The following is a 57,671-nucleotide window of genomic DNA, read 5'->3' as shown; positions in this document are numbered from 1 at the left end:
ATTCACTTGTGCTTCTTGGGAAGAGCTGAAAGTAGTTAAACGGTCTTCATCAGCATGAAGTAAGTTTAAGCGGTTAAGGGTTTCATCTTGCCACTTAACAATAACTTCAGCAGCACCTTGTTCATAGGCTTTTTCTGCAAGTAAGTGGGCGAATTCACGTTGATCTGTTGCAATTTGTAAAACGATAGTATCGCCAGGTTTAACCGCAACACCAGTTTGAATGGTGAGGTCAGCATATTTACCTAATAATGTTTCGAAATTTTTAAGTGTCATAAAAAAGCTCCTTATTAAAATATAGTACCTTAATTTTATCATGTTTTTTGGGTGTTATTATGATTGTTTTTTGCTTATAATGAATTTAAAACATATAATGGAAAAAGTTGAGAAATGACGGAGGTATTTCATTGGGAAATAAAGTAAAAGTAATGACTGTTTTTGGGACAAGACCAGAAGCAATTAAAATGGCACCACTTGTTTTAGAATTAAAAAATAGACCAGAAGAATTTGAAGAAATTACGGTAGTTACCGCACAACATCGTGAAATGTTAGATCAAGTGCTTGAAATTTTTGAAATCAAACCAGATTATGACTTCAATATTATGAAAGCTGGTCAAACACTTAGCCAAATTACGAGTCGTGTGATGTTAGATCTTGAAAAGGTAATTATCGATGAACAGCCTGACATCGTGTTAGTTCATGGTGATACGACAACCTCATTTGCTGCTAGTTTATCAACTTTTTATCAACAAAAAGTACTAGGACACGTTGAAGCTGGTCTTAGAACTTGGAATAAATACTCACCATTTCCAGAAGAAATGAATCGCCAACTAACTGATGTGATGACAGATATTTATTTTGCACCAACATTCAAAAGTAAAGCTAACTTATTACAAGAAAATCATCCAGAAAATGATATTTTTGTGACTGGAAATACAGCAATCGATGCGTTGAAACAAACCGTTCAACGTGACTACCATCATAGTGTTTTAGATGAAATTGCTTCAGACAAGCGTATGATTTTAGTGACAATGCATCGTCGTGAAAACCAAGGTGAACCAATGCGTCGTGTGTTTAAAGTGATGAAAGATGTTGTCGATCAACATGATGACGTTGAAATTGTTTACCCTGTTCACTTAAGTCCAGCTGTTCAAAAAGTGGCACAAGAAGTTCTAGGAAATGATCCTCGAATTCACTTAATTCAGCCTTTAGATGTTGTCGATTTCCATAATTTAGCTAAAAGAAGTTACTTTATTATGACTGATTCTGGTGGTGTTCAAGAAGAAGCACCTTCACTTCAAAAGCCTGTTTTAGTTTTACGTGATACAACTGAACGTCCAGAAGGTGTTGAAGCAGGGACACTAAAATTAGTTGGCACTAATGAAGCAGAAGTTAAGTCAGCCATGATGACATTATTAAATGATCAAGATATCTATCAAGCAATGGCCGATGCTCAAAATCCATATGGTGACGGTACGGCTTCAAAACGAATTGCTGATGCAATTGCTTACCACTTTAACCAAGAGATAATTGAACGACCTGAAGATTTTAAAGCCTAACAAAAAAGCAATCAACCTAAGTTGATTGCTTTTTTAGTTGTGATTAGCTTCATAGAAGTTAACGACTTTTTCGGTAAATTGTTCAATGTTTTCGATATCTTCTAAATCAGGTGCTAAGTTGATTTTCAAACTTTCAGCTGCTTGTACACCGCCGATTTTCAAAAAGGCTTTTGTGAAATCGTCAACCGTAATACAGTAAGCATCTTCATAAAAGACATCTCCTGAACCAGCTACAGCAAATACTTGTCCTGTTAAATCGATTTCAAGTAAATCTTCGTAAAAATCTAAAGCTTCATCAGGTAATTCACCTTCACCATAAGAATAGGGCACCATTAAAGCAATATCATACTCAGCAAATTCATTCACGTCACTAAATGTGATATCAGACATATCGGTTTCAACACCCATATCTTGTAATTTTTCATCAATAATTGAAGCGACTTCTTCATTGTTACCAGTCATACTGGCATAGACTATTTTAGCAGTTGTCAAAGTAAACTCCTCCTTTTGGTAGTTAAGATAACAGGGGATAGACGCCATCTATTATAACAGACTCAAGCGCTAGTTGGCTGATAATTATATGAGGTTTTTAGTCCAGGTATTTTGTTAATCAACAAAAAACGTTATAATAAATGTGATATGATTCAATATAGTAAAGATTAAAATATAAAGGAGTTTTACTTTGATTACATTAAAATCACGTCGAGAATTAGAAGGAATGGCTAAATCTGGACAATTACTAGCACAAACACACTTAGGAATCAAAAAATTAATTAAACCTGGTATCTCATTGTACGAAATTGAAGAATTTGCGGACAATTTTATTACTGAAAATGGTGGAATTCCATCTGAAAAAGGGTTTGAAGGTTACAAATACGCAACTTGTGTCAGCGTAAATGACGAAATTGCTCATGCAACACCTCGTAAAGATGTTTTCTTAAAAGAAGGCGACGTTGTCTCTGTTGATATGACAATTAACCTTGATGGTTATGAAAGTGATTCATGCTGGACTTATGCTGTTGGCGAAATTTCAAAAGAAGACCAAGACTTAATGGATATTGCACACAAAGCACTTTACCTTGGTATTGATCAAGCTCAAGTTGGCAATCGTATTGGTGATATTGGTTATGCTATCCAACAATTTACTGAAGTTGAAAACAACTACGGTGATGTGCGTGAATTAATTGGTCACGGTATTCAACCAACAATGCACGAAGAACCAGAAGTGCCACACTTTGGTAAAAAAGGTCGTGGATTGCGTCTAAAAGAAGGTATGACAATTACAATTGAACCAATGATTACACAAGGTTCATGGGAAATGGTTAGCCGCGTTGTTGATGATCCAGATGATGACTGGGTATACTACGTAACTGAAGACGGTTCAAAATGTGCACAATATGAACATACTATTGCCATTACAGCAGATGGCCCTAAAATTTTAACCTCACAGGATCCAGAATTCGATAAAAATTATTTATTTAAATAATGAAAAAAGAATTTTACGGGTATCGAAAAGAGCAGAAAAAATCACCTCGAAAAAAACCACAGCACCCGGTAAAGCGAACAGTTAATAAACCAAAGTACTCTAGGATAAAGTATCTGTTTGAAACATTATCTGAAGTGCTTTCAAGTGGTGAAATCAATCAAAATGCGATTGTTATTGCTTACTTTGCACTATTTGCTTTGTTTCCTTTATTGTTGATAGCAGCTTATGTTTTAGGATTATTCAATATGAGCACAACGATAGAGCCGGTTGTTGAATATATCAGTCTTATCTTACCCCGTGAAGTTAGTCCTTATATTAACCCTATTATCACGCAAGTTTTGCAACCGCCAAGTGGTGGCTTCTTGTCTTTCGGGGTTATTGTGGCCCTTTGGGCATTTAGTGGACTGATTAATTCGATTAAAGTTGCACTAAATAAAGTTTATCGTGTACAAGATGCGATGAAGGAACAATCTTTTATGGCTTCGATTGTTAACCGAATTGTTTCGTTTTTATTGACGGCAACTTTAATAATCGGTTTAATTTCGATTTTATTTGTTTTGATTTTTGGACAGCAGATTCTAGAATTATTGGCACCTGTATTCAACTTTTCGATGGACCCTATTTATCAAATTAGCAATTATCGTTGGCCTGTTATTATTGTTGTATTGGGTGCTATTGTGGGGTACTTGTATTACTTTTTACCCAATATTTCAATCAGAAAACGCAGTATTTGGCCCGGTGTCTTTTTGACGATTATTGGATGGGGCATTTTGTCTCAAGGATTTAGTTTTTACTTGGAGCATTTTAGTCGAAGCTTAACCAACTATGGCATTATTGGAACTTTTATCATTTTCATGTTGTGGTTAAACTTCAGTGCACTAGTATTTTTGGTGGGGGCAGTACTCAACTCAACCATTGATCATACCTTACATGGCAATGTTGATTACAAATCAAGCCGTGTAATTGAGTTATTTAAGAATAAAAAAACAAAATAAGGCGGTATCTTATGAAAAAAGTAAGAAAAGCGGTTATTCCTGCTGCCGGTTTAGGAACAAGATTTCTACCAGCAACCAAAGCAATTGCCAAAGAAATGATGCCAATTGTGGATAAACCAACTATTCAGTTTATTGTTGAAGAAGCGAAAGCTTCAGGTATTGAAGATATTTTGATTGTGACGGGTAAAACAAAACGTCCAATCGAAGATCACTTTGACTCAGCTCCTGAGTTAGAGTTAACCCTTGAAAAAGATCACAAAACAGATCTTTTAAAAGTTGTGACAGATGTTACAACTTTGGGTGTTAATATCTACTTTACAAGACAACCTCATCCAAAAGGGTTAGGGGATGCAATTTATCGTGCTAAATCATTCATTGCTGATGAACCATTTGTCGTTTTACTCGGTGATGACTTGATGACTGACCATACACCATTAACTAAGCAATTAATTGACTGCTATGAAGAAACGCATGCTGCAACAATTGCTGTCATGAAAGTGCCACATGAAGAAGTTAGCAAATATGGTGTAATTGAACCTGATGCTCAATCAAGACCAGGTTTATTTAATGTTAAATCTTTTGTTGAAAAGCCAAAAGTTGAAGAAGCACCGTCAGATCTTGCTATTATTGGTCGTTACTTATTGACACCTGAGATTTTCCAAATACTAGAAAATCAAAAACCAGGTCGTGGTAACGAAATTCAATTAACAGATGCTATTGATACCATGAATAAAACGCAACGCGTTTTTGCTCATGTATTTGAAGGTCAACGATTTGATGTGGGAAATAAATTCGGTTACTTACATACATCAATTTCTTATGGATTACAACATCCTGAAACAAAAGATGAATTGCGTCAATATATTAAAGATTTAGCTAAGGAACTTGAAGCTGAAGAAAAGAAAGACTAGACTAATACAAGACGATTACGGTCGATTCTTAGACCGTAAATGATATGTTCGTTTTGGTCTAAATCACAAACTTTAATAATTGCATTTTTATCAACAAAACGAATAAGCAACTTTTCAATTTCAGATTTTTTAAGAGGTTGATGAGTTGCTTCTTTTGTATAAAAAATGCAAGTTTTTGGGTTGTAATCTATTGAAGTGATGGCAATCAATGTGTCCCCACTTTTAAAATACAAATCAAAATAAGCGGCTAAGTCTTGGATGAATTGCAAAAAGTCAATAATACGCATGAGTTTTTCTCCTTGATTATGAAAAATAATGGAGGTCAAATAAATGAAACCTTTTTATAAATTAAGTATACCAGAACGTCGGAAATGGCTAGTTAACCACCAACTAATATCACCGCAACAAAGTGATGAGTATGCTAATCAGTTTGAGCTGTCACTAACACAGCTAACGCATTTTAGTGAAAACGTGATTAGTCAATTATCATTTCCATTAGGTGTTTTAAAGGCAATAACCGTCAACAATCAATCGTACACTGTTCCAATGTCAACTGAAGAACCTTCTGTAGTTGCAGCAGCTAATCATGGTGCTAAATTACTATCCAAAAATGGCATTACTGCCGAAAGTTTTCGAACGGGTATTTTTGGTCAGGTTGTTTTGATGGCGGTATCTTCTGAACAAATTGACCAGATAACGGCCGATTTGAGCCAAGCTAAGCAAGACTTAATGGCTCAGTTTTCAAGTTTAAGTCACTATGGTGGTGGCATTGAGACAATTGAGGTACTGACTGAAACCGCGCCTTTTTTAGAAATTCGGTTCAAAATTAATCCAGCCCAAGCAATGGGAGCAAATAAAGTCAATGCAATACTAGAAGCGTATTCTCAGCGACTTAAATCACAATTTAATCTTGATAGTGAGTTTGCGATTTTAAGTAATGCACCTGCCCAATTTGTGACAGCTAAGGCTAGTATCGATTTCGAAACCCTAGCTAAAAATGAGATTTCTGGAGAAAAAATTGCTCAAAAAATCGCCCATATGAGTCAATTTGCGAGTATGAATTCTTACCGAGCAGTCACACACAATAAAGGGATTATGAATGGCGTTGATGCGGTTTTGCTAGCAACAGGGAATGATTTTAGAGCAGTTGAAGCAAGTGTGCATATGCATGCAGGAGCTTCAGGTTCCTATACGACACTCAGCCAGTGGCAAGTTAGCGGTAATCAACTAATAGGTGAAATTACACTTCCAATGCCAATTGGCGTTGTCGGGGGATCAATCACCAGTCGAAAACTCATCAAGAATAACTATGACTTAATGCACAATCCATCTGCAGAACAACTTAGCGAAATCATCGCAAGCGTTGGTTTGGCTAATAATTTAGCCGCATTATATGCTTTAGTCACTGATGGCATTCAAAAAGGTCATATGAAATTGCAACTGCAAAATATGTTACTTAATCTAGGTGCTACAGAAGCGCAACTACCTGAATTAATTACCAAAATGCAACAAGAAAAGAACTATCAACAAGATTACGCGAAACAATTATTAAATGAAATGAGGAACTAAGATGTCAACAGTTGGAATTGACCAAATTGGTGTGTACACACCTGCACAATATATTGAAACAACCGAGTTAGCAAAACGACGTCAAGTCGATCCTAATAAATATACAATTGGAATTGGGCAAAATCAAATGGCTGTTCCTAATCCGACAACAGATATTGTTTCAATGGGTGCTAATGCAGCCCGTACTTTTTTATCAAAAGTAGATGTGAGTCAAATTGGATTATTAGTCGTAGGAACTGAAAGTGGCATTGACCAATCAAAGGCTTCTGCTTTATTCATTAAGTCAATTTTAAATCTTCCTAATCAACTTCGTGCTTTTGAAGTGAAAGAAGCGTGCTTTGGCGCAACAGCTGGTGTTATGATGGCGCAAGATTATGTGAAGACTCACCCTGGAAAAACAGCGCTAGTTATTGCCTCAGATATTTCACGTTATGGTTTAAATACTGGGGGAGAAGTGACCCAAGGAGCTGGTGCTGTTGCAATGTTAATTAGTGAAAAGCCACGCATCGTTGAATTTTTACCTGAGTCAGCTTCTTACAGTGACGATGTTAATGATTTTTGGCGTCCAAATTACAGTGAAACGGCTTTTGTAGATGGGAAATATTCAACTGAAAAGTATTTAGAGTTTTTCACACATACGTTTGATGATTATCTCAAACAAACTCAGTTAAAAGTCACGGACTTTGCAGCCTTAACGTACCACTTGCCATTTACCAAAATGGGAATCAAAGCCCAACGTCTAGCACTTGAAAACCAAGACGAAGCAACAAAAACACGGTTAACTGCTCAATTTGAGGCTAGTTCAAAATATTGTCGCCAAATTGGTAACCTTTATACTGGTTCATTATATCTAAGTTTGGTAAGCTTGTTACATCAGGGTAACTTAAATTCGGGTGACTTAATTGGATTTTATAGTTATGGATCAGGTTCTGTTGCAGAATTTTTTGCGGGTCGTCTGGTAGCTGGTTATCAAAATGAAATAGCAACTAATCATATGCAAGATTTTCTAGCTTCACGTCAAAAATTATCAATTGACGAATATGAAGCGATTTATACAGAATGCGGTAAAGTTAAAACCGATGATTATGAATTAACACCCGAAGCAGTCATTTCTGATGGAGAAGTTTATTTTGCAGGAGTCAAAGATCATTTGAGACAGTATAAAGTTAAAGGAGCTTAATTATGATGTTTATGTTTTACGGAATGCGTCCAGAAGAAAAAGAATACGTCATTTCTTGGAGTCAACAAAACAATGTTCAAGTTAAAACAACAGCTGAACTATTAACAGCAGACACTGTTGAGCAAGCACAAGGTGCTGATGGCATTGTTGCTTTACAAACCCAAGCCTATCCAAAAGAAGTATTTGATAAAATGGGTCAAATGGGAATCAAAAGTTTATCATTGAGAAACGTTGGAACTGATAATGTTGATAAAGAAGCGGCTAAAGCCAATCACATCCGCATTTCTAATGTTCCTGCTTATTCACCTAATGCCATTGCCGAATTTGCTGTTTCAAGTATGATGCAATTATTGAGACAAACTCGAAAAGTTATTCAATATGTTGAAGACGGCCAATTGAAAGAAGCAGTAGCTTTAGTTGGAAAAGAACTTTCCGCTCAAACTGTTGGTGTTGTTGGGACAGGTCGCATTGGAAAACGCGTAGTAGACATCTTACAAGGTATGGGCGCTAAAGTGATTGCTTATGACCCTGCTTTCCATCAACCAGATATTGATTACGTTGATAATTTAGATGACTTATTGAAACAAGTGGATATTTTAACTCTACATATCCCAGGGATGCCAGCAACTGAACATCTTATCAACGAAAAAAATATTAGTTTAATGAAACCTGGATCATACTTAGTTAATGATGCTAGAGGAATGATTGTGGAAACACGTGCTTTAATTAATGCCCTAAAAGAAGGTCGTTTAGCCGGTGCTGCTTTAGATACTTTTGAAAATGAAGATGAATTAGGCAAAGCAATGGCACAAGGTCAAGATAATCAAGACCCTGATTATCAAACACTTAAAGCAATGGATAATGTGATTTTAACCCCACATATTGCTTACCATACTGATATTGCTGTTCATAACATGGTACATCAATCACTAGATAGTGCTTATCAATTTTCACAAGGTCAAGACCCAGAAAACGAAGTTAAATTTTAACCAAATAAAAAAGCTTTCAGATAATTCTGAAAGCTTTTTCTTATTTTTTGACTAATTTAACAACGGCTTCAACTTTAGGTGTTTGTGGGAACATGTCGATAGATTGAATGAATTCCACTTTGTATTCACGAGTTAATGTGATGAGGTCTTTAGCTAGTGTTGAAGCGTTACATGAGATGTAAACAAATTTTTGAGGTTTTACCTTTAAGATGGCCTGTAAAACATCTTGTGATAATCCACTACGAGGAGGGTCAACAATCAAGCTGTTAAAGAAGGTTCCACGTTTAACCATATGTGGTAAAATAGCTTCGGCCTTACCTGTTTGGTAACTCACGTTATCTAAGTTATTTAACTCAACATTGTAGTTGGCATCTTTAACGGCATCTTTGATGATTTCCATTCCATAGACGCGCTTAACTTTATCAGCAGCACTAATACCCAATGTTCCAACACCACTATAAGCATCAACAAGCACATCATCTTCATTTAGATCAAGAGCTTTAAGTGCGTGGTCATATAATACTTCTGTTTGTGGTGGGTTTAGCTGGAAGAAAGCTTGAGGTGATAAGATAAATTCTTTATCTTTAATTTTTTCAGTGATAGTGCGTTTTCCTTTTAACAAGGTTGTTTCTTTACCCCAAACCAGTGAAGTATCTTGATCGTTGATGTTTTGCATAACAGATACCACATTAGGCAGTTTAGCCACTTTATCAGCTAGTTTATCAAGGCCTTTAATATGAGCTTGTGATGTAATGAAAGTCACTTGGACTTCTTTAGTAGCGTATGAGTTTCTTACCGCTAGTGTCTTAATTCCGGGCTTTTTATTACGAGGATTATAAATAAAAATCGAAAGTTCTTCAATCAGTTTCACTATTTTTCGAACAGTATCTTGTGATAATTCACTTTGAGTGGGCATTGCAGGCAAGTCAACTAAATCATGTGAGTTTGCTTGATAAAGTCCAGCTAGCACTTTTCCTTTTTCAAAACCAAGTTGATATTGGGCTTTGGTACGGTAATGCCATTCTTGCTTAGAACCAATTGTGGGTCTAAGGTCATATTGGGTGTAACCCTCAGGACTGTATTTTTCAAGTGCTTGACGAAAAACATCAAGTTTAAAATCCAATTGGCTTGCGTAATTTAAGTGGGCAAGTTCAAGACCACCAACAGCTGGGTTAACACCTTTTGGAAAATCAACACGGTTTGGACTTTTTTCTTTTACTCGAATTAATTCACCACGAAGGTAATTACGTTTTTCTTCTGTGATTTTTACAATCACGATTTCGTCAGTAATTGCTTGGGGTACAAAAATGATTTTTTTCTTGTAAAACCCAATCCCTTCACCATTGATTCCCATACGTTTGATGGTAATCATTGCTTCTTTACCGACTAAAGTATTATTATTTTTAATTGTTCTCATAATTCACCTAAAACTTTCTTTTCTACAATAGACTATTTTTATATTGTCAGATTAAAGTTAATGAAAGGATACTCACTCATGCCAACCATTACTAAAATCTCAACACAAAAACGACCTGGATATTATAACATTTTTTTGGATGAAAGCTATGCTTTTTCTGTAACTGAACAAGTTTTAATTCAATTTGAATTAGCCAAAGATAAAGTATTAACCAAAGAACAGGTTGAAACGATTCAATCAGCACAAGTTTATTCAAAAGCAGAGCAAGCAGCTCTTAATTTTTTGAGCTATAAAATGCGGAGTATAACAGAAATTAAGCAGTATTTAGCTAAAAAAGAATATGCAGAAGAGGTTAGTCAACAAGTTGTGACTCGCCTACAGGAAATGGGTTATTTAGATGATGCCGCTTATGCGAAGGCTTTTATTGTTGATAGTTTACGACTTAAAAAAGATGGCCCTTATCAGATTATGCAAAAGCTCAAACAAAAGGGGGTTAATTCAGAAATTTCTGAGCAACAATTAGCTGAAGTACGTTTTGAAGATTGGGAAGAAGTCGCTTTGCGGACAATTTCAAGTTTAGTGAAACAAACAGCTAAGTATTCAAAACGACAATTAGAGACCAAAATAAGACAGAAATTAATGGCTCGCGGTTTTTCAGGCGATTTAATGACGCAGTTAATGCAGAGTGTTGAAGTTGAGAGTAGCGAAGATGATCAATTAATTGCATTAACAACCCAAGGAATTAAGGCTTATAAAAAATTTCGTCGTTATCCTGAATTTGAACGCAATCAAAAAATTAAACGATTTTTAGTTACCAAGGGGTTTTCTTTTACAGAAATTGATCAATTTTTAGCGGGAGAAGTTATTGATTTGGAAGAACTCGCTCAATATTAACTGTCGTCATTTGTGCTATTATTTGATATACTTAAACTGTTAAAATAACTTTGAAAGATGGGATGAACATGCAGCTTCCTAAGGAAGGTGACTATATTGCAATTCAAAGTTATAAACATGATGGGAGTTTTCACCGAACATGGCGAGACACAATGGTACTCAAAACCAGCGAGCATTCAATTATTGGGTGTAATGACCATACGCTAGTGACCGAATCTGATGGTCGGCGTTGGGTCACTCGTGAACCAGCCTTGGTTTATTTTCATAAGCATTACTGGTTTAACATTGTGGCAATGATTCGTGATACAGGTGTTGCTTATTATTGTAATTTGGCTAGTCCATTTGTTTTAGATAAAGAAGCCCTAAAATATATAGATTATGACCTGGATATCAAAATTTTTCCAGATGGTGAAAAGCGTTTACTAGATGTTGATGAGTATGCCGCTCACGCCGAAAAATGGCACTATCCCGAAGAGATAGACCGTATTTTACGACACAGTACGCATGAACTGATTGACTGGATTAATGAACAAAAAGGTCCTTTTTCAAAAGACTATGTGGATATTTGGTATAAGCGTTATCATGAACTAGTACCAAAGAACAATAAAAAGTCACGTAACTCAAAGAATAAGATATAGTCGCTAAGGGCACCCGGCCGGTGCCTTTTTTGCGTTAAAAATAAAATGAGATAGGATGTTAGATGCCGTTATGAAAAATCAAAATCAGCAAAAAGTGCTGGTAACCGTAATCGTTGCTGCACTGATTATTTTCTTTGCGTTTTTTGGAACAAATAAAGACAAAAACCAAAATCAAACGCAACAAAACCAGCAAAATTCAAGCTTACAATCATCAAATAAGCAAAGTAGTTCAAAACAATCATCACAGCAAAGTAGCAGTTCAGAGTCACAAAATGCAAACAGTCAATATCAAACTCAACAATCTGCTTCAACGACTCAAAAAGCACAAGAACTTGCACAGCTATCTTACAGTGGAACTCAGATTATTGCGGTCGATAATAATAATCCAGGATTCACAGCTGAAGAACTTGCTCAAAAGCCGTTTCAATATTATGCACCACTAGATAATTTAAAACGTGCAACCTATGCAACAGCTATGCTACATAAATCTTTGATGCCAACAGCACAAAGAGAACGGTTGACGGTTAATCCAACCGGTTACATTAACAAGCGAATTACAATCAACGGTAAAGAAGGTTGGTTATACAATCGTGCTCACTTGATTGGTTACCAATTTACAGGACAAAATAATAACTTAAACAATTTGATGACAGGAACCCGTTCATTAAATGATCCAGGGATGACTTTCTACGAAAACAAAATGGCACAATATTTAAGATCAACTGGTCATCACATCTTGTACTACGTTCAACCCGTTTATCGTGGTGATGAAAAAGTTGCTCGTGGTATGTGGATGCGTGCTGAATCCGTTGAAGATAAAGAAATTCAATTTAATATTTACATTTTCAATGTTCAAGAAGGTTACACCATTGATTATCAAACGGGTGCCTTAAAGAACTAATTAAAAAGGAGTTTTAAAAATGGAAAAACAACAACAAAAACAACTAAAATTTATCGGTAAAGTCGCAATGCCTTCAATGCTTGAAGCAAATGGGAGTTTTTACAGTCAATTTCAAGAGCTAGAAGATAGCCAAGTACTTAACCAATTAGATGAAACAAACCAATTACCTAAAAACCGTTCAAGTTTAATTGTGTTTGGCCCAGAGAACTATATGTACTGGCAAGGACTTGTTTATGAAGGTGAGTTAGCAGAATTGCCAAAAGGCTTAATGAGTTATGATTTGCCTGAATCAACAGTAGCAACAATGAGTCAAGAAATTTCAGACTATCAATTCCATACACCATTGAGTTTTGAATTGACACAAGCTTTTGATAGTGCAAAAAAAGCAGGTATCGAAATACCTGCTAACCTTGGATTGAGTGAACATCCTTACTTCTTACAACAATACGTTGGGGATGCCACTCAAGGACTAACTAAGCAAACTTCTGTTTACTTAGGCCAAGTCATTGATAATGTTAATGACTAGGCGAGTCAACGGATAAGTGGTCGTATTCAACATACGCACCAAGAGCTGTTGAAAAGAACATGATAATCAAAAAGAAACCTGCTAATTGATTCATGATAATACTTTTATCAATCAAGACACGTATTAAGACAGTAGCAATACCACTTAGGATAATGTCTAAGATTAAATTAGCAATTTTGAATTTAAAACGTCTTTGAATACTAAAAAAGCGGACAAATTGTTTTAAAAACGGCTGTCTAATTTGATCACCGATTAAATCTAGTGGTCGTTGGATTGTTGCTTTCATGGCATATAAAATGAATCCACCAGTTATCGCACCTACTAGTGTTCTGAAAAGATCATCAGCATGTAAAACCAAAGCATTATAGGCAGTCGCAATTAAAGCTAGACTACAGATGTAAGGTATGAGTAATAGAAACAAGAAGACAAAAAACACACGGTATTTTTTCATATGTCGCCATCCTTTAACGTAATTTACTTTATCGTACCTTTTTTTGATAAAAAGGTAAATGGAATTATTTACGGTAAACCATTGTGTGTTTTAATGATGTGATATAATATAAATTAATATTAATTTTTTTATTTTGAAAGAGAGTGAAGTTTGAATATGAGTGGTGACCCGGGGAGTTTTAGTTCGTTATTAATCCAATTAGCCCTGATCGTTGTTTTAACCATAATTAACGCTTTTTTTGCGGCAGCAGAGATGGCTATTGTTTCGGTAAATCGAAACAAAATCGAAACTGAGGCAGAAGAAGGTAGTCGATCAGCTAAAAAAATATTGGCGGTAATGAATGAATCAACCGATTATCTTGCAACGATTCAAGTTGCAATTACTTTTGCTGGATTCTTCTCATCAGCGACAGCCGCTGATAGTTTAGTTCAGTATATCGAGCCCTTATTTGGAGGCTTGAGTTGGGGAAACAACATTTCAGTTATTTTAATTACCATTATTATTTCTTACGTATCGTTAGTTTTTGGGGAGCTATTTCCTAAACAAATTGCGATTGCAAGACCTGAAGCGGTATGTAAGGCAACAATTGGGTTTGTTAAAGTATTTGGAGTTGTTTTAAAACCATTTGTGTGGTTAATTTCTGCATCAACAGGGTTACTAATGAAGGTTGTCCCTATTGACTTTACACAAAAAGATGAAAGAATGTCACGTGATGAAATGCAAACATTGATTGAAAATTCACGCAAAAATGGTGTTATTGGTTTAGATGAATACCATATGCTAGAAGGAATTATTTCTTTTAATGATAAGATGGCGCGTGAAGTGATGGTGCCAAGAACCGATTCATTTATGATTGATATTGATGATGGAACTGAAGCTAACTTAGACGCCATTATGAAACAACCTTTTTCAAGAATTCCAGTTTATCGAGACGACAAAGATAAAATTATTGGTGTTATTCATATAAAGACCATTTTGAAAATGGCTAAAGAAGTTGGATTTGACAACTTGAAGATTGAAGATGCAATGACAGAACCAATGTTTGTACCAGAAACGATTACAATTGACGAATTATTGCTTGAAATGCAAAAGACACAAATGCAAATGGCAATTTTACTTGATGAATACGGTGGAGTTGTCGGACTAGCCACAATTGAAGACTTACTAGAAGAAATTGTAGGTGACATTGATGATGAAACCGATCGCCAAGAAACATTGTTTACTAAGATGTCTGATACGCAATATGTATTAGCGGGTAAAATGCCGATTTATGATTTCAATGAACAATTTGATACTGATATTGAAGCTAATGATGTGGATACCATTGCCGGTTACGTCATCACAGAACTTGGGATGATTCCATCTAATGGTGAACATCACAAGGTAACTTTAGACAATGGAATGAAGTTGACAACTGGAAAAGTTAAAGGCTCTCGTTTAGAAAATCTAACACTAGATATTCCAAAAGAATTGTTAGAAAAAGACGAGTCAACTAATAAAGAAGATAATGATTAAAATTGACATCGACTTTGGTCGATGTCTTTGTGTGTAATAAAGAATATGATAAGGATGAAAAATTTGGATAATTTAAAGCAGCAAGTCGATAGAAGAAGAACCTTTGCCATTATTTCTCACCCCGATGCAGGGAAAACAACCATTACGGAACAACTCTTACTACAAGGTGGGGCTATTCGTAAAGCTGGTACTGTTAAAGCTAAAAAATCTGGGAACTTTGCAACGAGTGACTGGATGGAAATCGAAAAACAACGTGGGATTAGTGTAACGAGTTCGGTTTTACAATTTGATTATGATGGGAAGCACGTTAACATTTTAGATACACCAGGACATGAGGATTTCTCTGAAGATACTTACCGTACTTTAATGGCTGTTGATGCAGCTGTGATGGTAATTGACTCTGCCAAAGGTATTGAGCCTCAAACCAAAAAGCTATTCAAAGTTGTTAAACAACGTGGTATTCCAATTTTTACTTTTATTAATAAGCTTGACCGTGATGGTCGTGAACCGCTTGACTTGATTACAGAGCTTGAGGAATTACTGAATATTGAAGGGTATCCAATGAACTGGCCTATAGGGATGGGTAAAGGACTACGTGGACTTTATGATATTGGTGAACACCATATTGAACTATATCGTCCCGAAGAAGGTCAAGACCGCTTCTTAAAATTAGATAGTGATGGCGAACTAGAAGGTAACCATCCATTAAAAGAAGAATCAATTTACCAGCAAACAATGGAAGATGTTTCGCTACTACTTGAAGCTGGTAACCAATTCGATGAAGAAAAAGTACTGGCAGGACAACAAACACCTGTATTCTTTGGATCAGCTTTGACAAACTTTGGTGTGGAAAGTTTCTTGAATCAATTCTTACAATATGCACCAGCTCCTGAAAGTTCAGAAGTTAATGATGGCGAAAAAACAATTGCAGCGAGTGATGAAACATTTTCAGGATTTGTTTTCAAAATCCAAGCTAATATGAATCCAGCTCACCGTGACCGTATTGCGTTTGTTCGTATTAAGTCAGGTGAATTCCACAAAGGAATGGATATCACATTGGCAAGAACTGGCCAAAAAATCCGCTTGAATAATGCAACTGAATTCATGTCAAGTGAACGTGAACAAGTTGAAACTTCTGTTGCAGGTGATATTGTTGGGTTATATGATACAGGTAACTTCCAAATTGGTGACAGTATTTACTCGGGTAAAGCCAAAATCGAATATCCAAAACTACCAGAATTTACCCCTGAATTATTTATGCAAGTCACTTCAAAAAATGTGATGAAGCAAAAATCATTCCATAAAGGAATGAAGCAACTAGTTCAAGAAGGTGCGGTCCAACTTTACCGTAACTATCAAACTAATGAATATATTCTGGGTGCAGTGGGTCAATTGCAATTTGAAGTGTTCTCATATCGTATGAAGAATGAATACAACTCTGAAGTTGTGATGACACCAATTGGGTCAAGAACAGCTCGTTGGATTAAACCAGAACAACTTGATCCAAGTATGTCATCTTCACGTAACTTATTAGTTAAAGACCGTTTTGACCAACCATTGTTCTTATTTGAAAATGATTTTGCAATGCGTTGGTTCCATGATAAGTATCCTGATGTTGAACTTGAAGCAGGATTTAATGAAAAAGAAGTTTAGATTATATAAAAAGACACTAGCAATTATGCTAGTGTCTTTTTGTCTGTCTGTTTACTATTTTTATTAAGTTAATCATTAGTTTGCTTTTGTCACTTTAATTTCATCGTTTTCAACACGTGCTTCAAGTTGTTTATCTTGCGGATGTTCTAGGTAGTAATCAGCTACTTTATCTTCAATCATTTCTTGAATAACACGACGTAATGGACGTGCACCCATAGCAGGGTTGTAACCTAAATCAACTAATTTTTCTTTAGCAGGTTCAGTCACATGAATAGAAAGTCCCTTATCTTGAATCATGTCATTAGTATCATTAATCATTAGACTGACAATATTAATCAGACTTTCTTTTGGTAAACGTTTAAATTCAACAATATCATCAAATCTGTTTAAGAATTCAGGTTGGAAGTAATCAGTTAGACGGTTAACAACTGAATGATTTTCGCCATTCATGGTTGCACTGAAACCAACGCTAGCTTCTTGAACAGCTTGTCCAGCATTAGAAGTCATGATGATAATTGTGTCTTTAAATGAAACCGTACGTCCTTGTGAATCAGTTAGACGACCATCATCTAAGATTTGTAAGAACATGTGTAAAACATCTGGATGAGCTTTTTCAATTTCATCTAGTAAAATTAAGCTATAAGGGTTACGACGAACTTTTTCAGTTAGTTGTCCAGCTTCTTCATAGCCAACATAACCCGGAGCAGAACCGATTAATTTTGAAACTGCTTGTTTTTCCATATATTCAGACATGTCAAAACGAATCATAGAGTCTTTGGTACCGAATAATTGTTTAGCTAGTTGTTTAGCTAGTTCAGTTTTACCCACACCAGTTGGACCCACAAACATAAATGATCCAATAGGGCGACCAGACTTGTTGAAACCAACACGGTTACGGCGGATTGCACGAGCAACTTCAGAAACGGCCTTGTCTTGACCAATAACATGTTCTTTCAGGTCATCTGCTAGATGAATAAGTTGAGATTGTTCTTGTTCTTTCAAATCGCCAACAGGGATGTTTGTTTTTTCTTCAATAATTTTTTCAATGATTCTTTCAGAAATAACAGGCATCTTGTCAGGATCCTCAGAATTACTTTCATTCATCTTTTGATATTTTTCAATTTGATCACGGTAGTAAGCTGCTTTTTCGTAATCTTCTTGTTTAAGTGCATCTTGTTTTAACTTTTCAGCTTCATCAATGCGTTTTTTGAGCGTATGAGTATCTACAGCTGGAATAGTTAAGTTCATACGAGAACCAGCTTCATCAAGTAAATCAATCGCTTTGTCTGGTAAGAAGCGGTCTTGAATGTAGCGGTTAGATAGATTAGCTGCTGCTGTAATTGCTTTTTCATCGTATTTAACATGGTGGTAATCTTCATATTTCTTTTGAAGACCATGTAAAATTTTTACAGTTTCATCAACGCTAGGTTCTTTAACTTGAATAGGTTGGAAACGGCGAGCTAAAGCAGCATCTTTTTCAATAGTACGGTATTCACTAAATGTTGTAGCCCCAACTAATTGAATTTCACCACGAGCAAGAGCAGGTTTTAAGACGTTACCAGCGTCCATACCACCATCAGCATTACCGGCACCCACGATTTCATGGATTTCATCGATAAATAAGATGATATCTGGATCTTGTTTAAGTTCATTCATAAGTTGTTGCATACGTTGTTCAAATTGACCTCGCATACTAGTTCCTTGGACAAGAGAAACCACATCCAAGCGAACGACTTTACGATTTTGTAATTTAGAAGGAACGGCACCATCAGCAATTTGTTGGGCAAGTCCTTCAACAACGGCTGTTTTACCAACACCTGCTTCACCAATTAGAACAGGATTATTCTTAGTTCTACGGTTTAGGACTTCAATGACACGAGCCACTTCTTTATCACGACCGATAACGGGATCGATTTTACCTTTTCTAGCTTGATCAGTTAAGTTAACACCAAATTGACCAAGTAGGGTGTTATCACCACCGTTACCTTTATTACTACTTTGTTGTTGTTTAGCATTTGGATTACCTTGATTTAATTGTGCGAATAAATCGTCGAAGTTAGAAAATCCAAAGATATTATCATTATTATCGTCTTGTTTTGAATTAAAAAATTCAGCATTGTTTTGTTGATTCTTCATTTGTTGATAACAGTTTTGGCAAAGATTTAATTCTTTACGACTACCATTAACACTTGTATAAAGATGGATTGTAGCATCATTTTGATGACAGTTTTGACAAACCATATCATTCACACCTTTCTTTTGAAAAATTTGAAAGCGAGTGAGACTTTCAAAAGGAATATGTTCATTATACTTTTAGCACTCTCATATTTCAAGTGCTAAACTATAATTAACTTACAAAAAATAATTAAAAATGTTAAGATAAGGGTCTGCAATGGGAATATACTTATTGTTATTTAAGGTAAAAAATGATAATCTTTAATTGTAGGAGAAGACTTAATTTCTTCAGTCCATTTTTATTTAAAAGGAGATAGATAGACATGGAAAAACGCGACTATCACATTACATCCGAAACTGGGATTCATGCACGTCCAGCAACATTACTAGTTCAGACAGCTAGTAAATTTGATTCAAAATCTACCTTAGAATACCAAGGCAAAACCGTTGATTTAAAATCAATCATGGGTGTTATGTCTTTAGGTGTGGGACAAGGGTCAGATGTTGTTGTCAGTGTTGATGGCGACGATGCTTCTGCAGCTTTAGATGCAATTGACGAAACAATGAAAAAAGAAGGTCTTGTTTAAGACATAATTTTTAATAGCCAAGTGGTTATTTTAGTATCAATAGTTATATTGGTGCTTTTTTTTTGCCTAAATTTAAATTGATACTTACAAAAAGTTAGTTAAGTGGTATACTTATGCTAGAAAGTTAAATTTTGAAGGGGGTAGTTTGATGAAAAATCAAAAACACGACAATCATCAACATCATATGGACCATTCACATATGGACCACAGTAATCATTCAACTATGAATCATAGTGATCACATGAATCATGACCACAATCATATGCACATGGATCATTCACACATGAATCATGATCATGGTGGAATGGACCACAGTATGCATGGCCATGGCATGGCGCACATGGGTAATTTGAAACAAAAATTAATTATTTCGTTAATTTTGGCTATTCCGGTAGTTTTCTTATCACCAATGATGGATGTTCCTTTATTTTTTCAATTTGAATTTCCGGGTTCGCAATGGTTAGTATTAATTTTATCAACTATTTTGTATTTCTATGGTGGGGCACCATTCTTACTCGGTGCAAAAGATGAGATTAAACATCGATCACCTGCGATGATGACTTTGGTTGCAATGGGAATTAGTGTTGCTTACTTTTATAGTTTGTATTCCTTTGTTGCAAATGAATTCTTCCATCAACATACAATGAACTTTTTCTTTGAACTAGCAACGCTAATCGTCATTATGATTGCTGGTCATTGGATTGAAATGAATGCGACGATGCAGGCTAATAATGCCCTTGATAATTTATCAAAATTATTACCTGAAAAAGCACAACTGGTAGATGAACACGGCCATGCTCATGAAGTGTTATTATCTGAAGTTAAAGAAAATCAAACACTTATGATTAAAGCCGGCGAAACAATCCCAGCTGATGGTGTTATTACCAAAGGAAATACACAAGTTAATGAATTTTTAGTAACAGGTGAATCTAAAGCCGTTGCTAAAGAAGCTGGTGAAACCGTTATTGGTGGTTCAACTAATGAAGATGGAACAATTTTGGTTCAAGTTACTGGTGTTGGAAACAGTGGCTATCTTTCAAAAATTAAACAATTAGTCATGGACGCTCAACAAAACAAATCAAAAGTTGAAACCTTGGCTGATAAAGTAGCTGGTTGGCTATTTTATGCAGCAGTTTTAGTTGGTTTAGTTGCCTTTATTACTTGGTTGTTCTTTGGCACAGTAGCCAATGCATTTCTTGTGTTAGTAACTGTCTTGGTTATTGCATGTCCACATGCCTTAGGACTGGCTATTCCACTTGTGACGGCTCGATTTACGTCACTTTCAGCGGTTAATGGTCTATTAATCAAAAACCGTGACGTGATTGAATTGACTTCACAAATTGATTATATTGCATTAGATAAAACAGGAACCTTAACTGATGGTAAGTTTGAGGTGGCTCATTTTGAAAGTCTCAGTCAAAAAATTTCTAAAGAAGAAGCTTTAGCTATTGCAGCAGCCTTAGAATCACAATCCAGTCATCCTGTTGCCAAAAGTATTGTCAAATTTGCAACTGATCAACAAATTCATTTTGATGCACCTGAAGAAGTGAATGCTATTAAAGGTGTCGGCTTGTCAGGAAGTGTTTCTGGCAAAACGTATCAGATCGTTTCAAAATCTTACCTAGATCAACATAACTTATCAGTAGATGCAACTAGTTATCAAAGTTTAGCCGCTCAAGGTTTGACGGTTTCTTATTTAATTGCTGACCAAGAAGTGTTAGCGGTTGTGGCTACAGGTGACAAAATTAAACCAGAAGCTAAATCATTTATTGAAAAACTTAAAGCTCAAAATATTACACCCGTTATGCTAACAGGTGATAATGCGTTAACTGCTCAAAAAGTAGCTGATCAGTTAGGTATTACAGAAGTACAGGCACAATTGTTGCCCCAAGATAAATTAGACTATATCCACCAATTACATCACAAAGGACACCGTGTTATGATGATTGGTGATGGGATTAATGATGCTCCAACGCTAGCTGCATCAGATATTGGTGTTGCTATTGGTTCAGGGACTGACGTTGCTATTGATGCAGCAGATGTCGTGTTAACTAGTCAATCGCTGGATAAAGTTCTAGCTTTATTTGAATTAACGAAGTTAACTAAACGTAAGATGGTAGAAAACCTCTGGTGGGGAGCAGGTTATAATATCTTAGCCTTACCACTAGCTGCAGGTATTCTAGCACCAATTGGCTTTATGCTTAATCCAGCTGTCGGGGCAGTTTTAATGTCCTTATCAACAGTTATTGTTGCAATTAATGCCATGACTTTAAAATTTAAAGCTTAAAAAATAAAAGAACAAAAGCCTAAGCTTTTGTTCTTTTTTTGTAGGATAAATTATTATCTTGGTTTTCATCATTATAATAAGATAAAAAAGGAAATTGAATAGAGAAGGTGGTTCCTTTACCAGGGGTAGAACTGACCGTTAGCTCATGACCTAATTTTTGAGCCATTTTTTGAGCAAGATAAAGACCTAGACCTGTTGATTTTTTATCTTGTTTACGACCGTTTTCACCCGTGAATCCCTTGTCAAAAATTCGGGAAATATCTTGTTTTGGAATCCCAACACCCGTATCGGTAATTTGTAAGATAGTAACTTTATGGTCTTGAATAATTTTGGCTTTGATAGAACCATTATCAGGCGTGTACTTCAAAGCATTTGAAAATAATTGTGTCAAAATATAAGCTAACCATTTTTGATCCGTCAAAATAGGGGTATCTTCGCCTTCAAGTTCAAATTGAATATGTTTTTCTAAAAAAGTCGTCATATTCTCTAATGCTACTTGGTTCACAATTTTTTTCAGACGGTAACGCTGGATGAGGTAATCTTGCGTAAAATTATCTAAACGAGAGTAATAAAGCACTTGATCAACCAAATGACTAATTTGACTAATTTCCGTTTTGATTTGTCGGTTTTTATTATCCGTAATTTGCGTTTGAATGTTTTCTTGTAAAAGCTGTAAGGCAGCTAGGGGGATTTTAATTTCATGAACCCATGAATCAACGTATTCAGTTTGGTCATTTTGTCGATTGATTAATTTTAAATTTTCTTCTTTACCGTAGTCAACTAAAGTATTGTATGCTTTTTGATAAATCAATTCACTTTGACTTTTACCTGTTTTGAGGGTTTGATTATAGCTTTTATGAGGATATTGCGTTCGAAAATAAAGCTCCATTAAAAAGGGTCGCTTTTTTAAGTAAGAACCAATTGTAAATCCGACTAAAATCAATAAACAAATGCCATCTAGATAAAGCAGATTAAACCAGTGAATACTTTGGGTAGGGTCGAGCCAAAGGACAACGTTCATAATGGCAATCAATGCAATAAACAATCCTAGAAAAGGTAGTTGGTCCCTTAGAAATTTAAGAAAGATCATAACTTACTCCTAACTATTCGATCAAATAACCCTGGCCAACTTTAGTCTTGATAAAGTCTTTAGCACCAGCCACTTCAATTTTTTTACGAAGTCGATTAATATTAACCGTTAGTGTATTATCATCAACAAAGCGTTCATCTTCCCAAAGACTACGCAATAAATGGTCTCTTGAAACAATTTGACCACTTTGATTCATTAAAACTTGCAGTAGCTTATATTCATTTTTTGATAAATCAATCGCTTGGTCATTCACTTTAACGGTCGAGTTTGATAAATTTAAAGTAACATTATGCAAGGAAATAATATCTTGATGATCATCTTTATAATTATAAGTACGACGCAGTAACGCATTAATTTTAGCGACTAAAACGTCAGTTGAAAAAGGCTTAGAAACGTAATCATCAGCTCCCATATTCATCGCCATAACCATATCCATGTTGGTATTACGTGAGGAAATAAAAATAATTGGGATTTTAGAGTGTAAGCGAATCCGTTGGTTCCAGTAAAAGCCATCGTATACAGGAAGATTAATGTCCATCAAAATCAAATGAGGTTGTGTCTTTAAAAAGAGCTCTTCAACATCATTAAAATCATCAACGATAATCGGTTCCATTTGCCATTTTTCGATGGCTTCAGCAATCAGTGTGTTCACTGTGCGGTCATCTTCAACAATCATTATTTTGTACATGAGTATTCACCTTGTCATTTAAATTAGTTATTATTAAGGATAACAAATTATGACGTTTTTGGGGTCAAAAAATCAAGGGGAGTTTGATATGAGTTATATAACATTTAATCAGGTTTCAAAATTATATGGATATGGGGTTAACCAAGTTCAAGCACTTGATAATTTAAGCTTTAAGTTAGAGAAGGGTGAATTTTTAGGGATTATGGGTCCTTCAGGTTCAGGGAAGAGCACTATCTTAAACTTATTAGCTCAAATTGATTATTTATCATTTGGGAAAATTACTATGGATGGCATTGATTTAAGGGATTTTTCTGATAGTCAACGTGCTAAAAATCGCCAAAGAAAGATGGGACTTATTTTTCAAGACCCTAACTTATTAAGTTCCTTAACTGTTAAAGAAAATATCGAGTTATCTTTGCTAGCGTTACGGGTTAAACGTAAAGATGTTGAAGAAAAAATTTTTGATATTGCAAATCGGTTAAATATTGAAGCTTTACTCGACCAAAATGTATTTGATTTGTCTCCTGGACAACAGCAAAAAGTTAGTGCAGCTAGAGCTATTATCAAAGAACCAGAGTTGATCTTAGCTGATGAACCAACCGGCAGTTTAGACTCAAAATCAGCGACTTACTTGCTGCAATTTTTGACACAGTTGAATCGTGAGCATCATAGTTTAGTAATGGTTACTCATGATCCTTTTGCGGCGAGTTATTGTGATCGGATTATTTTTGTGAAAGATGGGCGACTCTTTTCTCAAATTAATCGTGTAGATAGTCGACAAGCCTTCTTTGAGTCAATTGTTGAAATGCAAGCGACAGTTGGTGGAGGTGAAGGTTATGATTTTTAAAGCCGCACTCAAAGACCTTAAAAGTAATATTGGCTATTTTACGGTTTATGCAACAGCAGTTGCCCTAGCAATCGCTGTTTATTTTTTCTTTGCTAACTTGTCTTATAATCCTAATTATCAAACTATTGATTCGAATTCAATGCTCGGAACTTATATGATGAGTATTAGTATCATTGCCATGCTAACTAAATTTTCAGAATTAGTCTTTATTATCTTGTTTTTAATTATTACCTCTATTTTGTTTTTCAAAATTTCTAAAAATAATTTAGCCAAGTTATTAATTGCTGGGTTCAATAAAAGCCAAGTTGTCCGTTTTTTTGCTATTCAACAGTTTATTATTCACTTTGGTGCATTAATAGTAGGGATTATCATTGGTATTATTAGCACGCCACTTTTGAATTTAATATTAATTCGATTGTTAGGTTGGCATAATACATGGAGTATGGTGCTAAAAGCACCCCTTCAAGAAACATTCTTAACATTTTTAGTTGTTTTTGGGATGCAATTTTTGATTTTGACTTTGACGACACGATTGTTAAAAACACCAACGTACTTTAACAATTATGCGAATCCTAAAAAGTCTGAAATTAAAAGGCGAAAATTAAGAAGAAGTCCCAATATTTTAGTTTCATTTTTACAACTACTACTTTTAATGGGAATTATTATGTCAGTATTTCAATTGACAAGATTTCCTGTTTTTTATGCTTTTTTGAGTCTTTTATTTTTAATTACATTTTTTAGATGGTGGATTTTTCGAGTATTAGAAAAGAAAAAACGAAAAAGACGGGCAAATGATTTGAAAGTCGTTGTTTACAGTCAATTAAAACGAAGTCTGTCTGATAGTAGTTGGACAGCAATCGTGATTGGGATTATCAATATGTTGGCTATAATCGGTCTATTTATTTTTGCGTATGGTGATAATGGTCTGGCTCAAAATAACGTAAGAATAAATCCTTCTGAATTTGTGACAACTAGTTTTAATCAAGCAGAAGTTGAACGGGTTATGCGGGATAATAACTTAACAATTGAACATCAACAAGTAATGCCTATTAAGTTATTATATTACACTAATGTCTCAAATCGTAAATTTGGTGTAATCTCACAATCCAGTTATAATCAAGCTATTCGAGAGGGATTTTTGAACCGAGTTTATCCGGCAACTAATCGGCCAAATGTCTCAAATGAACAACTAGGAGCTAAAGAAATAACATTGACAGATGGACAATTCAGTTTTATATTGTATGGTTTTTTCTCAGGAGATACCCTTGAACTAAATTTAGAGAATGGTCGAAAAAAAGCCTTTCATGTAGATGAGTGGATGACAAATAGACCTAAGCCCGCAGGGTATGGCCTAATACCTGATCAAAATATTATTGTTTCGGACCAAGATTTTGCACAAATTCAATCAGATGTTACTTACCAAGTGATTTCTTATAATATTAAGCCTAGCCAAGTTCAAAATTATAAACAAACATTAAGTGATTTAGCTAATGATTTGACTAATCAAAATATTAATATAAAAGCTATAGTAGAGAACGATAAAAAAAGTCAATTAACGGTTGAAGATATGGCTATTTTAAATTCAGATTCAGCTAGGATACCCTTCAGTTTTGCCACTTTGAGTGCTTACAATTCTTATTATAAAGATCAAGTTACTTCGTCTTATGTTTTATCAAATATCCAATTCATTTTAATTGTTTTTAGTGGTTTGTTAATTATTGCGACACAAGTTATCTTACTATTAAAGCTAAATACTGATTTCAGTCAGAACTTAACTGATTATCAATCATTAGTTAAACTAGGTAATTTGAAATCAGATATTAAAAAATTAGTATTTAAATATACAGCATATTATTTTTTGATGCCGACACTATTTGTTATGGTATACATGATTCTCTTATTAATTCCATTTATTCTATATTTAAACTTTACGGGTTATCCTAGCTTTATAACTTTATGTGGATTGGTTATAGGGTTTACAATAGTAGCGTATTATGCAATTTATCAAAATTATTGGTATTTAGTTAAACAAAAAATTTAGTTACAAAGGAGTAAAATTATGAAATTAACAGTACTAGGTATTTATGGTGGCTATCCTTATGCAGGTTCAGCTAGCTCATCTTATTTATTACAATCAGAAGATGGATTCAACTTATTACTTGATGCAGGTAGCGGGTCACTTTTGGCACTTGAACACTACTTAGATCCATTTGAGTTGGATGCGGTATTATTATCACACTATCATCATGATCATGCGAGTGATATTGGAGTATTACAATATTACTACCAATTACATCCGGGTGAAAAAAGACAATCAGTATTACCAATTTATGGTCATAATCAAGACTTTATTAGCTTCGCAAATCTAAGTATGGATGGTATTACAAAAGGGTATCCTTACTTTGATTATCAGCCGCTTGATTTAGGACCATTTGAAATTAGTTTTTTAAGAACGCAACACCCTGTTCCAGCCTATGCGATGAGAATTACTGAAAAAACAACAGGTAAAGTTTTCGTATTTACAGCTGATACTGCTTACTTTGAAGACTTAGTTGACTTTAGTCGTGATGCTGATTTGCTGTTAACAGATACAAATTTTGCTAAGGATAAGACTGGACGTAAATGGCACATGACTTCTGAAGAGTCAGCACAGTTAGCTCAAAAAGCAGGGGCTAAGTCTTTATTATTGAGTCATTTACCTCAAACAATTGATCATCAACAAATTTTAGCTGAGGCTAAAGAGGTATTCTCACACGCCGAAATTGCTAAAGTTGGGTTAATTCAAAAAATTTAAGAAAAATAAAAATAAACAAATAAATAAGAATGGAATTAAAATTAATAAAAACTTATGAATTTGTTAATAGTGTTTAATGACTTTGATGAGGCTCTTTTATAAGAACAAGACTAATTAGATATAATTTATTTTTTAAATTAAGTAGTATTGTGCAAAATTTAGTTGTATACTACGAATTGTTAAAGAGATTATCTAAATTAGAGTTCAAAGCAAAGGAGCGTGGTCAAATGGTCAACTTATATACATCACCAAGTTGTACATCATGTCGTAAAGCAAAGTCTTGGTTAGAAGAAAATGGCATTTCTTATGTTGAGAGAAATATTTTTGCTAACCCATTATCAAAAGAAGAGATTAAAAAGATTTTAAGCATGACTGAAGAAGGAACAAAAAAATTAATTTCAAGACGTTCAAAACTTTTTCAAAAATTAGATGTCGAACTTGAAGATTTATCACTAGATAAGCTAGTTGAATTACTAGTACAAGAACCAGGATTATTGATTCGTCCTATCATCACGGATGACAAACGTTTACAAATTGGATTTAATGAAGATGAAATCAGACGCTTTTTGCCTCGTACAGTTAGACAACAAGAGTTAAGAGAAGTCGAAGAGATGGAAGGCTTTTAAATCAATTAAAATAGATGTAGAATCAGATAGTTTTGTCTGGTTCTTTTTTTATAAATCAGTTAAAATATAGACAGTCCTTAATTAATAAATTTAATGAAATGGAATTATAAGAACTTCAGAATTACGAGAGGTGGTATTAATATGGAAATGCAACGTATTAACGACAACACAATTCGAGTGATTCTTGGTAGTGAAGATTTAGAAGAGCGTGGTATTACCATGTTAGATCTTCTAGGAAATCAAGGACATATTGAGCAATTCTTCAGAAATATCCTAGAAGAAGTAGACGAAAATCATACTTTTGCCCAAAACGATGCCGTAACATTCCAAATTATGCCTAGCAACGATGGGTTAGAGCTATTAATTAGTCGAACCAATATGAAAAAATCTGCCGTTTCTTCTGACCAATCGGTGCAAGAGTCACAGAATAATGCCCAACAATTACAAGAATTATTACAATCATTAGATGACGGATCAATTTCTCATGTAGATGCAAATGAAGATAAGAAGAATACTTCTGACTATTACCGTATTTATGAATTTAATAGTATTGAAGACGCTATTGAATTAGCCAAAGAATTACCTCATGTTAGTGGGGTTGATACAAAACTTTATGCGGACTCAACTAGTCAAACATATCTCATGTCATTTAGGTTTGATCCTCATCAGTCATATGAACTATCTATCAAAGATTTTTGGATTATGGTAAATGAATTTGGCGATTTGATTCAAGGTGAAACAAAATTACTTTTATCAAATGCTAAGTGTGTCTTAACGGACAATGCTATAGAGAATTTAAAAACTTATTTCGATTAAAAAAAGACACCCGACGTAGTTAATACTGGGTGTCTTTTTTGTATGCAGCTTTAGTTAACAAACAACTGATTTATGCAACGCATTATCAGCCACAAAAATTAGACAAATTAAAGTGTCCAAAATGTTTAAAAAAGGTACGTTTTGTTAAAGCAAATGGCAAAACACCTTATTTTAAACACTTAGCTAAAATAGTGGTTAATGATGAAACTGCTGAGCATCAAGCATTAAAAAAACAACTATTTGTTATTTTAACCGATATTTATCCGCACGTGTCATTAGAAAAAGCATTGCCAAATCAAAAAGTAAGACCAGATATCTTAATTAAGGGTAGAAACAGGCAATTAGCAATTGAGATTCAGTGCTCGCCATTGAGTGAAGCCAGTCATCAATTTAGACATAATCACTACCGACAATTTGGACTTGAAGATATTTGGTTAGTTGGGAAAAAACTTCACTTAAACCAGCGACTAGGCAAAAAACATATTCGGTTTTTAAGGTATCAAAAAAATCTGGGCTTTTATTTAATTGAGCTACACTTAGATAGCCAAGAAATCAAATTAAAGTACCAGATTATGAGACAAGACTTTGCAACGATAGCACGATATCAAGTGAAAACGGTTAGCTTAACTAAGCACGGATTTAACCAACTTCTTTCATTTATGAAAACAGAGCAAACAATGAAAAACTATCCACCAATACCACTAAAATGGGACAAATATCAAAAAGAACTTGAAACAATCAAACGTTTGGCCTATGCTAACGGTTACAATGTTAAAAAGTTATTAGATGAGTGTTATACCAGTTATCGACAACCTTACTTTTTGTCTAGTGAAACAACAGCAAAAAGTAAAATCAAACTCGGTCTTGCAGATGATTTAACCATCTATTTGCCGATTGCTTTAAGGCATCTTAATCCAGAAGTAATCAGGCAAAAAAAGAGCCGTCAGATTCGTGAATTACTTTATTAATCGATGGTCAAAAGCACGAGCCACTTTATTTTTTTGGGGCATATCAGAAGTTAAATTGAACGTTTTTTTCAAAAACCTCATGGCATCTTGTGCAGCTTCTAAATGGTCTGTTTCAATTTCTAATTCATAATCACGTGTGCCGTCTAAATAATCTGTTTGATCTAGTGTTAGTTCTAAGTCTTCAGGCCCATGTAAAAGATAACGATGGGTATGAGCTTGAGCTAACCGATAAAAGGCCCGATTTTCAAAGTGATGGCTAAGATAATCGCCTACTTTACCTGAAAAAGTGACAGCGTCTGTTGCGAGCATTTTTTCAATTTTGCTTAAAGATAAAGGATCCGTTATTTCACGTAATGAATGTGTGGTATTATTTGGGAGAGGGACTTTGAGTGTCTGTTCACCTGTGTTTTTGAATTGTCTAATTCTTAAACCACAATTTGCATTTTTTAAACAAGCATCTTTTGAATCAAAATAGTAATTGGTTTGCTGAATCGCTTTCTTCAGCGTGTAAGCTGATAATAATTTGTTAAATTGATTTTGAGTGAGCATTAACTTGAATTCTGTTTCAATTGTTTCTGACATATTGTTTACCTCGCTTTAATTTTAATTGTTACCTACATTCTAAAATAAAAAGTCCCGTTGGAGGAAGAATAAACTATGATAAAAGATTGGAAAAAATTTTTATGGCCTTATCAACAGGCTGTAAATGAACTAAAAGTTAAATTTAGAGGCTTACGTGTAAGTTACTTAGATCAAACGAACCATTCACCAATTGAGTTTGTGACAGGTCGCGTTAAGCCTGTTGAAAGTATCGAAGAAAAACTAAAAAGAAGATATGTTGCTGAAGAATTAATAGAGCAAGATTTACAAGATATTGCTGGTATTCGAATTATGTGTCCCTTTGTGGAAGATGTTTATCAAGTTATTGATGTCATTCATAGTCGAACAGATATGACGGTAGTTGAAGAACGTGATTATATTCAAAATGACAAACCAAGTGGCTATCGTTCTTATCATATGGTAATCGAATATCCTGTTTATCAATATAACGAAGAGAAGAAAGTTGTCTTAGCTGAGATTCAATTGCGAACATTGGCAATGAACTTTTGGGCAACATTAGAGCATAGTTTGAATTATAAGTACCCTAATGATTACGCACCTGAAGTCAAAGATCGCTTAAAAGATGTCGCACAAAAAGCTTATGAACTTGATGTCGAAATGTCTGAAATTCGAAAAGAAATTGAAGAGTCACATCGAAGACAGCAGTTAACACAGAATTTAAAACAGTAGAATTGGAGGCTTTTCGTTGAAAGTCGCAATTATTAGTAACGAAAAAGAAATATCACAAAATGTTGTCAGTGAGCTCAAGCATGAACTAAACCGTTGCCAAATTGAACTCAATCAAGAAAATCCTGATTTAGTCATCACTGTTGGTGGAGATGGAACTTTAATTGGGGCGTTTCATCAATATGCTCATATGGTTGATCACATTCGATTTATCGGTGTTCATACGGGGCACCTCGGATTTTATACAGATTGGCGTAACTATGAGATAAAAGAACTGGTTAAAGCAATTGTTGAACAAGAACCCACATCAGTTAGTTATCCATTGCTTGAAGTTCATATTGAAGAAGAGGGTGCTTGCACGAGGCACTATCTTTCATTGAATGAATCAACTATTAAACGTGTTTCACAAACTTTAAAAACCGATGTTTATATCAAAAACGAATTTTTTGAACGGTTTAGAGGAGATGGGGTCTGTATTTCAACACCTACTGGGTCAACGGCTTATGGCAAGTCGCTAGGGGGAGCTGTTATTCACCCAAGACTAAAGACATTGCAATTAACTGAGATTGCCTCAATTAATAATCGCTTATTTAGAACGCTTTCTTCACCTATTATTATTGCACCTGATGAGTGGATTACGCTATTACCAGAGCATGTAGATGATTATGTTGTGACGATTGACTCAAAAGAAATTAAGCATCATGCTGTACGTCGGATTACTTATAGAATATCTGATAAGCAAATCCATTTTGCTAAATATCGTCATACACATTTTTGGTCAAGAGTCGAAGATTCATTTTTAGGACAAAAGAAAAACAATGATACGTTATTATAAATTTAGGGTTGAAGACAAAAGGACAACAGTTGGTAAATACTTGAGAAAACAAGGGATTTCAAAACGTGCGTTGATTAATTGTCGTCATAATGGTGGTTTTATTTTAGTTAACAAGAAAAGAAGAATGACATCTTATGCCGTTAAGGCAGGAGATGTCATTCATTTTGTTCCCGGTATAGAACCAGAAAATAAAAAAGTTAAGGCAGTTGATAAATCACTAGATATCTTATATGAAGATGAGTTGTTTTTGATTATTAATAAACCTGCTGGTTTACTGTCAACGCCTTCTAAATCTGATTTAACAGATTCAGTAGTTAATCGGTTACTAAGCTATTTTCAAACGCAATCAATCACAACCAAGCCGCATGTTATTACAAGGTTAGATAAAGACACGAGTGGGTGTTTATTAGTGGCAAAAGATGCCATCGGTCATGCTTTCATCCAACAAAGCAAGCTTGATAAATATTATTTAGCTTTAATTCAAACTGATGACCAGTTACAGCAGATTCCTGCTGTTATCGACCGCCCAATTGCAAGAGTATCAGGGGATGCAATCAAAAGAGAAGTGTCCACGAAGGGCAAAGAATCGCAAACAGAGTATCAACTAGTTCAAAAAGGACCGAACTGTAGTTTAGTTCGTTTAAAGTTGAGAACAGGTCGTACTCATCAAATACGGGTACATTTAGCGAGTTTAGGTTATCCGTTGTTAGGAGATCAATTATATGGTGGACAAACAGTCGATTTAAAGCGTCAAGCCTTACACGCTAGTCAGATTAGCTTTAACCATCCACTAACTCAGCAAAAAGTTAAGGCTCAAGCACCACTACCACAAGATTTAGCGTTAATTTGTCAAAAAGAGCAGATAAAAACACCGTAGAATTTTCTACGGTGTTTTTTTATTGTTGTACAATGCCATGATTTAAAATGACGTAATCAACATCTTTTAGACTTGAAAGTTCATTACCACCAGCGTAAGAAACAGCTGATTGTAAATCTTGTTGCATTTCTTTAAGGGTGCGTTTGATATCGCCGCGGTAATCGATAAGCATTTGCTTACCTTCAACATTTTCATATTTACCTTTTTGCGTATCTGAAGCAGAACCCCAGTATTGTTTGTATAGTTTGCCGTCAATTTTAATTACTTGACCAGGAGATTGTTCGTGTCCAGCAAATAAAGAACCGACCATAATCATAGTTGCACCAAACTTAATTGACTTAGCTAAGTCACCGTTGTGGCGAATACCGCCATCAGCAATAATGGGTTTAGTTGCGACTTCAGCACACCACTTAATAGCTGATAGTTGCCAGTAAGCTGTTCCAAAACCAGTTTTTAGTTTAGTGATACAAGCTTTACCAGGACCAACCCCCACTTTAGTAGCGTCAGCACCAGCAGCTTCTAAATCACGGACACCTTCTGGAGTTGCAACATTACCTGCAATAACAAAACTTTCAGGAAGTTTTTCTTTAATATATTTAATCATATTGATAACAGAGTCCGAATGACCGTGTGCAATATCAATTGTGATATATTCAGGAGTTAAATTTTGTTGAGCCAATTGATCAACTAACTCATATTCAGGTTCTTTAATCCCTAAGCTAATAGAAGCGAATAATCCTTTAGCTTGCATCTCTTGAACAAAGGCTAGTCTTGTCTCAGGTTCAAAACGGTGCATCACATAAAAGTAGTCACGTTCAGCTAAGAAAATGGCTAGTTTTGTATCGATCACGCTTTGCATATTAGCGGGGACAACAGGTATTTTAAATGTTCGGTTACCTAATTTAACCGTCGTGTCGACTTCTGAACGGCTGTTTACAATACATTTTTTAGGTAAAAGTTGGATATCATCGTAATCAAAAGGGTACAAAATAATTCCTCCACATTTTTAATGTTCATTTAACGAAAATTTAAACGTTCGCTACCTCAATAATATAAGCAAATAAATATTAAAAGTCAATGATTTGAAATATTAAAAAACGAATAAATATTATATTTAACTAGTTAAATATCTGTTAATTGTTTGACTAAATGTTAACTTATTGCTAAACTTATTTACGGTTTAAAAAGTTAAATGAGGTGGCCAAATGTCAGGAATAGTTTTAATTGGAAGTCAATGGGGTGACGAAGGAAAAGGTAAAATTACCGATTTCTTAAGTAAACAAGCCGATATGGTTGTTCGTTACCAAGGTGGAAATAATGCAGGACATACAATTGTTTTTGAGGATAAAACCTACAAACTACATTTGATTCCGTCAGGTATTTTAGGAAAAGATCAATTAGCAGTTATCGGCAACGGCGTTGTCGTAAACCCTAAAGCATTGCTTAAAGAAATTCATTATTTAAATGACAATGCAATTACAACTGATAACTTGAGAATTTCTAACCGTGCTCACGTTATTTTGCCTTACCATATTCTATTAGACGAATATCAAGAAGATAAAAGACAAGACCAAAAGATTGGAACGACACGTAACGGAATTGGTCCTGCTTATATGGATAAAGCGAGTCGTGTTGGAATCAGAATGGCTGATTTGTTAGATAAGGATGTTTTCTATGAAAAACTAAAACTTAATCTAGCTGAAAAGAACGAACTATTCGAAAAACTCTACCAAAAATCAGGACTTGATTTTGATGAAATTTTTGAAGCTTACTATGACTATGGTCAACAATTAAAAGATTATGTTGTCGATACGTCTGTATTGATTACAGAAGCTTTACATGAAAATAAAAAAGTATTATTTGAAGGTGCACAAGGTGTGATGCTTGATGTCGATCACGGAACTTATCCTTATGTTACTTCTTCAAATCCAACAGCTGGAGGAGCCATTGTTGGTTCGGGTGTATCATCACAAGAAATTGACAATGTTGTAGCTGTTACAAAAGCTTACTCAACTCGTGTTGGCGAAGGTCCTTTCCCAACCGAAATTGAAGGCGAAATTGGTGATCAAATTCGTGAAATTGGTCGTGAATACGGTACTGTTACAAAACGTCCACGTCGTATTGGTTGGGCAGATACTGTTGCATTAAGACATGCTGTACGTGTATCAGGTTTGAAACAACTAAGTGTGAACTTACTAGATGTTTTATCTGGTTTTGACACCTTAAAAATTGCGACAGGCTACCGCTTAAATGGGGAAGAAATTGATTACTACCCAGCAAGTTTAGTTGAATTATCAAAAGTTGAACCTATCTATGAAACATTGCCAGGATGGCATGAAGATATTACAAAAGTTGAACGTTTTGAAGATTTACCAGAAAATGCTAAAAATTATGTTAAAAGATTATGCGAACTAACAGGACTTGATTTATTCACTGTTTCTGTTGGACCTGATCGTGATCAAACAATGGTACTAAAAGATATCTGGGAGGATTAATTGATATGTTAGAACGTTACGCGCGTCAAGAAATGATGGACATTTGGTCATTAAAAGCACGTTATCAAGCTTGGCTTGAAGTTGAAGTGGCTGCTACTAATGCTTGGGTAACTGTGGGCGAAGTACCAGCAGAAGATGCTAAAAAAATTGCAGAAAATGCTGATTTTTCAGTAGAACGTATTGCAGAAATCGAAGCGGTAACACGTCACGATATTGTTGCTTTCACTCGTAATGTTTCAGAATATTTAGGACCAGAAAAAAAATGGGTGCATTTTGGATTAACAAGTACAGACGTTGTTGATACAGCTAATGGGGTAATACTTAAAAAGGCAAATAAAATTTTGCTAGATGACTTAGATCGTTTTATTGAAATTCTAAGAAAACAAGCATTAAAATATAAAGATACTGTGATGATGGGAAGAACCCATGGTGTGCATGCTGAACCAACGACATTTGGTTTAAAGATTGCACGTTGGTATTCAGAAATGAAACGTCAACGTGAACGTTTTGTTCGTGTAGCAGAAGAGGTTGCAGTTGGTAAAATTAGTGGTGCTGTCGGAACATATGCCAATGTGCCACCACAAGTTGAAGAATCCATGATGAAAGAAATTGGGTTAAAACCAATGGATATTGCAAGCCAAGTACTACCACGTGATTTGTATGCTGACTATATGTCAACACTGGCTTTAATTGCGACAAGTCTTGAAACTTTTGCGACTGAAGTTCGTAGTTTACAACGTTCAGAAATCCATGAAGTAGAAGAATTTTTCAACGAAGGTCAAAAAGGCTCTTCAGCAATGCCACATAAACGTAATCCAATTGGTTCAGAAAATATTAGTGGCTTAGCACGTGTAATTCGTGGTTATGTTCAACCCGCATTAGAAGATATGCCACTTTGGCATGAACGTGATATTTCACATTCATCTGTTGAACGTATTATCTTACCTGATGCTACAACTCTACTAGATTACATGTTGAATCGCTTCTCAAATATTGTTGAAAACTTAACCGTTTTCCCTAAAACAATGAAAGACAATATGTCAAAAACATATGGTTTAATCTACAGTCAGCGTTTACTACTAAAACTGGTTGAAAAAGGATTATCTCGTGAAGAAGCTTACGATTTAGTACAGCCGTTAACTGCGATGTCATGGGATGAAAAGAAACAATTCAGACCGCTAGTAGAAGCAACAGAAGCCATCACGAAACACTTGACTGCTGAAGACTTGGATGATGCTTTTGATTATAATTATCATTTGCGTCATGTTGATGATATCTTCAAAAAAGTAGGATTAAGCTAGCACTAACTTTTAGTGTTCAACTATTGCACTTTGAGGTCATCACCGCTAAAATTAGTAGTGTAGTGAAACAACTGTTAAATGAATATAAATAAAGAATAGGCCTAATCTGGGCCTATTCTTTTTTGGAAGGAACTGTTATGAATTCAAAAATATTAAAGACGCTGGAATTTGATAAAATTACAAGTCAGTTAAGTGAATTAACGGTAACAGATAATGCAAAAAATAAAGCCCAAAATTTATTACCTCATAAAACCTATCAAGGTGTAAAAGAAGAGCTAGCTAAAACATTAGATGCTGTTAATCTGCTGAGAATCAAAGGACGCTTACCAATTGTGGCCTATCAAGATATTGCGCCAATCATTAAACGTCTCAAATTAGAAAATGCGACATTAAATGCTAAAGAACTCTCAACGATTAGTTTATTACTCTCTATTATGCGAGATGTCTTAACCTTTTTAGATTTTGATCCAAAAGACTATGAGCTAGGTCTTACAGCTTTAATGGGCTTAATTGCTGATGTTGACTTGCCACTTGAATTAACTAAACGTTTAGAAAAAACATTTGATAGCGAAGGTAATGTGTTAGACACAGCTAGTCAAACGCTAAAATCTATTCGTCATCATTACCAAAAAACAGAAGATAATATTCGTCAGCAAATGGAGTCTTACTTAAAAGGTAGTACAGCTAACTATCTAAGTGAAGCAATCATTACTATTCGTGATAATCGTTTAGTTCTACCTGTTAAAGCCAGTCATCGTGGTAAATTTGGTGGGATTGTTCATGACCAAAGTGCCACAGGTCAAACGTTATTTATCGAACCAGGTAAAATAGTTGATTTGAACAATAATTTACAAGAGTTAACGGCTCGAGAAAAGATGGAAATTCGTCGTATTCTAGAGGAATTAACTAATTGGACTCGAGAAGAGATGTCGGCTATTGAAAACATCGATGAAAAAGTCGCAACGCTTGATTTTATTCAAGCCAAAGCCTTACTAGCTAATCAAATGAAGGCAGTTGAACCCGTTTTAAATAACAATCATGCCATTAAATTGAACAAAGCACGTCATCCATTAATCGACTCTGATAAAGTTGTAGCTAACGATATTATTTTGGGTGAAGATTATGACTTTATGTTGATTACAGGTCCTAACACTGGTGGTAAAACAATCAGTCTGAAAACAGTCGGTTTGTTACAACTAATGGCACAATCAGGACTATTTATTTCAGCAAAAGAATATAGTGAAGTTGGTGTCTTTAGTGAGATTTTTGCGGATATTGGTGATGAACAATCTATTGAACAAAACTTAAGTACGTTCTCCTCACATATGGATAATATTATTAATATCATGTCAGAGGCTAACCAAGATAGTTTAATTTTACTTGATGAGTTAGGTTCAGGGACTGATCCAGAAGAAGGGTCAGACTTAGCTATTTCAATTTTAGATCACTTTAAGAAACTACAAGTGAAGTTAATGGCAACAACTCACTATCCTGAATTGAAACTATATGCGTATAATCGTGATCGAACAACCAATGCTAGCATGGAATTTGATGTTGACTCCTTGAGTCCAACGTACCATTTATTACTAGGCGTTCCTGGTTATAGTAATGCATTTGAAATTGCCAAGAGATTAGGGATGCCAACAGAAGTCATTAATCAAGCTAAAAGTTTACGTCAAGATCAAAGCAGTGATTTAAATGATATGATTAAAAAATTAGCTGATGAAACAAAAAAAGCCACTGAACTTAAAGAAGAGTTTGAACAAAAGGTACAAGATTCAAAAGAGACTTATGAAAAATTAAGTCAAGGGTTGGACTTTTATCACCGTAATGTTAATCGCGAAATTGAAAAATCAAAAGAAAAAGCTGATGAAACAATCCGAAAAGCTCAGCAAAAAGCTGATGAAATTATTAAACAACTGCAAAATTATCAACAGCAAGCTAAATCAAAAGAAGGTGTCAAAGAAGATCAGTTAATTGCAGCTAAAGGTCAATTAAACCAACTTCGTGATAATAACTTGAAGCATAATAAAGTGCTAAGACGAGAGAAGAAAAAACAAGTTATTAAACAAAATGATCAAGTTAAAGTGCTAGCCTATGGCCAAGTCGGAACGGTTACCAAAGTTTTAGATGATAACCATTTTGAAGTTCAAATTGGCGCACTAAAAGTTAAAGTATCCGCTAAAGATATCGAGAAATTATCACAATCAAAAGCAAATAAAGCAACGCAACCTAAACAGCAAAAGATTAAGAAAACACGTTCGATTAATCTTCGCTCAACACGTGCATCCCTTGATCTTCGAGGTCAACGTTATGATGAAGCAATGATGAACTTAGATCGTTATATTGATGAAGCCTTGCTTTCTAACTTTGATAGTGTCACAATTATCCATGGAATCGGAACGGGTGCGATTCGAAACGGTGTTAACCAATACCTTAAACGTCACTCAAGCGTTAAAAACTTTGGTTATGCACCAGAAGGTAACGGTGGTTCTGGTGCAACAATTGTCGAATTTAAATAATAACTTCTACTTGCAAAAAGTAAGTGGATTGCGTTAAACTATAGTTAACAACAAATTAGCAAATTAGGAGGCAAAAAGATTATGGTTAAAGAAATAACAGATCAAAACTTTGCACAAGAAACAGATAACGGTGTGACATTGGTAGACTTTTGGGCAACTTGGTGTGGTCCATGTCGCATGCAATCTCCAATTATTGAAGATTTAGCTGAAGAAATGGACAACGTTAACTTCACTAAAATGGACGTTGATGAAAATCCTAAAACACCACAATCATTTGGTATTATGGCAATTCCAACCTTGATGATTAAAAAAGATGGTGAAGTTGTTGAAAAATTAACAGGTTACCAAGCTAAAGAACAATTACGTTCAAAATTAGAAGAATACACTGCTTAGTTTTCTAAATACAAAAAATCCCTTATAATGATGTTATAAGGGATTTTTTTATAGTCTAAAAGAGCAGGGGGATTGGCAATGATAGATAGACAAAAATTCTACACGATTTTAAATCAAGTAACTCAACAACGGCGACTTCAAGATTCACCTGATGTTAATCTTTACCAGACTCGTATTTTGGATGATTTAAAAACGGTTCAATTGATTTATGCGTTTAATAATCAATTGGGATTAGATATTTCAGCTAATGATTACGATGAAAAATTGTGGCAAACACCTAATAAGATTTTGAATCAATTAGAGATATTATCACAAACTAAATAGAGGAATGGTGATTTTTTGGATAATCGACCAATTGGATTATTAGATTCAGGCTTAGGAGGATTGAGTGTTTTAAAACAAGTAAAAAAGGCACTGCCTCATGAATCAACAATATATATCGGCGACCAAGCACACTTACCCTATGGGAATAAAAGTGCCAGTGAAATTATTCGATTAACTCAAAAATTAGTCGACTTTTTAATTCAACAAAATGTTAAATTAATTGTTTTTGCCTGTAATACGGCAACGGCAACGGCAATGACAACTATTCAACAACAAGTGGATATTCCAATCATTGGTGTTATTTCAGCAGGGAGTGAGATTGCCTCTAACCAAACTAAGTCTCATCAGATTGCCGTGATTGCAACACAAGCAACCATTAATTCTGGTGCATATGAACAAGCCTTAAAAGCTATTGATAGTCAATATGAAGTGGTTTCATTAGCAACGCCAGACTTGGTGCCAGCAATTGAAAACGATGTGAGTGATTTACAGCTTGTTATTCACGAAAGTTTACAAGCACTTTGTGGCCAGTCTTTTGATACGTTGATACTAGGTTGTACTCATTATCCTTTAATTCGAAATCAAATTAGCCAAGAATTTGCCGACAAAGCGATAATGATTGTTGATCCTGCTGAAGGCATCTGCCAACAAATTAGGTGTTTTCTTAAGCAAAAGGATGCTTTTGCATCGGGTAGTCAGACAATTAATTATGGCTACACAACTGGCTCAAAAGAAGCGTTTGAAGGTGCTGCTCAAAAGTGGGTAGGCCAAACATTTGACGATATTAAACAAGTCACAATATGAAAGGATTTAAAATGACTAAGTTATTAATTGCGACAACTAACCAAGGAAAAGTAAAAGAACTCAATCAATTATTAAAAGATACCGATTATGAAATCGTATCTTTAGCAGATTTAGAAAATCCACCTCATGTACAAGAAACCGGTCGAACATTTGAACAAAACGCCAAATTAAAAGCGCGTGCTTTGGCAGAATATAGTCAATTGCCAACAATAGCAGATGATTCAGGGTTGTGTGTTCAGGCACTACATAATGCACCTGGTGTATTTTCAGCTCGCTATGCAGGTGAACCACAAAATCCAGCAAGAAACAATGCTAAGTTACTAAGTGAATTAGGTGGCGTACCTGATGAAAAACGCCAAGCAAGTTTTCATACAACTATTGTCGTGAGTTTTCCCAATCAACCAGACCATGATTTAGTTGTGGAAGGGGAACTGACTGGTCGCATTACAGCTATTCCAAGAGGTGATGCCGGTTTTGGCTATGATCCTTTATTCTTTGTCGAAGATAAACAAAAAACATTAGCTCAAATGACGCTTGATGAAAAAAATGAAATTAGTCATAGAGGACTAGCGTTTAAACAATTGGCTGAACAATTGCCACAATGGTTAAAGGACCGTCAAAAAAATGACTAAGCTATTAATTATGAGTGATACTCATGGCGAGACATCCTTAATGAAACAAGTTATCAAACGCCATCAAGCTGAAGTTGATAAAGTCATTCATGCAGGCGATGGTCAGTTTCAATCATCTGGAGATGTTACTGATATTATTGCTGTGCATGGTAATATGACTGAAGTAATTGATTTGCCAGATGAAGCTCATTTAAAAATTGATGATGGTGGCCTTTTGCTAATGCATGGTCATCTGGATGATAATATTGCTTATAATCCGATGCGATTACAGTTTAAAGGGCTGGAAAACCAGACTAATGTTTTAGTATTTGGTCATACGCATCAACCGTTTGTTTCTTATTTTGATGATTTATTATTACTTAATCCAGGATCACTGGCAAAGTCACGAGATGTTAGATTAAAAGCAACGGGGACTTATGCTATTTTGACCATCACTTCCCAGAAATATATGATTGATTTTTATAATCAATCAGGCGAGCTGTTACCTTCGCTTTCAACTCAGTATCAAAGATAATAAAAAAGACTGTTTTTATTAAACAGTCTTTTTTATTTGATTAAGATAAAGTTACGCTATTTGATTCTGGAATAACAATCCCATTCAATGAGAACTCTTTAAGATATCCTGATAAGAAGTCACGTTGAATTTGCCATTGTGTATCAGCTTTGGCATCAATCAGTGTTCGATAAGTTACCATGTTGCCTGATTGTTTAATTGCACCAATAAAACGAGGTTCACCAATAATATCTTTGTATTGAGGTGTCATTTCAGCGTGGACATGATCTACCATTTTTTGAACATCATCGATATTAACATCAGTTGGTAAGTCAAAGTTCACAATCCCACGCATATTACCACGATTGCTGTTTGAAACAATCGTAATATTACGGTTAGGGATGTAATTCAAAGTACCATCCACTGATTGAACTTGTGTCGTTCTAATTCCAACCGAAGTTACTGTTCCAGAAACAGCACCAATTGTTACCCAATCACCAACATCAATTTGTTGTTCGGCTAAAATGAAGAAACCTGTCACAACATCATTGAAGAAGCCTTGGGCACCTAAACCAATAGCCACACTTAGGATTCCGGCACTGGCAAGTAGTGCATCAACAGGAAGTCCCATGATTTTGAGGACACCGTATATATAACAAAATAGAATAAAGTATTTGAAAACATTTCCTAAAAGAGATTCAATTGTTTTTTGACGACTCTTCTTCATTTTGGATTTTCCCTGTCTATTAAACGCTAGTTTAATTAAACGAATTCCCACTTTCCAAATAATTAAGAAAACGACTGAGGTAATAGCAATTTGGATTCCCATGTTGATTAGTGAATCTAAAATTTTATTCCAGTCAAAAATACCGGCAACGTTAGCTAAATGAAAATTCTGCATAATATATTCCTCCTAATGTTTATTTTAACATCTTTAAATTGCCGTTAACATAAATAAATGCTAAACTCTAAGAGTAAATACAAAAGTTAAAAATGGAGGTAATAGTAATGTCATATGGTGAACTAGCCGGGTTAATTGCTGCTATTGCATTTTTACTTTTAGTTGTCTTTGCAGGAATCTTTTTGATGAGACTTGTGCAAACACTAAAAAAAGTAGACGAAACAATAGCACAAACAACAAAAACATTATCTAATGTCACAGATGATGTTGATTCTATTGCAATTCAAGCAGAGAATTTGATGGCCAAATCAAATGTTTTATTAAATAACATTAATAATAAAACACGTGAATTAGATCCAGTCTTTAAAGCGGCTGCTGATTTGGGTATCAGTGTTTCAAAATTAAACGAAAGTACCACAAACGCTGCTTCACGTGTTTCAGGCTTAACTAAGAACATGGGTAAAGCGACTGTAGCTGGCGGTCTACTTAAACGTTTTAGAAGTAAAAAGAAAAGATAAACTTAATTAATAGGGGGACATTATCATGAGTACAGGTAAATTTATTTTCGGGTTTCTAGTAGGTGCTGCAACAGGGTTTGCTGCTTCAGCAATGGTTTCAGAAGAAACAAAAAATGAATTGGCTAAAAAAGGCCAAGATTTAAAAGAAAAAGCTTCAGATTATGCAACACAAGCATCTGAACAATTTTCAGATTATGCTAGCCAAGCTAAAGATAAAGCAGAAGAACTAAAAGCTACTTCTCAAGACAAGTTAGAAGATATTAAAGATAAATATGATCAATCTACAGACGCTTTAAAAGATCAAATTAAACGTCACGCTAACCAAAACGATAACTCAGAAATTACTGATTTTGACGATATCGTTATTGATGGTAAACAAGCGTTTAACAAAGCAAAAGAATCTTCAAAACAAATGATTGATGATATTGATCGTGAAATCAAAAAATAATTAATTTTTAACGGCAAGGGCCAGTAGCCTTTGCCGTTTTTTTGTTGAAAGGGCAAATTAATGAAGCATTTGAAGTTTTTATCAGCAGATGAAAAAACAGCTGTTCATATGGTTTATTGGCTTCCAAAAAATCCGCCAATAGCAACTATTCAACTGGTGCATGGAATGGCTGAGTATAGTGAGCGTTATGATGACTTTGCTAGATATTTGACTAGACAGGGTTTTGCCGTGATTGGTCATGATCACTTGGGGCACGGGCAGTCAGTCAATAATCAAACAATACCTTACGGTTATTTTACGAAGCGTCGGCCTGATGAAGTTCTTATTTCAGATATTAAGCAGGTGTCAGATTGGGTAGCTGATACTTTTAAAAGTATTCCTCACATTATTTTAGGGCATAGCATGGGGTCTTTTGCTGTGAGAAATTATTTGCAACAACTGGGAACCTCCTCAAAATTAGCAGGTGTTATCCTGATGGGGACTGGCAAAAAACCACATGGGTTAGAAGTAGCAAGAGTCGTATCGGCAATTACGAAACGAGTTGCTCCTAAAAAAGTTAATCGACTCTTAAATAAGCTAGCCTTTGGCGGTTACGCACGTCATTTTGAGGAAGCGGGACAATTTAATTGGTTGAGTCAAAATCAAGCTAATGTTAAACAGTATGAAGAAAATCAATTAACGGGTTTTACTTTCACTAATAATGGATTTTATACTTTATTCAAATTGGTTGCTTTAGCTACGAGAAACTGTTGGGCTTATCAAGTTGATACTAACTTAGCTTATTTAGTGATTAGTGGAGCTGAAGATCCCGTTGGTCAGTATAGTAAAGGTCCCAAAAAAGTGGCTAATGAGTTAAAAGCAGCAAGGGCTTCATCAGTTGACCTCAGATTATTTAAAAATTTACGTCATGAAATTTTATTTGAACAAGAAAAAGAACAGGTTTATACAGCTATTATAACCTGGATACAAAAAAACATCTTACATAAGTAAGATGTTTTTTTGATTAATCTCTAACCATAATTTCAGTTAAATCTTTAGGTGTATGTGTAAATGAATTGAATTTTTCGTCATCTAGGTAACCACAGTCTTCAATTCTAACACCAGCTACACCGGGAATGTAGATACCTGGTTCGATTGAAAAGGCCATACCAGCTTTAAGTTCCAAATTATTGTGTTCCATTAGTGAAGGGTATTCGTGAGTGGAAGTTCCAATACCATGGCCTAAACGGTGGACAAAGTATTCACCGTAGCCAGCTTTTGTAATAACATCACGTGCAATTTTATCAAGTTCAGAAGCATAAACGCCAGGTTTAGCAGCTTCTTGAGCTGCAAGTTGTGCTTCTAAAACTACTTGATAAATTTCAAGTTCTTTTTCACTTGGTGTACCATAAGCAACGGTACGTGAAGCATCACTCATATAACCATGGTTAACAGTTCCTAAATCAAATAACACTAATTGATTTGGTTCAATTTGTGTATCTGTTGGAGCACCATGAGGATTTGAAGCGTTTTTACCAGCTTGAACAATTGTATCAAAACTCGTGTGCATTACCCCACGTTTTTGAAGTGCATATTCGATTTCTGCGACAACTTGTTTTTCACTAATGCCATTTCTTAAGGCGTTAAATCCAACTTGGAAAGCATAATCCGCATCTTGTCCTGCTTTAATCATCAAGTCAAGTTCATCTTGTGATTTGTAGAGCTGCATTTCTTGAATAAAGCGAGTTAAGCTGTGCTTGAATTGTGCAGTAGGAAACTCTTCTTGCATAGCTTCAAGTTTTTCAACAGGTAAACTATCTTTTTCCGTAGCCCATGAGATGTTTTCTTTTTGGCGGTCTTTGATGTGGTCTGCAATCAAAGCAAATGGATCTTGGTGGTCAAGGTAACCGAATACATCGTATTTAAATCCGGATGCTTTAGCAACTTCTACATCTAGTTGAGGTGTAAATAAGAATGGATCTGCATTTTTAAGAACAAATAGTCCTAAGATTCTTTCTTCAGGGTGAGATTCAAATCCAGTAAAGTAATGAACATTTTTAGGGTTACTGATATAAGCAACATCAATGTTATTATCATATAACCAGTTTTTCAGTTGATTAATTTTTTCCATAGATGACGTACCTTCTTTTCTTTTAAGTTTATTTTTTGATTATAGCACAATTTTTAATATTTTTATAATAAAGTAAGCGTTTGCAAAACTAGCGTAAATTTGCTAATTTTAAACTAGGAACTAGTGATGAATAGCGTGAGGATAAGTTTATGAAGAAAAGAACAATCACCATCTACGACGTAGCAAAAAAAGCAGATGTATCCATGGCGACTGTTTCAAGAGTTGTTAATGGTACAGGAAAAGTAAAAGAGGCTACGCGACAAAAAGTACAACAGATTATTAAAGATATGGGCTATCACCCAAATGCTGTGGCAAGGGGACTAGCCAGTCAAAAAACTACGACAATTGGTATCTTTTTACCTGATTTGAATAATGCCTACTTTAATGAACTAGCTCAAGGTATTGATGATGTATCAAAGCTTTACAATTATAATATTATTTTGATGAGTTCAAGTATTAGCCATCAAAACGAAAAAGACGTTCTAAGAAGTTTATTTTCCCAACAAGTTGATGGTATTGTCTACATGTCATACGATATTTCAGATGAAGTTTGTGATTTATTATATGAAAAAGGCATCCCAACAGTTTTAGCTGGAGTAGTTGACTATAAAAGACAGTTACCTTCTGTTAATATTGATTACAAACAAGCAACATATGATATCATGGAAAAATTTGCCGAATATCATGACTCAATTGCCTTAGTTGTGCAAGACAAAAGCACTAATGTTAATCGTGATTTTCGTTGTAAAGGAATGGCTGAAGCAGCTAAAAATCATTCAACTGTTCAATTTGAAGTGATTAGAGCAGGTTATGGGTATGAGAGTGGCTTAGCTGTTTTTGATGAGTTAAAAGCAAAAGACATTCAAGCTGTGCTAACAACTGACGATAGTGTAGCTATTGGTATTTTGAATGCTGCAAATGATCGAAGCATCAAAGTGCCAGAAGAACTTGAAGTGATGTCTGCCATGAACACTAAACTTGCGTTAATGGCAAGACCTGAGCTATCATCTATCAGCCAACCCTTATATGATATGGGTGCCGTAGCAATGCGAATGCTGACAAAATTAATGAAAAAAGAGCCCGTACAAAATCAACAAGTGATTTTGCCTCATGAAATTATTAATCGAAAAAGTACAAAATAAAAAACGCTATCAACAAGATAGCGTTTTTATTTTGTGATGAAGTCAAGCAGTTTAAACATCACGGTTTTATTTTCTTTTGGTACATCAAAATTTAAAATGTCTTCAGCAGTTTGACCAAGAATAGAATCTTTAATGTAAGCAAAATCATTAGTAACCATTTCTTTTACGTTCACATCTTCTGGTTCAAAGTGGAATTGAAGTCCAATGATATTATCATTTAAGATAAACCCTTGATTGGTTAAGTATTGGCTTGAGAAAAGTAATTTTGCTTCATGTGGGATTTGGAATGTTTCTTCATGCCAGTGAAGGGCAGTCAATTCTTTTGGAATATCTGGAATAATGTTAGATTCAAGATAGACTTTATCCCAACCCACTTCTTTGACGGGTGATTTAGTGACCGTATAACCAAGAGCTTTGGTAATTTGTTGGGCACCATAGCACGCACCAAAAATTGGTTTTTGCTGTTTAATGAGCGTTCTGATTAAATCTCTTTCTGCCATAATCCAATCGTCACTATCATTTGGACTCATTGGACCACCTAAAATAATTAGTAAGTCTGTTTCATCAGCTGTTGGCAAAACACCATTGTAAAAGTAAGGATGGTAGATAAAAAGGTCATGGTGATTTTCTTTTGCCCAAGCCCCAACAGAGCCAATCCCCTCATTTGGTGTATGTTGTAACACATTAATTCGCATTTTTTTGCACCTCTATTGTTCAATTTAATTGACCTAATTATACGCCGGTACTTGATGAAATACAAATTATTTAAATTATTTTAAAAAGAATTTTTTGATAGATTGGGTATATCGAATCGAAAATTTACAAGAAATTTGATTATCAAAAAAGAGTTCTCTTTTTGAAAAATCAATTTGTTCAATATTTGCAGGGTTAACCAGAGTTGTGCGACTGATTCTTAAAAGTTCGGGATACTGGATAACAATTTCTTTTAAAGTGCCGTAAAAAGAGTGGGAACTATTTTTTGTTTGAAGGGTAAGTTGATGATTTTTAGCCGATTTAATGAATAGAATTTCAGAAAAATTGAGATTATAAAGCATTGTGCCAACTTTAAATGAGAATAGCTGTTGTTTGTTTTGAAGTTGCTGATAGATTCTATTTTCGGTTAACTCCATCAATTTAAAAATCTCAGCTCTTAGTACAGTTTGAGATAAGGATTTGTCAACAAAACCAAGTATTTCGATATGTTGATGAACTGATTGTGTAATGACTGAATCATAATTTGAGATAAAAATAATTTTACCTTCAGGATCATTTTGACGAATAATTTTAGCTAAATCTAATCCTGTCAGTTTGTGATTTAATTCTAAGTCTAGGAAGTATAAACTATTTTGAGCTTGGGTTGATTCAAGTATTTGAACAAATTCATCAGGATTTGAAGTGACTAACGCTAATTTAAAGCGTTGTTCGTGAAAGAGCAAGTAATCTGAAATAATCGATTCAATAAGTGTTAAATATGTCGGATTATCTTCGCAAATATAAATCGAAATAGACATAATTCCTCCTAGAGTTGAGTAAGTGTCATTTGAGCTGTAAAAGTAGTATCTGAGATAGTGTAGTCAATCAAAGCATTTTTATGATGCTTGCTGATGCTATCAACTAGGCTTAGACCATAGCCTTTATGATTAGGCTTAGTTGTAAAGCGAGCTTTTCGAATTTGTTGTAAGTTTATTGTCTGATTTTGTGGTATTTGATTTGTGATACTGAGTGTAAACTGGTTATCAAGCTGGTCAATTTTAATATCAATTTTTTGTTTATCAAGGTCGACTTGAGTGGCGTTAGATAACCAATTGCCAATGATTCGCAAGAAATCAAACTCTTCCATTGGAATTTCAAAAATTTCATCAGGGCAGTGGATAGTAATGGTTGTATTGGTTCCTTGACTTTGGTTAATAGCTTTAATAAGAAGACTTCTAAGGTAATGAACGTGAATGTTTTTGATATTTTTATAATGATCAAAAGCTGGTGTTTGGAGTTGCGTTTTGTTGTATTGGTTAAACCGTTTAAGGTAATCTTTCAGTTCATTGTCATCTTGTTTATCAGCAAGATGTGAAAGGGATGCCATCATATGTTTATAGTCATGTTTAAACTGACTAACGGTCTGATACTCATCACTTAGTTGTGTGGAATAAGCTTCAAGGGACTCAGAATTGTCATGCAAGATTTGAATCCAGTCAAGAATTCGTTTACATATTATAAAAACTAAAAATCCATTACCTAATATAGCAACTAAACAAATAGCTACTTGAAACCAATTATTTGAATAAATTAAAGTTACAATACTAGTTGCAACAAATGCAGTAAATACAATTAATGATTGAATCAGTTGACGTAGTTTTTTCATAAAATCCTCCATGTAGTCATTATAGTTATATTGTAACGGATAGTAAGTACAATTGAACAAGAACACCTTAAGTGTCATGATTTTTAGCTTAAACGTCGATAATTATTAAGTTTTTAAAAATAATATTTCGAGATTAAACTCAGTTTGTTATACTACGTCACAACTTAAACTATTGGAGGAAACAAAATGAAAAAATCATATTTAGTATCAGGATTGGCACTGGCTACTGCAGCTTTTGGATTGACTTTATCTCAACCTCAACAAGAAGCACAAGCTAAGGCAGTTTATGATAAAACAGCAACATCAAACTACGTGGATGGTTTTGGCCCAGCAACTTGGAAATCTGTTAATGGTCAATTTGAACCTAGTGGTCATTATTTAAATAATGGGACCAAATGGCGTGTAACTGAAATCACTTCACCAGATAATTACTCACTATGGTATGGTGTTGGCAATGGGGAATATGCAAATAGCCAATACTTTGATTTAGGTAATGAGATTTCATACCAAGAATTAAACGCAGTTGTGAAAGTGACAAAACAAGGTCAAGCACCGTTAGTTTCATCCACACAACAAGTCGTTGGGTCAGTGCCAGCAGGTAGTGAATGGCAAACCTCAATGCGTTTTGTTAATAATGGTCAAGTTTTCTATTTAGTCGGACCTAATCAATGGGTTAGTGCAAATGATGCAAGTATTGTTTCTGAAACTTCACGTGGTCAAAAAGGGTTTGCAGGCTTTACACCGTTAACTTCAAATGAAGATGATACAATCGATTACAACTTTATTTCAACTATGTTAACTAGATTCAAAAACCAAATTGAACCTTCACTACCAGATGTGACAACACAAACTTTAAGACAATTAGAAAAAGATCCTGAAGGGACAATGAAGCAACTATCTCAAGCAATTACCAAAGCATTCACTGCTCAAGACGGTAACTTGAATAAAGATAAAATTTATCAATTATTACGAAAAGCTTCAATGCCAGAACAAACAGCTAAATTAGTAGTTGATAATATTAACTTATCTAAAGAGGACCTAGCTAACAATAGTTTGACTGATAACTTTAATAAAGTGATGACATCATTTTCAAAACAATTGTTAGATCAAAACGGTAATATCGATCAAACAAAGGTTTATAATTACGCTATTCAAGCAGGGATGCCAGAGCAAGAAGCTAAACAATTTGCTGAACAAATGAAACAATCTCAAGCTTCAATTCAAGCAAGTTCACAAAACTTTTTAGAACAAGTTCAAAAGCAAGTGCAACAATCAATGAACCAAGTGACCAGCCAATTTTTAAATGAAGACGGTACAATTAATAAAGATAAAGCTTACAATTACTTGGTTCAATCAAATGTACCTGCTAATCAAGCTAATGAATTAGTAAATCAAATGATTGAACAACAAAAACAATCGCAAACAAAATAAGTCCAAAAAGCTAATTGACCTCAAGGTCAGTTAGCTTTTTTATTTTTTCTAAAGTTCGTTAACTTTTATTAAAGCTTGTTAGTAGTAGGTTTTAACTACTTAGGTTATCCGTTACGCTAGCAACTAGGATAAATAAGGAGGATACATATATGAAGAAAACAACGATTATTTCAGGATTGGCAGTAGCAACTGCAGCTATTGGGTTAAGTTTTACGCAAACAGGTTCAGAGACACAAGCCAGAGAGATTTTTGATAAAACAGCGACAGCTAATTATGTCAAAGGTTTCGGGGTTTCAACATGGCAATTAGATAGTAATCATCATTTTCAGCCTACGGGACATTATTTACCAACGGACTCTGCTTGGAAAATCATTGATATAGAGTCAGAAATGGTAGGGGATATCGAAAAATTATGGTATAAGGTAGGTAATAATGAATACGTTGATAGTAACTATTTTGATTTAGGAAATGAAACAGCTAAACAGGAAATGGATGGAATTGTTCAAGTTAAAGCTGATGCTGCTGAAAGCGGTAATTTTAAACGTGGAACAACTTGGAAGGTTTTTGCAAGACAAATTGGCGACAATCAGTCTTACTATAATGTTGGCAATAATACCTGGATTGGGAGTTCATCAGTTGAATTGATTTCAGAAAATAGCAGAAAGCAAAAGACAGTACAAACGCTTGAACCATTACCTGAAAGTCGTACAGATGACGAAGTCGATTATCGGTTTTTCCTAAAAAAAGTTAATGAAAACAAAGATAATCCCAACTTCATTCAACAATCAAGACAATCTGTTATTGATCAAACTAAAGGATATGAGAGTTTTATAGCAAGAATCTTAGATGCTAGTCAGATTGATTTTTCAAAAATTGCACTAAGATCAGCCAAAACAATGCAACGTGCTAAGGCTCCTAAAAATGAAATCAAAGAAACTTTGACTAATATGAAGTTTACTGATTCAGAAATCGATTATGCACTTTCTCATTTAGATTAAAAGTGGTTAAGTATGGACTATTAGTGACTAAACAAATAGCCAATAATTAGGAGGTCATATGGGTGAGCTTATTCAAAACTTAAAATCAAGAGTGCAATCGAACTATTTTATAGGGGTTCAACTTTTTTTGATTGCGATTATTTTAGTTAATATAATTTTTGGCTGGAGTCAAAGATTATCTGGTAAGAGTTATGCTTTATTTTTTGACGGACTGTATGGCAATAGCAGTTCTGCTTTAGCTTATTTAGCTGTACTTGTACCAACAATAGCTATATTTTTAAGTTCAAAAGATGAATCCAAAAGAGTACATACAAAATTTAAAATAGCTTTTTTAGAAGCTGGCTTAACAGGTGCTCTAGCGTACTTGATACCAGCGGTTGTGCTAGCGATTATTGCGAGTATTGTCGATGGTACGAATGGCGTTCCACAAACACTAATGTTTTTTAGCCAAACACTTGAAATTAATCCGTTACTTTACTTAATAACCACGATTATCAATTTTGGTATTTTTGGATTTGTATATGGTTGTCTAAGTTTTGCTATAACCAAATTGTTTAATAGTGAAGTGGCTGCCATTTTAATCGCACTAGCTATTTTTATTGGTGGAAGTTTCTTTGTGATTTTGGTCATTGGTATTTGGGAATTCATTCCTTACATGCCGATTGCCACTTTTACAAGTACTAACCTAGGTTCAAATTTAGTTGGATTTAGTCTGTTGTTTCTAGGAGCTTGTTTGATCGGCTATATTGCTTTTAGGAGGCAGATGGTTAAAAAGCTAGACTAATAAAAAATAACCTTGATCTATAATCAAGGTTATTTTTTTGGTTGCAGTCTTCTGATACTGGTAAATAAAGTAACAGTACCATAAATTAAAGTATTAATGACTGTCATCATCGCAGTTACTGTTGATAAGCTAAAGTTTGGCAACATTAGCCAATAAATAACTCCTGTCAGTAAGACGGGGATACTTAAACAAAATATAATGGGTTCACAGATGTAATAATTTGTTGAAAGGCGATAATGATAACGTTCTTTTTGATTAGACCAATCACGCTTGATAGATCGTGATAGCGAAAATAAGATAATAGGGTATGACCAAAGAAACAGGTCGTGCGTCTGTATTGAAAAGTAACTGATAGCAAGGGTTAAGAAAACGGTCGCAACAAGTCCGGGTTTATCCGTAATCTTATAGTTAGCAAATAACCAGTTGTAAATTTTTTTCATAATGAAAGTCCTCCTAAATTAGTTCTTGTCGAATGAAAAAGCACTTAAGAAACAGTAAATTGCCCAAGTAAGTAGGAATAATAGGTCAAGAATCTTTCTCCAAGATAATAAAGGAAGATGTTGATAAGCAAAAAGTAAATATAGCGGTATTAAAACTAAAAAGATGACACCTAGTAAAATCAAGAGTGGATTTTTAAGATAATAATTTTTTGAAATTTGATAGTAGTCACTTTTATTTTTAATTAATCCTGATGTGATAGCGTATGTCCCTAAACAGTACATCACGATAAATGTTGAAGAATAAGCTGTTAAATAGTCAAGAATACCAAAAACCAATAAGATGGCAACCCCAGCTATAATATATTTTTTATCTTTTATTTGATAGTTCGTAAAAAAAGTTTTAAAAGTTGTTTTCAGAATAATCCTCCTAGTTATGTATAAAGTAGCTTAATTGTCTTTGATCAACTCAGTTCCCTTATAGAGGGATATAAACCCAGAGATAATCAAAAAAATATAGGTAATGGAATTATTTTCATTATGTGGAATATAGAAATTTTCTACTTGCCACCAGTAAAGTGGTATCCAAAGAAATGTCAAAATCCCAGTAACAAAAAATAAGGGATGACGTAAGTAATATTTATCAGAAATACGACAGTCTAATGCATCTTCCTCATCATCCCAATCCTTTTTGATTCCTGACAAAATAGCATTGATTGCTAAAGGATAAAGATGGTAAAAACTTGAAAAAGTAAACATATTCAAAATATAAATAATTCCCAGTACTACGATTCCTTGTATAATCAATTTTTTATCAGTTACTTTGTAATTAAAAAAGAGTGTGGTAATTAAAGTGATAATAAATCCCCCCAAGTAGCGTATTGAGTTTTTAGTATAACATGCTTTTGAGGCAATATAAAAAAGCCTTGGATTGTTACCAAGACTTTTTAAATCAATAGTTTATTTAGCTAATTCGTAGATTGCTTCCATGTAGATAGCAACAGCATCGAATAACGCTTGTTTTAGCATGTATTCATTAGGTTGGTGCATGACATTTTCTTGTGTTTCTGGTTGAGCACCAAAAGCCACACCATTATCGAAAATGTGAGCGTAAGTTCCACCACCGATGATTTGTTCATGACCTTTGTTACCTGTTTGGTTTTCATAAACACGTAACAATGTCTGTACAAGTTCACTATCTTTTGAAACGTAGTGAGGTTCTTGAGCGTGACCATCAACAAAAACAGTTGCAGCATCACCGATAGTTTGTTGTAAACCAGCAGTGATTTTATCGTCGCTAGTTCCTTGTGGGTAACGAACATTAATCGCAATTGTTTGGTTATCTTCATTGAAAGCAAAGATGTTAGGAGAAGAAGAAGCATCACCCATTAGGTCATCATGGTGAGCAATTCCAGCTTTTTCACCTTTGAAGTCTTCATGTAAAGTATTAGCAGCGAATTCTAGGTAGTGTTTAGCTTGACCTGAGAAGTCAAAGTTAACTAAGAATTGTGCTAAGTAAGTAGCAGCGTTACGACCTAATTCAGGTTCTGAACCGTGAGCACCTTTACCTGTTAGAGTGAAGTTAATTTGACCGTTTTCTTCTGTTGCATCCCCAGTTAATTGGTTAGCTTTTAAGAATTCAGCAAAGTCAGATTCAACTTTTGCAAAGTCAAGTCCACTAACAGTAGCATAAGCAGTATGAGGCACCATGTTTGTACGTTGACCAGCTGCAAAAGAAACGAGTTTTACATCGCCATCTTGCGTGTTGTTTTTGAAATCAACGATGAAGGTTGCAATTCCTTTTTCACCATTGATGATTGGGAATTCTGCATCAGGAGAAAAGACAATATCAGGACGTCTTTCTGATTTAAGGTAGTGAGTTAACCCTTCCCAGTTACTTTCTTCATCAGTTCCGATAATAAAGTGAACAGGTTTTGATAACTTAACGCCTTCATCTTTTAAGATTTTTAAAGCGTAGTAAGCAGCAAGACCAGGTCCTTTGTCATCAGCTGTTCCACGACCGTAAAGTTTGCCATCTTTTTCAACCATTGTGAAAGGTTCAGTATCCCAACCATCACCAGCAGGCACAACGTCAGCATGGGCAATAATTCCTAAAACATCATCTTCAGTTGCTTCACCGTATTCAACACGTCCAGCTAAGTTATCAACGTTTTTGAAAGTAAAGCCATCACGTTTAGCGTAATCTAGGTATTGTTGTAATCCTTTAGCAGGACCAGGTCCTAGAGGGAATTCATCAGTTTTGTGTTCAACATCTCTTGAACTATCAATAGCGACTAAGTTTTTTAAGTCTTCAAGTAAATCAGCTTCGTATTTTTTAGCTAATTCTTTGTAATTTAAAGTCATATTAGGTATTCCTCCTTTAAGGTGTTAAGGATAGTTTAACACAAATCTAATGGTAAATTTATAAAAATGATTGCGGGGGCTATCTAGTGTATTAAAAATAAATTATGATAAACTAGAGTTGATTAAAAAAGTTAAAAGAAAACCTAATTAGGAAGAGAATATCATGCAAGATTATCAATATTTTGATTTAATAGAACAAATCACACGTAATGATGGTTCAAAGTATTACGAAATTGCCAATATCATGATGAATGGTCGTGCTGAAAAAGCGGCAATTGAAAACTTGATAAAAGAAGTTAGAATTGTGCAATTAAATATTCCGAGATCACCAAGTCTGGTGACCTACGAACAATATATCAATGAGACTTATACATTTCCTGAACCAGAGTTGACTGAATTTGAAGAATGGCAAAAGCCAGAAGGTAAAATTAAGGAGGCCTTTGAGACAGTATTACGATCAAATAATATTAATTAATGAAAGGTGTGACAAATTTTGGAAACAATTAACATATTACATACAAATGATTTGCATTCTCATTTTGAAGAGTGGCCTAAACTATCGAGGTATATCGCTGAAGCTAGAGCAAAAAATCCCGATTTACTGTTATTTGATATCGGGGACTTTATGGACAGATGGCATCCCTTAACTGAAGCAACTGATGGTCAAATTAATATTGATTTGATGAATCAAGCGGGATATGATGCTGTAACGATTGGGAATAATGAGGGAATCGGTAATAGTCATGAGCAACTGCAGCATTTGTTTGACCACGCCCAATTTGATGTTATCTTAGATAATCTCTATCAAAAAGATAGACAACGACCAAAATTTGCACAGCCTTACAAAATTATTGAGACTAAGCAACAGCACAAAATCGGTGTTATCGGGATGACAGCTTGCTATCCATTAACCTATAATCCTAATGGTTGGGAGATTAAAGAAGTAGATGAGGTTTTAGCAGGTGTGATTGCTGAGTTAAAAACTCAAGATGTTTCGGCAATTATTTTGTTGAGCCATTTGGGGTTGCCGACAGATCGTAGACTAGCACAAGATTATCCTGATTTAGATTTGATTTTAGGGTCACATACGCATCATCTACTTCCTGAAGGTGAACAAGTTAATCAAACGATGCTTGCAGCAGCAGGTAAGTATGGTCAAAATATCGGCAATGTAACTTTGACTTTTAATGACGATGGCAAGTTAGACAAAGTGACAGCCTATACGACACCAACATCGAGTCTTCCTGAAGAATCTGGTGATGAAGCTCAAATAGACAGTTGGTTAACACAAGGTCATACCAAACTACAAGAAGAACTAGTGGCAGATTTACCAGATACGTTTGAGGATGTTGAAGTCACTAACGAAGTCTTATTAAAAAGCGTTGCTAAACAAGCTAAAACTGACCTTGCTATTTTAAATAGTGGGTTAGCAGTTACGCCACTTGAACCTGGACGATTAACTTATGATGAGTTGCATCAATCGATGCCACATCCTATGCACTTGATTCGTGTGACTTTAAGCGGGTATAATTTATGGCGTCTCATTCGTGAAATGGAAAAAATCCGATTGTTTTTATCACGTTATCCAATGAACGGAATGGGTTTTAGAGGAAAGATATTCGGCAATATCCGATATCTAGGGATTGACTATCAACCCGAGACTAAACAAGTTTATGTTAAAGGCCAACCGTTAGATTTAGGCAAGCACTACACTTTGACGACTGTTGACCACTACTTGTTTATTCCCTTTTTCCCAACAATTGAGATTGCAGGTGAAATTGAATTTTTATTCCCAGACTTTTTGCGAAATAGTGTGGCTCATTACCTTAAACAAAACTACCCAATCAAAGAATAAGTGGTGATAATTTGAAAGACGAAAAAGAAAAAGTTAAACAGCGATATCATAAATTAGCTAAAGTTGAGCGACAATCAGAAGATAAGCTAAAAATTGAAGAGGCAATTTATGATATTACCATGAATTATAATGATGCTTTAGATATTGAATTATTAAAGGAACGTTTTGATCCGTTTTTGCTAAAGTATGATTATATTGTAGGCGATATTGCCGATGATAAGTTACGGTTTAAAGGATTTTTTGTAGGTAAGAAAAAGCGTGCCCATCTTGATCAATACGCTAACACAATTAAAGATTATTTGATGGAATACGTCAATCCTGGAGCAAGTTACTTTGTGCTAGAAAAGACGGGCATTGTAAAACAAAAGCTTAAAGTGAAACAATCGAAGTTTTATCGCACTAAAAAGAAGAAAACACAACCTCAGAAAAATTTTGTATTAAGAAAGAGAGATCGACTATGAGTCAAACATACAAAGGATACTTAATCGATTTAGATGGTACGATTTATCGTGGAAATGAAACGATTGAAGCAGGGAAAGAATTTGTGGAACGTCTGCAAGCCAAAAATATTCCGCATATCTTTTTGACTAACAATTCAACTCGTACACCGCAAATGGTCGTGGATAAATTAGCTAAACATGGCGTTAAGACAGATGTAACACATATTTATACACCAAGTATGGCAACAGCTGAGTACATTCATAACCAAGGAATAAAAAATCCACGGGTATATATTATTGGTGAAGTTGGTCTTTATCGCTCGTTGCTGGATTCGGGATGCATTTATGATCCAATTGCACCA

At 34.7% G+C, this 57,671-nt stretch carries 62 protein-coding genes (2 of these 62 running past the window's edge); 43 read left to right on the top strand and 19 right to left on the bottom strand.

Annotation, left to right across the window (positions count from 1 at the left end):
- Positions 1-273 carry the beginning of an aminopeptidase gene (locus R4Y45_RS05790; protein WP_339970196.1) on the bottom strand. The gene continues 966 nt to the left of window position 1, outside the view, so 273 of the gene's 1,239 nt are visible here — the first part of the coding sequence; it begins with the start codon at positions 271-273; the stop codon falls past the left edge of the window.
- Between the two features lie 152 nt (positions 274-425).
- Between R4Y45_RS05790 and wecB the strand changes: the two genes are divergently transcribed.
- Positions 426-1,556 (top strand): non-hydrolyzing UDP-N-acetylglucosamine 2-epimerase, encoded by a 1,131-nt coding sequence (gene wecB, locus R4Y45_RS05785; RefSeq protein WP_339970266.1) that lies wholly within the window; start codon positions 426-428, stop codon positions 1,554-1,556.
- Between the two features lie 33 nt (positions 1,557-1,589).
- On the opposite strand, the gene R4Y45_RS05780 is transcribed toward wecB, so the two are convergent.
- Positions 1,590-2,048: a flavodoxin gene (locus R4Y45_RS05780; RefSeq protein ID WP_339970195.1), complete on the bottom strand. Its 459-nt coding sequence runs from the start codon at positions 2,046-2,048 to the stop codon at positions 1,590-1,592.
- 190 nt (positions 2,049-2,238) lie between these two features.
- Here R4Y45_RS05780 and map point away from each other — a divergent pair, with 190 nt between their 5' ends.
- From map to galU, 3 genes are read left to right on the top strand one after another with little or no spacing between them, the layout of a single operon-like run.
- Positions 2,239-3,042 carry a type I methionyl aminopeptidase gene (gene map / locus R4Y45_RS05775; RefSeq protein ID WP_339970193.1) on the top strand — a complete coding sequence of 268 codons (804 nt, stop codon included), beginning with the start codon at positions 2,239-2,241 and terminating at the stop codon, positions 3,040-3,042.
- Positions 3,042-4,037, top strand: a complete 996-nt coding sequence (locus R4Y45_RS05770) for a YihY/virulence factor BrkB family protein (protein WP_339970191.1) — start codon at positions 3,042-3,044, stop codon at positions 4,035-4,037. Before map ends, R4Y45_RS05770 begins: the two co-directional genes overlap by 1 nt.
- Before the next feature lie 11 nt (positions 4,038-4,048).
- Positions 4,049-4,948, top strand: a complete 900-nt coding sequence (gene galU, locus R4Y45_RS05765; protein WP_339970189.1) for a UTP--glucose-1-phosphate uridylyltransferase GalU — start codon at positions 4,049-4,051, stop codon at positions 4,946-4,948.
- On the opposite strand, the gene R4Y45_RS05760 is transcribed toward galU, so the two are convergent.
- On the bottom strand, positions 4,945-5,235 hold the full coding sequence (locus R4Y45_RS05760) for a hypothetical protein (RefSeq protein ID WP_339970187.1): 291 nt from the start codon (positions 5,233-5,235) through the stop codon (positions 4,945-4,947). The genes galU and R4Y45_RS05760 overlap by 4 nt on opposite strands.
- A 43-nt stretch (positions 5,236-5,278) precedes the next feature.
- Here R4Y45_RS05760 and R4Y45_RS05755 point away from each other — a divergent pair, with 43 nt between their 5' ends.
- Genes R4Y45_RS05755 through R4Y45_RS05745 form a run of 3 tightly spaced genes read left to right on the top strand, consistent with a single transcriptional unit; the run spans position 5,279 to position 8,686 of the window.
- Entirely contained in the window at positions 5,279-6,517 is a 1,239-nt protein-coding gene (locus R4Y45_RS05755) for a hydroxymethylglutaryl-CoA reductase, degradative (RefSeq protein WP_339970185.1), read from the top strand.
- Between the two features lies 1 nt (position 6,518).
- On the top strand, positions 6,519-7,697 hold the full coding sequence (locus R4Y45_RS05750) for a hydroxymethylglutaryl-CoA synthase (protein ID WP_339970183.1): 1,179 nt from the start codon (positions 6,519-6,521) through the stop codon (positions 7,695-7,697).
- 2 nt (positions 7,698-7,699) lie between these two features.
- Positions 7,700-8,686 (top strand): D-2-hydroxyacid dehydrogenase, encoded by a 987-nt coding sequence (locus R4Y45_RS05745; RefSeq protein ID WP_339970181.1) that lies wholly within the window; start codon positions 7,700-7,702, stop codon positions 8,684-8,686.
- A gap of 40 nt (positions 8,687-8,726) precedes the next feature.
- On the opposite strand, the gene rlmD is transcribed toward R4Y45_RS05745, so the two are convergent.
- Positions 8,727-10,103 carry a 23S rRNA (uracil(1939)-C(5))-methyltransferase RlmD gene (rlmD, locus tag R4Y45_RS05740; RefSeq protein ID WP_339970179.1) on the bottom strand — a complete coding sequence of 459 codons (1,377 nt, stop codon included), beginning with the start codon at positions 10,101-10,103 and terminating at the stop codon, positions 8,727-8,729.
- 60 nt (positions 10,104-10,163) lie between these two features.
- On the opposite strand from rlmD, the gene recX reads away from it, so the two are divergent.
- The 4 genes from recX to R4Y45_RS05720 all read left to right on the top strand — a co-directional run bounded on the left by recX (position 10,164) and on the right by R4Y45_RS05720 (position 13,062).
- Positions 10,164-10,997 (top strand): recombination regulator RecX, encoded by an 834-nt coding sequence (gene recX / locus R4Y45_RS05735; protein WP_339970177.1) that lies wholly within the window; start codon positions 10,164-10,166, stop codon positions 10,995-10,997.
- Positions 10,998-11,065: 68 nt separating this feature from the next.
- The gene (gene ntdP / locus R4Y45_RS05730; RefSeq protein WP_339970175.1) at positions 11,066-11,635 is read left to right on the top strand and encodes a nucleoside tri-diphosphate phosphatase; all 570 of its coding nucleotides are present in this window, start codon (positions 11,066-11,068) and stop codon (positions 11,633-11,635) included.
- Between the two features lie 70 nt (positions 11,636-11,705).
- A complete protein-coding gene (locus R4Y45_RS05725; RefSeq protein WP_339970173.1) occupies positions 11,706-12,536 on the top strand; it encodes a DNA/RNA non-specific endonuclease in 831 nt (276 codons plus the stop codon).
- Positions 12,537-12,555: 19 nt separating this feature from the next.
- The gene (locus tag R4Y45_RS05720) at positions 12,556-13,062 is read left to right on the top strand and encodes a hypothetical protein (protein WP_339970171.1); all 507 of its coding nucleotides are present in this window, start codon (positions 12,556-12,558) and stop codon (positions 13,060-13,062) included.
- Here R4Y45_RS05720 and R4Y45_RS05715 read toward each other — a convergent pair.
- Positions 13,052-13,513 (bottom strand): hypothetical protein, encoded by a 462-nt coding sequence (locus tag R4Y45_RS05715; protein ID WP_339970169.1) that lies wholly within the window; start codon positions 13,511-13,513, stop codon positions 13,052-13,054. The genes R4Y45_RS05720 and R4Y45_RS05715 overlap by 11 nt on opposite strands.
- A gap of 156 nt (positions 13,514-13,669) precedes the next feature.
- Here R4Y45_RS05715 and R4Y45_RS05710 point away from each other — a divergent pair, with 156 nt between their 5' ends.
- Together R4Y45_RS05710 and R4Y45_RS05705 are read left to right on the top strand one after the other, a co-directional pair.
- On the top strand, positions 13,670-15,028 hold the full coding sequence (locus R4Y45_RS05710) for a hemolysin family protein (protein WP_339970167.1): 1,359 nt from the start codon (positions 13,670-13,672) through the stop codon (positions 15,026-15,028).
- 63 nt (positions 15,029-15,091) lie between these two features.
- A complete protein-coding gene (locus tag R4Y45_RS05705; protein WP_339970165.1) occupies positions 15,092-16,681 on the top strand; it encodes a peptide chain release factor 3 in 1,590 nt (529 codons plus the stop codon).
- A gap of 75 nt (positions 16,682-16,756) precedes the next feature.
- Here the strand turns inward: R4Y45_RS05705 and R4Y45_RS05700 are convergent, their stop codons facing one another.
- Positions 16,757-18,922, bottom strand: a complete 2,166-nt coding sequence (locus R4Y45_RS05700; RefSeq protein ID WP_339970163.1) for an ATP-dependent Clp protease ATP-binding subunit — start codon at positions 18,920-18,922, stop codon at positions 16,757-16,759.
- 257 nt (positions 18,923-19,179) lie between these two features.
- Between R4Y45_RS05700 and R4Y45_RS05695 the strand changes: the two genes are divergently transcribed.
- Both R4Y45_RS05695 and R4Y45_RS05690 read left to right on the top strand, forming a co-directional pair.
- Positions 19,180-19,443, top strand: coding sequence for a phosphocarrier protein HPr (locus tag R4Y45_RS05695; protein WP_339970161.1), 264 nt, complete (start codon positions 19,180-19,182; stop codon positions 19,441-19,443).
- A gap of 148 nt (positions 19,444-19,591) precedes the next feature.
- A complete protein-coding gene (locus tag R4Y45_RS05690) occupies positions 19,592-21,730 on the top strand; it encodes a copper-translocating P-type ATPase (protein WP_339970159.1) in 2,139 nt (712 codons plus the stop codon).
- Positions 21,731-21,749: 19 nt separating this feature from the next.
- Here R4Y45_RS05690 and R4Y45_RS05685 read toward each other — a convergent pair whose 3' ends face one another.
- Positions 21,750-22,820: a sensor histidine kinase gene (locus R4Y45_RS05685; protein ID WP_339970157.1), complete on the bottom strand. Its 1,071-nt coding sequence runs from the start codon at positions 22,818-22,820 to the stop codon at positions 21,750-21,752.
- 13 nt (positions 22,821-22,833) lie between these two features.
- Positions 22,834-23,508, bottom strand: a complete 675-nt coding sequence (locus R4Y45_RS05680; RefSeq protein ID WP_339970155.1) for a response regulator transcription factor — start codon at positions 23,506-23,508, stop codon at positions 22,834-22,836.
- Positions 23,509-23,596: 88 nt separating this feature from the next.
- Here R4Y45_RS05680 and R4Y45_RS05675 point away from each other — a divergent pair, with 88 nt between their 5' ends.
- The 6 genes from R4Y45_RS05675 to R4Y45_RS05650 all read left to right on the top strand — a co-directional run bounded on the left by R4Y45_RS05675 (position 23,597) and on the right by R4Y45_RS05650 (position 29,559).
- The gene (locus R4Y45_RS05675) at positions 23,597-24,355 is read left to right on the top strand and encodes an ABC transporter ATP-binding protein (RefSeq protein ID WP_339970154.1); all 759 of its coding nucleotides are present in this window, start codon (positions 23,597-23,599) and stop codon (positions 24,353-24,355) included.
- Entirely contained in the window at positions 24,345-26,396 is a 2,052-nt protein-coding gene (locus R4Y45_RS05670) for a hypothetical protein (RefSeq protein WP_339970152.1), read from the top strand. Before R4Y45_RS05675 ends, R4Y45_RS05670 begins: the two co-directional genes overlap by 11 nt.
- Before the next feature lie 18 nt (positions 26,397-26,414).
- Positions 26,415-27,149 (top strand): MBL fold metallo-hydrolase, encoded by a 735-nt coding sequence (locus R4Y45_RS05665; protein WP_339970149.1) that lies wholly within the window; start codon positions 26,415-26,417, stop codon positions 27,147-27,149.
- A gap of 227 nt (positions 27,150-27,376) precedes the next feature.
- Positions 27,377-27,775, top strand: a complete 399-nt coding sequence (gene spx / locus R4Y45_RS05660) for a transcriptional regulator Spx (RefSeq protein WP_339970147.1) — start codon at positions 27,377-27,379, stop codon at positions 27,773-27,775.
- Between the two features lie 141 nt (positions 27,776-27,916).
- Positions 27,917-28,591 carry an adaptor protein MecA gene (locus R4Y45_RS05655; protein WP_339970145.1) on the top strand — a complete coding sequence of 225 codons (675 nt, stop codon included), beginning with the start codon at positions 27,917-27,919 and terminating at the stop codon, positions 28,589-28,591.
- 29 nt (positions 28,592-28,620) lie between these two features.
- Entirely contained in the window at positions 28,621-29,559 is a 939-nt protein-coding gene (locus tag R4Y45_RS05650; RefSeq protein WP_339970143.1) for a competence protein CoiA family protein, read from the top strand.
- On the opposite strand, the gene R4Y45_RS05645 is transcribed toward R4Y45_RS05650, so the two are convergent.
- Positions 29,548-30,141 (bottom strand): CYTH domain-containing protein, encoded by a 594-nt coding sequence (locus R4Y45_RS05645; protein WP_339970141.1) that lies wholly within the window; start codon positions 30,139-30,141, stop codon positions 29,548-29,550. The two genes, R4Y45_RS05650 and R4Y45_RS05645, sit on opposite strands and share 12 nt — an antisense overlap.
- A gap of 75 nt (positions 30,142-30,216) precedes the next feature.
- Here R4Y45_RS05645 and R4Y45_RS05640 point away from each other — a divergent pair, with 75 nt between their 5' ends.
- The 3 genes from R4Y45_RS05640 to R4Y45_RS05630 are packed head-to-tail and all read left to right on the top strand — an operon-like array spanning position 30,217 to position 32,558.
- The gene (locus R4Y45_RS05640) at positions 30,217-30,849 is read left to right on the top strand and encodes a GTP pyrophosphokinase (RefSeq protein ID WP_339970139.1); all 633 of its coding nucleotides are present in this window, start codon (positions 30,217-30,219) and stop codon (positions 30,847-30,849) included.
- A 16-nt stretch (positions 30,850-30,865) separates the two neighbouring features.
- Entirely contained in the window at positions 30,866-31,681 is an 816-nt protein-coding gene (locus R4Y45_RS05635; protein WP_339970137.1) for an NAD kinase, read from the top strand.
- The gene (locus R4Y45_RS05630; RefSeq protein ID WP_339970134.1) at positions 31,665-32,558 is read left to right on the top strand and encodes an RluA family pseudouridine synthase; all 894 of its coding nucleotides are present in this window, start codon (positions 31,665-31,667) and stop codon (positions 32,556-32,558) included. The genes R4Y45_RS05635 and R4Y45_RS05630 overlap by 17 nt, the downstream gene beginning before the upstream one ends.
- Before the next feature lie 19 nt (positions 32,559-32,577).
- Here R4Y45_RS05630 and R4Y45_RS05625 read toward each other — a convergent pair whose 3' ends face one another.
- Positions 32,578-33,546, bottom strand: coding sequence for a GMP reductase (locus tag R4Y45_RS05625; RefSeq protein ID WP_339970132.1), 969 nt, complete (start codon positions 33,544-33,546; stop codon positions 32,578-32,580).
- 217 nt (positions 33,547-33,763) lie between these two features.
- On the opposite strand from R4Y45_RS05625, the gene R4Y45_RS05620 reads away from it, so the two are divergent.
- From R4Y45_RS05620 to R4Y45_RS05585, 8 genes are all read left to right on the top strand, one after another.
- The gene (locus tag R4Y45_RS05620; RefSeq protein WP_339970130.1) at positions 33,764-35,053 is read left to right on the top strand and encodes an adenylosuccinate synthase; all 1,290 of its coding nucleotides are present in this window, start codon (positions 33,764-33,766) and stop codon (positions 35,051-35,053) included.
- Positions 35,054-35,058: 5 nt separating this feature from the next.
- Positions 35,059-36,354 carry an adenylosuccinate lyase gene (gene purB, locus R4Y45_RS05615; protein WP_339970128.1) on the top strand — a complete coding sequence of 432 codons (1,296 nt, stop codon included), beginning with the start codon at positions 35,059-35,061 and terminating at the stop codon, positions 36,352-36,354.
- Between the two features lie 137 nt (positions 36,355-36,491).
- Positions 36,492-38,876, top strand: a complete 2,385-nt coding sequence (locus R4Y45_RS05610; protein ID WP_339970126.1) for an endonuclease MutS2 — start codon at positions 36,492-36,494, stop codon at positions 38,874-38,876.
- An 81-nt stretch (positions 38,877-38,957) separates the two neighbouring features.
- Positions 38,958-39,269 carry a thioredoxin gene (gene trxA / locus R4Y45_RS05605; protein ID WP_339970124.1) on the top strand — a complete coding sequence of 104 codons (312 nt, stop codon included), beginning with the start codon at positions 38,958-38,960 and terminating at the stop codon, positions 39,267-39,269.
- A gap of 78 nt (positions 39,270-39,347) precedes the next feature.
- Positions 39,348-39,593 (top strand): D-alanine--poly(phosphoribitol) ligase subunit 2, encoded by a 246-nt coding sequence (gene dltC, locus R4Y45_RS05600; protein WP_339970122.1) that lies wholly within the window; start codon positions 39,348-39,350, stop codon positions 39,591-39,593.
- Between the two features lie 15 nt (positions 39,594-39,608).
- Positions 39,609-40,397, top strand: coding sequence for a glutamate racemase (murI, locus tag R4Y45_RS05595; RefSeq protein WP_339970119.1), 789 nt, complete (start codon positions 39,609-39,611; stop codon positions 40,395-40,397).
- An 11-nt stretch (positions 40,398-40,408) separates the two neighbouring features.
- Positions 40,409-41,029: an XTP/dITP diphosphatase gene (locus tag R4Y45_RS05590; RefSeq protein WP_339970117.1), complete on the top strand. Its 621-nt coding sequence runs from the start codon at positions 40,409-40,411 to the stop codon at positions 41,027-41,029.
- Positions 41,022-41,543, top strand: coding sequence for a metallophosphoesterase family protein (locus R4Y45_RS05585; RefSeq protein ID WP_339970114.1), 522 nt, complete (start codon positions 41,022-41,024; stop codon positions 41,541-41,543). The genes R4Y45_RS05590 and R4Y45_RS05585 overlap by 8 nt, the downstream gene beginning before the upstream one ends.
- Before the next feature lie 40 nt (positions 41,544-41,583).
- Here R4Y45_RS05585 and R4Y45_RS05580 read toward each other — a convergent pair whose 3' ends face one another.
- The gene (locus tag R4Y45_RS05580; RefSeq protein WP_339970112.1) at positions 41,584-42,423 is read right to left on the bottom strand and encodes a mechanosensitive ion channel family protein; all 840 of its coding nucleotides are present in this window, start codon (positions 42,421-42,423) and stop codon (positions 41,584-41,586) included.
- Positions 42,424-42,530: 107 nt separating this feature from the next.
- Here R4Y45_RS05580 and R4Y45_RS05575 point away from each other — a divergent pair, with 107 nt between their 5' ends.
- Genes R4Y45_RS05575 through R4Y45_RS05565 form a run of 3 tightly spaced genes read left to right on the top strand, consistent with a single transcriptional unit; the run spans position 42,531 to position 44,379 of the window.
- Positions 42,531-42,941 carry a DUF948 domain-containing protein gene (locus R4Y45_RS05575; protein ID WP_339970110.1) on the top strand — a complete coding sequence of 137 codons (411 nt, stop codon included), beginning with the start codon at positions 42,531-42,533 and terminating at the stop codon, positions 42,939-42,941.
- Positions 42,942-42,966: 25 nt separating this feature from the next.
- Positions 42,967-43,389 carry a YtxH domain-containing protein gene (locus R4Y45_RS05570; RefSeq protein ID WP_339970108.1) on the top strand — a complete coding sequence of 141 codons (423 nt, stop codon included), beginning with the start codon at positions 42,967-42,969 and terminating at the stop codon, positions 43,387-43,389.
- A 60-nt stretch (positions 43,390-43,449) separates the two neighbouring features.
- Entirely contained in the window at positions 43,450-44,379 is a 930-nt protein-coding gene (locus tag R4Y45_RS05565) for an alpha/beta hydrolase (protein WP_339970106.1), read from the top strand.
- Positions 44,380-44,392: 13 nt separating this feature from the next.
- Here R4Y45_RS05565 and R4Y45_RS05560 read toward each other — a convergent pair whose 3' ends face one another.
- Positions 44,393-45,499, bottom strand: coding sequence for a M24 family metallopeptidase (locus R4Y45_RS05560; RefSeq protein WP_339970104.1), 1,107 nt, complete (start codon positions 45,497-45,499; stop codon positions 44,393-44,395).
- 149 nt (positions 45,500-45,648) lie between these two features.
- Between R4Y45_RS05560 and R4Y45_RS05555 the strand changes: the two genes are divergently transcribed.
- Complete coding sequence (locus R4Y45_RS05555) at positions 45,649-46,641, top strand: substrate-binding domain-containing protein (RefSeq protein WP_339970101.1); 993 nt, start codon at positions 45,649-45,651, stop codon at positions 46,639-46,641.
- Between the two features lie 26 nt (positions 46,642-46,667).
- Here R4Y45_RS05555 and R4Y45_RS05550 read toward each other — a convergent pair whose 3' ends face one another.
- From R4Y45_RS05550 to R4Y45_RS05540, 3 genes are all read right to left on the bottom strand, one after another.
- Positions 46,668-47,336, bottom strand: coding sequence for a type 1 glutamine amidotransferase (locus R4Y45_RS05550; protein WP_339970099.1), 669 nt, complete (start codon positions 47,334-47,336; stop codon positions 46,668-46,670).
- Between the two features lie 75 nt (positions 47,337-47,411).
- Positions 47,412-48,152, bottom strand: a complete 741-nt coding sequence (locus R4Y45_RS05545) for a LytR/AlgR family response regulator transcription factor (RefSeq protein WP_339970096.1) — start codon at positions 48,150-48,152, stop codon at positions 47,412-47,414.
- 8 nt (positions 48,153-48,160) lie between these two features.
- Positions 48,161-49,000, bottom strand: coding sequence for a GHKL domain-containing protein (locus R4Y45_RS05540; RefSeq protein WP_339970094.1), 840 nt, complete (start codon positions 48,998-49,000; stop codon positions 48,161-48,163).
- 186 nt (positions 49,001-49,186) lie between these two features.
- On the opposite strand from R4Y45_RS05540, the gene R4Y45_RS05535 reads away from it, so the two are divergent.
- The 3 genes from R4Y45_RS05535 (at position 49,187) to R4Y45_RS05525 (ending at position 52,213) form a co-directional block, all read left to right on the top strand.
- Entirely contained in the window at positions 49,187-50,431 is a 1,245-nt protein-coding gene (locus R4Y45_RS05535; protein WP_339970092.1) for a hypothetical protein, read from the top strand.
- A 149-nt stretch (positions 50,432-50,580) separates the two neighbouring features.
- Positions 50,581-51,429 (top strand): SLAP domain-containing protein, encoded by an 849-nt coding sequence (locus R4Y45_RS05530; protein ID WP_339970090.1) that lies wholly within the window; start codon positions 50,581-50,583, stop codon positions 51,427-51,429.
- Between the two features lie 58 nt (positions 51,430-51,487).
- Positions 51,488-52,213, top strand: a complete 726-nt coding sequence (locus R4Y45_RS05525; RefSeq protein ID WP_339970088.1) for a hypothetical protein — start codon at positions 51,488-51,490, stop codon at positions 52,211-52,213.
- 29 nt (positions 52,214-52,242) lie between these two features.
- Here the strand turns inward: R4Y45_RS05525 and R4Y45_RS05520 are convergent, their stop codons facing one another.
- The 4 genes from R4Y45_RS05520 to pepV form a co-directional block, all read right to left on the bottom strand.
- Positions 52,243-52,653: a hypothetical protein gene (locus R4Y45_RS05520; RefSeq protein ID WP_339970086.1), complete on the bottom strand. Its 411-nt coding sequence runs from the start codon at positions 52,651-52,653 to the stop codon at positions 52,243-52,245.
- An 18-nt stretch (positions 52,654-52,671) separates the two neighbouring features.
- On the bottom strand, positions 52,672-52,989 hold the full coding sequence (locus tag R4Y45_RS05515; protein WP_339970084.1) for a hypothetical protein: 318 nt from the start codon (positions 52,987-52,989) through the stop codon (positions 52,672-52,674).
- 111 nt (positions 52,990-53,100) lie between these two features.
- Positions 53,101-53,523 (bottom strand): hypothetical protein, encoded by a 423-nt coding sequence (locus tag R4Y45_RS05510; protein WP_339970082.1) that lies wholly within the window; start codon positions 53,521-53,523, stop codon positions 53,101-53,103.
- Positions 53,524-53,610: 87 nt separating this feature from the next.
- The gene (pepV, locus tag R4Y45_RS05505) at positions 53,611-55,014 is read right to left on the bottom strand and encodes a dipeptidase PepV (protein WP_339970080.1); all 1,404 of its coding nucleotides are present in this window, start codon (positions 55,012-55,014) and stop codon (positions 53,611-53,613) included.
- 160 nt (positions 55,015-55,174) lie between these two features.
- Here pepV and R4Y45_RS05500 point away from each other — a divergent pair, with 160 nt between their 5' ends.
- The 4 genes in view from R4Y45_RS05500 to R4Y45_RS05485 are tightly spaced (at most 18 nt apart) and all read left to right on the top strand, a layout consistent with a single transcriptional unit that may run on beyond the window.
- A complete protein-coding gene (locus R4Y45_RS05500) occupies positions 55,175-55,489 on the top strand; it encodes a hypothetical protein (RefSeq protein ID WP_339970265.1) in 315 nt (104 codons plus the stop codon).
- 18 nt (positions 55,490-55,507) lie between these two features.
- Positions 55,508-56,869, top strand: a complete 1,362-nt coding sequence (locus tag R4Y45_RS05495) for a bifunctional metallophosphatase/5'-nucleotidase (RefSeq protein WP_339970078.1) — start codon at positions 55,508-55,510, stop codon at positions 56,867-56,869.
- 11 nt (positions 56,870-56,880) lie between these two features.
- Positions 56,881-57,330: a YutD-like domain-containing protein gene (locus R4Y45_RS05490; RefSeq protein ID WP_339970076.1), complete on the top strand. Its 450-nt coding sequence runs from the start codon at positions 56,881-56,883 to the stop codon at positions 57,328-57,330.
- Positions 57,327-57,671, top strand: partial view of a TIGR01457 family HAD-type hydrolase gene (locus R4Y45_RS05485; protein ID WP_339970074.1) — the 5' portion only. It continues 426 nt past the right edge of the window; the window shows 345 of its 771 coding nt (coding positions 1-345); its start codon is at positions 57,327-57,329; the stop codon falls past the right edge of the window. Before R4Y45_RS05490 ends, R4Y45_RS05485 begins: the two co-directional genes overlap by 4 nt.

Source organism: Holzapfeliella saturejae, assembly GCF_037546065.1.
GTDB lineage: Bacteria > Bacillota > Bacilli > Lactobacillales > Lactobacillaceae > Holzapfeliella > Holzapfeliella saturejae.
Note: the sequence above shows the minus strand (reverse complement) of the source record. Positions and strands in the feature narration are given on the sequence as shown.

What these genes read in the sequence shown, in the direction of transcription:
- R4Y45_RS05575 (WP_339970110.1), top strand. Translation starts at nt 42,531, where the DNA reads ATGTCATATGGTGAACTAGCCGGGTTAATTGCTGCTATTGCATTTTTA.
- recX (WP_339970177.1), top strand. Translation starts at nt 10,164, where the DNA reads ATGAAAGGATACTCACTCATGCCAACCATTACTAAAATCTCAACACAA.
- R4Y45_RS05540 (WP_339970094.1), bottom strand. Translation starts at nt 49,000, where the DNA reads ATGAAAAAACTACGTCAACTGATTCAATCATTAATTGTATTTACTGCA.
- R4Y45_RS05585 (WP_339970114.1), top strand. Translation starts at nt 41,022, where the DNA reads ATGACTAAGCTATTAATTATGAGTGATACTCATGGCGAGACATCCTTA.
- R4Y45_RS05630 (WP_339970134.1), top strand. Translation starts at nt 31,665, where the DNA reads ATGATACGTTATTATAAATTTAGGGTTGAAGACAAAAGGACAACAGTT.
- R4Y45_RS05525 (WP_339970088.1), top strand. Translation starts at nt 51,488, where the DNA reads ATGGGTGAGCTTATTCAAAACTTAAAATCAAGAGTGCAATCGAACTAT.
- R4Y45_RS05520 (WP_339970086.1), bottom strand. Translation starts at nt 52,653, where the DNA reads ATGAAAAAAATTTACAACTGGTTATTTGCTAACTATAAGATTACGGAT.
- R4Y45_RS05680 (WP_339970155.1), bottom strand. Translation starts at nt 23,508, where the DNA reads ATGTACAAAATAATGATTGTTGAAGATGACCGCACAGTGAACACACTG.
- R4Y45_RS05760 (WP_339970187.1), bottom strand. Translation starts at nt 5,235, where the DNA reads ATGCGTATTATTGACTTTTTGCAATTCATCCAAGACTTAGCCGCTTAT.
- R4Y45_RS05550 (WP_339970099.1), bottom strand. Translation starts at nt 47,336, where the DNA reads ATGCGAATTAATGTGTTACAACATACACCAAATGAGGGGATTGGCTCT.
- rlmD (WP_339970179.1), bottom strand. Translation starts at nt 10,103, where the DNA reads ATGAGAACAATTAAAAATAATAATACTTTAGTCGGTAAAGAAGCAATG.
- R4Y45_RS05570 (WP_339970108.1), top strand. Translation starts at nt 42,967, where the DNA reads ATGAGTACAGGTAAATTTATTTTCGGGTTTCTAGTAGGTGCTGCAACA.
- R4Y45_RS05670 (WP_339970152.1), top strand. Translation starts at nt 24,345, where the DNA reads ATGATTTTTAAAGCCGCACTCAAAGACCTTAAAAGTAATATTGGCTAT.
- R4Y45_RS05655 (WP_339970145.1), top strand. Translation starts at nt 27,917, where the DNA reads ATGGAAATGCAACGTATTAACGACAACACAATTCGAGTGATTCTTGGT.
- R4Y45_RS05565 (WP_339970106.1), top strand. Translation starts at nt 43,450, where the DNA reads ATGAAGCATTTGAAGTTTTTATCAGCAGATGAAAAAACAGCTGTTCAT.
- R4Y45_RS05715 (WP_339970169.1), bottom strand. Translation starts at nt 13,513, where the DNA reads ATGAAAAAATACCGTGTGTTTTTTGTCTTCTTGTTTCTATTACTCATA.
- R4Y45_RS05755 (WP_339970185.1), top strand. Translation starts at nt 5,279, where the DNA reads ATGAAACCTTTTTATAAATTAAGTATACCAGAACGTCGGAAATGGCTA.
- R4Y45_RS05555 (WP_339970101.1), top strand. Translation starts at nt 45,649, where the DNA reads ATGAAGAAAAGAACAATCACCATCTACGACGTAGCAAAAAAAGCAGAT.
- R4Y45_RS05545 (WP_339970096.1), bottom strand. Translation starts at nt 48,152, where the DNA reads ATGTCTATTTCGATTTATATTTGCGAAGATAATCCGACATATTTAACA.
- R4Y45_RS05770 (WP_339970191.1), top strand. Translation starts at nt 3,042, where the DNA reads ATGAAAAAAGAATTTTACGGGTATCGAAAAGAGCAGAAAAAATCACCT.
- spx (WP_339970147.1), top strand. Translation starts at nt 27,377, where the DNA reads ATGGTCAACTTATATACATCACCAAGTTGTACATCATGTCGTAAAGCA.
- R4Y45_RS05745 (WP_339970181.1), top strand. Translation starts at nt 7,700, where the DNA reads ATGATGTTTATGTTTTACGGAATGCGTCCAGAAGAAAAAGAATACGTC.
- R4Y45_RS05560 (WP_339970104.1), bottom strand. Translation starts at nt 45,499, where the DNA reads ATGGAAAAAATTAATCAACTGAAAAACTGGTTATATGATAATAACATT.
- R4Y45_RS05675 (WP_339970154.1), top strand. Translation starts at nt 23,597, where the DNA reads ATGAGTTATATAACATTTAATCAGGTTTCAAAATTATATGGATATGGG.
- dltC (WP_339970122.1), top strand. Translation starts at nt 39,348, where the DNA reads ATGATAGATAGACAAAAATTCTACACGATTTTAAATCAAGTAACTCAA.
- purB (WP_339970128.1), top strand. Translation starts at nt 35,059, where the DNA reads ATGTTAGAACGTTACGCGCGTCAAGAAATGATGGACATTTGGTCATTA.
- trxA (WP_339970124.1), top strand. Translation starts at nt 38,958, where the DNA reads ATGGTTAAAGAAATAACAGATCAAAACTTTGCACAAGAAACAGATAAC.
- R4Y45_RS05750 (WP_339970183.1), top strand. Translation starts at nt 6,519, where the DNA reads ATGTCAACAGTTGGAATTGACCAAATTGGTGTGTACACACCTGCACAA.
- R4Y45_RS05580 (WP_339970112.1), bottom strand. Translation starts at nt 42,423, where the DNA reads ATGCAGAATTTTCATTTAGCTAACGTTGCCGGTATTTTTGACTGGAAT.
- ntdP (WP_339970175.1), top strand. Translation starts at nt 11,066, where the DNA reads ATGCAGCTTCCTAAGGAAGGTGACTATATTGCAATTCAAAGTTATAAA.
- R4Y45_RS05610 (WP_339970126.1), top strand. Translation starts at nt 36,492, where the DNA reads ATGAATTCAAAAATATTAAAGACGCTGGAATTTGATAAAATTACAAGT.
- R4Y45_RS05535 (WP_339970092.1), top strand. Translation starts at nt 49,187, where the DNA reads ATGAAAAAATCATATTTAGTATCAGGATTGGCACTGGCTACTGCAGCT.
- R4Y45_RS05725 (WP_339970173.1), top strand. Translation starts at nt 11,706, where the DNA reads ATGAAAAATCAAAATCAGCAAAAAGTGCTGGTAACCGTAATCGTTGCT.
- R4Y45_RS05640 (WP_339970139.1), top strand. Translation starts at nt 30,217, where the DNA reads ATGATAAAAGATTGGAAAAAATTTTTATGGCCTTATCAACAGGCTGTA.
- R4Y45_RS05720 (WP_339970171.1), top strand. Translation starts at nt 12,556, where the DNA reads ATGGAAAAACAACAACAAAAACAACTAAAATTTATCGGTAAAGTCGCA.
- R4Y45_RS05530 (WP_339970090.1), top strand. Translation starts at nt 50,581, where the DNA reads ATGAAGAAAACAACGATTATTTCAGGATTGGCAGTAGCAACTGCAGCT.
- R4Y45_RS05695 (WP_339970161.1), top strand. Translation starts at nt 19,180, where the DNA reads ATGGAAAAACGCGACTATCACATTACATCCGAAACTGGGATTCATGCA.
- R4Y45_RS05700 (WP_339970163.1), bottom strand. Translation starts at nt 18,922, where the DNA reads ATGGTTTGTCAAAACTGTCATCAAAATGATGCTACAATCCATCTTTAT.
- R4Y45_RS05620 (WP_339970130.1), top strand. Translation starts at nt 33,764, where the DNA reads ATGTCAGGAATAGTTTTAATTGGAAGTCAATGGGGTGACGAAGGAAAA.
- R4Y45_RS05645 (WP_339970141.1), bottom strand. Translation starts at nt 30,141, where the DNA reads ATGTCAGAAACAATTGAAACAGAATTCAAGTTAATGCTCACTCAAAAT.
- wecB (WP_339970266.1), top strand. Translation starts at nt 426, where the DNA reads ATGACTGTTTTTGGGACAAGACCAGAAGCAATTAAAATGGCACCACTT.
- pepV (WP_339970080.1), bottom strand. Translation starts at nt 55,014, where the DNA reads ATGACTTTAAATTACAAAGAATTAGCTAAAAAATACGAAGCTGATTTA.
- R4Y45_RS05590 (WP_339970117.1), top strand. Translation starts at nt 40,409, where the DNA reads ATGACTAAGTTATTAATTGCGACAACTAACCAAGGAAAAGTAAAAGAA.
- R4Y45_RS05685 (WP_339970157.1), bottom strand. Translation starts at nt 22,820, where the DNA reads ATGATCTTTCTTAAATTTCTAAGGGACCAACTACCTTTTCTAGGATTG.
- R4Y45_RS05690 (WP_339970159.1), top strand. Translation starts at nt 19,592, where the DNA reads ATGAAAAATCAAAAACACGACAATCATCAACATCATATGGACCATTCA.
- R4Y45_RS05665 (WP_339970149.1), top strand. Translation starts at nt 26,415, where the DNA reads ATGAAATTAACAGTACTAGGTATTTATGGTGGCTATCCTTATGCAGGT.
- galU (WP_339970189.1), top strand. Translation starts at nt 4,049, where the DNA reads ATGAAAAAAGTAAGAAAAGCGGTTATTCCTGCTGCCGGTTTAGGAACA.
- R4Y45_RS05710 (WP_339970167.1), top strand. Translation starts at nt 13,670, where the DNA reads ATGAGTGGTGACCCGGGGAGTTTTAGTTCGTTATTAATCCAATTAGCC.